The organism is Mesobacterium hydrothermale, assembly GCF_035818635.1.
Taxonomy (GTDB): domain Bacteria; phylum Pseudomonadota; class Alphaproteobacteria; order Rhodobacterales; family Rhodobacteraceae; genus Mesobacterium_A; species Mesobacterium_A hydrothermale.
The window spans coordinates 1-55,376 of sequence record NZ_JAYLLH010000023.1; the positions used below are offsets into that span (position 1 = coordinate 1).

At 64.7% G+C, this 55,376-nt stretch carries 57 protein-coding genes (1 of these 57 running past the window's edge); 23 read left to right on the forward strand and 34 right to left on the reverse strand.

The window, feature by feature from the left end; genetic code table 11:
• Nucleotides 1-71: 71 nt before the first annotated feature.
• Nucleotides 72-446, reverse strand: a complete 375-nt coding sequence (locus VK792_RS14315; protein ID WP_326298266.1) for a hypothetical protein — start codon at nt 444-446, stop codon at nt 72-74.
• A gap of 74 nt (nt 447-520) precedes the next feature.
• On the opposite strand from VK792_RS14315, the gene VK792_RS14320 reads away from it, so the two are divergent.
• Nucleotides 521-1,279 carry an alpha/beta fold hydrolase gene (locus tag VK792_RS14320; protein ID WP_326298267.1) on the forward strand — a complete coding sequence of 253 codons (759 nt, stop codon included), beginning with the start codon at nt 521-523 and terminating at the stop codon, nt 1,277-1,279.
• A 4-nt stretch (nt 1,280-1,283) separates the two neighbouring features.
• On the opposite strand, the gene VK792_RS14325 is transcribed toward VK792_RS14320, so the two are convergent.
• The 5 genes from VK792_RS14325 to VK792_RS14345 all read right to left on the reverse strand — a co-directional run bounded on the left by VK792_RS14325 (nt 1,284) and on the right by VK792_RS14345 (nt 5,143).
• A complete protein-coding gene (locus tag VK792_RS14325) occupies nt 1,284-2,270 on the reverse strand; it encodes a LysR family transcriptional regulator (RefSeq protein WP_326298268.1) in 987 nt (328 codons plus the stop codon).
• 140 nt (nt 2,271-2,410) lie between these two features.
• Entirely contained in the window at nt 2,411-2,758 is a 348-nt protein-coding gene (locus tag VK792_RS14330; protein WP_326298269.1) for a hypothetical protein, read from the reverse strand.
• 129 nt (nt 2,759-2,887) lie between these two features.
• The gene (locus tag VK792_RS14335; protein ID WP_326298270.1) at nt 2,888-3,553 is read right to left on the reverse strand and encodes an SOS response-associated peptidase; all 666 of its coding nucleotides are present in this window, start codon (nt 3,551-3,553) and stop codon (nt 2,888-2,890) included.
• Nucleotides 3,554-3,556: 3 nt separating this feature from the next.
• Complete coding sequence (locus VK792_RS14340) at nt 3,557-4,753, reverse strand: class I SAM-dependent methyltransferase (protein WP_326298272.1); 1,197 nt, start codon at nt 4,751-4,753, stop codon at nt 3,557-3,559.
• Nucleotides 4,754-4,843: 90 nt separating this feature from the next.
• The gene (locus tag VK792_RS14345; RefSeq protein WP_326298273.1) at nt 4,844-5,143 is read right to left on the reverse strand and encodes a DnaJ family domain-containing protein; all 300 of its coding nucleotides are present in this window, start codon (nt 5,141-5,143) and stop codon (nt 4,844-4,846) included.
• A gap of 84 nt (nt 5,144-5,227) precedes the next feature.
• On the opposite strand from VK792_RS14345, the gene VK792_RS14350 reads away from it, so the two are divergent.
• Both VK792_RS14350 and VK792_RS14355 read left to right on the forward strand, forming a co-directional pair.
• Entirely contained in the window at nt 5,228-5,629 is a 402-nt protein-coding gene (locus VK792_RS14350) for a GFA family protein (protein WP_326298275.1), read from the forward strand.
• 85 nt (nt 5,630-5,714) lie between these two features.
• Nucleotides 5,715-6,212, forward strand: coding sequence for a DUF4405 domain-containing protein (locus tag VK792_RS14355; protein ID WP_326298276.1), 498 nt, complete (start codon nt 5,715-5,717; stop codon nt 6,210-6,212).
• 128 nt (nt 6,213-6,340) lie between these two features.
• Here the strand turns inward: VK792_RS14355 and VK792_RS14360 are convergent, their stop codons facing one another.
• Nucleotides 6,341-7,897: a bifunctional metallophosphatase/5'-nucleotidase gene (locus VK792_RS14360; protein ID WP_326298277.1), complete on the reverse strand. Its 1,557-nt coding sequence runs from the start codon at nt 7,895-7,897 to the stop codon at nt 6,341-6,343.
• A gap of 202 nt (nt 7,898-8,099) precedes the next feature.
• Here VK792_RS14360 and VK792_RS14365 point away from each other — a divergent pair, with 202 nt between their 5' ends.
• Genes VK792_RS14365 through arsC form a run of 3 tightly spaced genes read left to right on the forward strand, consistent with a single transcriptional unit; the run spans nt 8,100 to nt 9,831 of the window.
• Complete coding sequence (locus VK792_RS14365; protein ID WP_326298279.1) at nt 8,100-8,438, forward strand: DUF952 domain-containing protein; 339 nt, start codon at nt 8,100-8,102, stop codon at nt 8,436-8,438.
• Nucleotides 8,435-9,493, forward strand: a complete 1,059-nt coding sequence (locus VK792_RS14370) for a quinone-dependent dihydroorotate dehydrogenase (protein WP_326298280.1) — start codon at nt 8,435-8,437, stop codon at nt 9,491-9,493. The genes VK792_RS14365 and VK792_RS14370 overlap by 4 nt, the downstream gene beginning before the upstream one ends.
• A complete protein-coding gene (arsC, locus tag VK792_RS14375; RefSeq protein ID WP_326298282.1) occupies nt 9,490-9,831 on the forward strand; it encodes an arsenate reductase (glutaredoxin) in 342 nt (113 codons plus the stop codon). Before VK792_RS14370 ends, arsC begins: the two co-directional genes overlap by 4 nt.
• A 136-nt stretch (nt 9,832-9,967) precedes the next feature.
• Here the strand turns inward: arsC and VK792_RS14380 are convergent, their stop codons facing one another.
• The 9 genes from VK792_RS14380 to VK792_RS14420 all read right to left on the reverse strand — a co-directional run bounded on the left by VK792_RS14380 (nt 9,968) and on the right by VK792_RS14420 (nt 19,165).
• Nucleotides 9,968-12,169, reverse strand: coding sequence for a 3-hydroxyacyl-CoA dehydrogenase NAD-binding domain-containing protein (locus tag VK792_RS14380; protein ID WP_326298284.1), 2,202 nt, complete (start codon nt 12,167-12,169; stop codon nt 9,968-9,970).
• Nucleotides 12,170-12,263: 94 nt separating this feature from the next.
• Entirely contained in the window at nt 12,264-12,740 is a 477-nt protein-coding gene (locus VK792_RS14385; RefSeq protein WP_326298285.1) for a hypothetical protein, read from the reverse strand.
• A gap of 3 nt (nt 12,741-12,743) precedes the next feature.
• The gene (locus VK792_RS14390; protein ID WP_326298286.1) at nt 12,744-13,955 is read right to left on the reverse strand and encodes an acetyl-CoA C-acetyltransferase; all 1,212 of its coding nucleotides are present in this window, start codon (nt 13,953-13,955) and stop codon (nt 12,744-12,746) included.
• Between the two features lie 11 nt (nt 13,956-13,966).
• Entirely contained in the window at nt 13,967-14,599 is a 633-nt protein-coding gene (locus VK792_RS14395) for a glutathione S-transferase family protein (protein ID WP_326298288.1), read from the reverse strand.
• A gap of 342 nt (nt 14,600-14,941) precedes the next feature.
• Complete coding sequence (locus VK792_RS14400; RefSeq protein WP_326298289.1) at nt 14,942-16,078, reverse strand: acyl-CoA dehydrogenase family protein; 1,137 nt, start codon at nt 16,076-16,078, stop codon at nt 14,942-14,944.
• A gap of 25 nt (nt 16,079-16,103) precedes the next feature.
• Entirely contained in the window at nt 16,104-16,316 is a 213-nt protein-coding gene (locus VK792_RS14405; RefSeq protein WP_326298291.1) for a hypothetical protein, read from the reverse strand.
• 51 nt (nt 16,317-16,367) lie between these two features.
• Nucleotides 16,368-18,149 (reverse strand): acyl-CoA dehydrogenase C-terminal domain-containing protein, encoded by a 1,782-nt coding sequence (locus tag VK792_RS14410; RefSeq protein ID WP_326298293.1) that lies wholly within the window; start codon nt 18,147-18,149, stop codon nt 16,368-16,370.
• Nucleotides 18,150-18,181: 32 nt separating this feature from the next.
• Nucleotides 18,182-18,586, reverse strand: a complete 405-nt coding sequence (locus VK792_RS14415) for a MerR family transcriptional regulator (RefSeq protein ID WP_326298295.1) — start codon at nt 18,584-18,586, stop codon at nt 18,182-18,184.
• Nucleotides 18,587-18,793: 207 nt separating this feature from the next.
• Nucleotides 18,794-19,165 (reverse strand): MerR family transcriptional regulator, encoded by a 372-nt coding sequence (locus VK792_RS14420; protein ID WP_326298296.1) that lies wholly within the window; start codon nt 19,163-19,165, stop codon nt 18,794-18,796.
• Nucleotides 19,166-19,288: 123 nt separating this feature from the next.
• On the opposite strand from VK792_RS14420, the gene VK792_RS14425 reads away from it, so the two are divergent.
• The 3 genes from VK792_RS14425 (at nt 19,289) to VK792_RS14435 (ending at nt 21,653) form a co-directional block, all read left to right on the forward strand.
• A complete protein-coding gene (locus VK792_RS14425) occupies nt 19,289-19,711 on the forward strand; it encodes a PaaI family thioesterase (protein WP_326298297.1) in 423 nt (140 codons plus the stop codon).
• Nucleotides 19,711-20,226 (forward strand): PaaI family thioesterase, encoded by a 516-nt coding sequence (locus VK792_RS14430; RefSeq protein WP_326298298.1) that lies wholly within the window; start codon nt 19,711-19,713, stop codon nt 20,224-20,226. The genes VK792_RS14425 and VK792_RS14430 overlap by 1 nt, the downstream gene beginning before the upstream one ends.
• Before the next feature lie 101 nt (nt 20,227-20,327).
• Nucleotides 20,328-21,653: an MATE family efflux transporter gene (locus VK792_RS14435; RefSeq protein ID WP_326298300.1), complete on the forward strand. Its 1,326-nt coding sequence runs from the start codon at nt 20,328-20,330 to the stop codon at nt 21,651-21,653.
• Between the two features lies 1 nt (nt 21,654).
• Here VK792_RS14435 and VK792_RS14440 read toward each other — a convergent pair whose 3' ends face one another.
• Nucleotides 21,655-22,302: a sulfotransferase family protein gene (locus tag VK792_RS14440; RefSeq protein WP_326298301.1), complete on the reverse strand. Its 648-nt coding sequence runs from the start codon at nt 22,300-22,302 to the stop codon at nt 21,655-21,657.
• A gap of 52 nt (nt 22,303-22,354) precedes the next feature.
• Nucleotides 22,355-22,771: a VOC family protein gene (locus tag VK792_RS14445; RefSeq protein WP_326298303.1), complete on the reverse strand. Its 417-nt coding sequence runs from the start codon at nt 22,769-22,771 to the stop codon at nt 22,355-22,357.
• Nucleotides 22,772-23,062: 291 nt separating this feature from the next.
• Here VK792_RS14445 and VK792_RS14450 point away from each other — a divergent pair, with 291 nt between their 5' ends.
• Together VK792_RS14450 and VK792_RS14455 are read left to right on the forward strand one after the other, a co-directional pair.
• Nucleotides 23,063-24,688: an AMP-binding protein gene (locus VK792_RS14450; RefSeq protein WP_326298305.1), complete on the forward strand. Its 1,626-nt coding sequence runs from the start codon at nt 23,063-23,065 to the stop codon at nt 24,686-24,688.
• 88 nt (nt 24,689-24,776) lie between these two features.
• Nucleotides 24,777-25,796, forward strand: coding sequence for a serine/threonine-protein kinase (locus VK792_RS14455; RefSeq protein WP_326298306.1), 1,020 nt, complete (start codon nt 24,777-24,779; stop codon nt 25,794-25,796).
• 61 nt (nt 25,797-25,857) lie between these two features.
• Here VK792_RS14455 and VK792_RS14460 read toward each other — a convergent pair whose 3' ends face one another.
• The 6 genes from VK792_RS14460 to VK792_RS14485 all read right to left on the reverse strand — a co-directional run bounded on the left by VK792_RS14460 (nt 25,858) and on the right by VK792_RS14485 (nt 31,929).
• Nucleotides 25,858-27,324, reverse strand: a complete 1,467-nt coding sequence (locus VK792_RS14460) for an SPOR domain-containing protein (RefSeq protein ID WP_326298307.1) — start codon at nt 27,322-27,324, stop codon at nt 25,858-25,860.
• Nucleotides 27,325-27,390: 66 nt separating this feature from the next.
• Entirely contained in the window at nt 27,391-28,023 is a 633-nt protein-coding gene (upp, locus tag VK792_RS14465; RefSeq protein ID WP_326298308.1) for a uracil phosphoribosyltransferase, read from the reverse strand.
• Nucleotides 28,020-29,027 (reverse strand): adenosine deaminase, encoded by a 1,008-nt coding sequence (locus tag VK792_RS14470; protein WP_326298309.1) that lies wholly within the window; start codon nt 29,025-29,027, stop codon nt 28,020-28,022. Before VK792_RS14470 ends, upp begins: the two co-directional genes overlap by 4 nt.
• The gene (locus VK792_RS14475; RefSeq protein ID WP_326298310.1) at nt 29,024-30,232 is read right to left on the reverse strand and encodes a phosphopentomutase; all 1,209 of its coding nucleotides are present in this window, start codon (nt 30,230-30,232) and stop codon (nt 29,024-29,026) included. Before VK792_RS14475 ends, VK792_RS14470 begins: the two co-directional genes overlap by 4 nt.
• Nucleotides 30,229-31,530 carry a thymidine phosphorylase gene (locus VK792_RS14480; RefSeq protein ID WP_326298311.1) on the reverse strand — a complete coding sequence of 434 codons (1,302 nt, stop codon included), beginning with the start codon at nt 31,528-31,530 and terminating at the stop codon, nt 30,229-30,231. The genes VK792_RS14475 and VK792_RS14480 overlap by 4 nt, the downstream gene beginning before the upstream one ends.
• Nucleotides 31,531-31,929, reverse strand: a complete 399-nt coding sequence (locus tag VK792_RS14485; RefSeq protein ID WP_494337875.1) for a cytidine deaminase — start codon at nt 31,927-31,929, stop codon at nt 31,531-31,533.
• Nucleotides 31,930-32,061: 132 nt separating this feature from the next.
• On the opposite strand from VK792_RS14485, the gene VK792_RS14490 reads away from it, so the two are divergent.
• Nucleotides 32,062-34,341, forward strand: coding sequence for an NADP-dependent malic enzyme (locus VK792_RS14490; RefSeq protein ID WP_326298314.1), 2,280 nt, complete (start codon nt 32,062-32,064; stop codon nt 34,339-34,341).
• Between the two features lie 155 nt (nt 34,342-34,496).
• On the opposite strand, the gene VK792_RS14495 is transcribed toward VK792_RS14490, so the two are convergent.
• The 8 genes from VK792_RS14495 to VK792_RS14530 form a co-directional block, all read right to left on the reverse strand.
• On the reverse strand, nt 34,497-35,069 hold the full coding sequence (locus VK792_RS14495; protein WP_326298315.1) for a VOC family protein: 573 nt from the start codon (nt 35,067-35,069) through the stop codon (nt 34,497-34,499).
• Between the two features lie 78 nt (nt 35,070-35,147).
• A complete protein-coding gene (hpaD, locus tag VK792_RS14500; protein WP_326298316.1) occupies nt 35,148-35,999 on the reverse strand; it encodes a 3,4-dihydroxyphenylacetate 2,3-dioxygenase in 852 nt (283 codons plus the stop codon).
• Nucleotides 36,000-36,039: 40 nt separating this feature from the next.
• Nucleotides 36,040-36,846, reverse strand: coding sequence for a 2-oxo-hept-4-ene-1,7-dioate hydratase (hpaH, locus tag VK792_RS14505; protein ID WP_326298317.1), 807 nt, complete (start codon nt 36,844-36,846; stop codon nt 36,040-36,042).
• Nucleotides 36,843-37,703 (reverse strand): fumarylacetoacetate hydrolase family protein, encoded by an 861-nt coding sequence (locus tag VK792_RS14510; protein ID WP_326298362.1) that lies wholly within the window; start codon nt 37,701-37,703, stop codon nt 36,843-36,845. The genes hpaH and VK792_RS14510 overlap by 4 nt, the downstream gene beginning before the upstream one ends.
• The gene (locus VK792_RS14515; RefSeq protein ID WP_326298318.1) at nt 37,703-39,100 is read right to left on the reverse strand and encodes a pyridoxal phosphate-dependent decarboxylase family protein; all 1,398 of its coding nucleotides are present in this window, start codon (nt 39,098-39,100) and stop codon (nt 37,703-37,705) included. The genes VK792_RS14510 and VK792_RS14515 overlap by 1 nt, the downstream gene beginning before the upstream one ends.
• A 100-nt stretch (nt 39,101-39,200) precedes the next feature.
• Entirely contained in the window at nt 39,201-40,181 is a 981-nt protein-coding gene (gene hpaD, locus VK792_RS14520) for a 3,4-dihydroxyphenylacetate 2,3-dioxygenase (protein ID WP_326298320.1), read from the reverse strand.
• 60 nt (nt 40,182-40,241) lie between these two features.
• Nucleotides 40,242-41,753 (reverse strand): 5-carboxymethyl-2-hydroxymuconate semialdehyde dehydrogenase, encoded by a 1,512-nt coding sequence (gene hpaE, locus VK792_RS14525; protein ID WP_326298321.1) that lies wholly within the window; start codon nt 41,751-41,753, stop codon nt 40,242-40,244.
• A gap of 9 nt (nt 41,754-41,762) precedes the next feature.
• Nucleotides 41,763-42,152 carry a 5-carboxymethyl-2-hydroxymuconate Delta-isomerase gene (locus VK792_RS14530; protein ID WP_326298322.1) on the reverse strand — a complete coding sequence of 130 codons (390 nt, stop codon included), beginning with the start codon at nt 42,150-42,152 and terminating at the stop codon, nt 41,763-41,765.
• 102 nt (nt 42,153-42,254) lie between these two features.
• Between VK792_RS14530 and hpaR the strand changes: the two genes are divergently transcribed.
• Together hpaR and VK792_RS14540 are read left to right on the forward strand one after the other, a co-directional pair.
• A complete protein-coding gene (gene hpaR / locus VK792_RS14535) occupies nt 42,255-42,734 on the forward strand; it encodes a homoprotocatechuate degradation operon regulator HpaR (RefSeq protein WP_326298324.1) in 480 nt (159 codons plus the stop codon).
• Nucleotides 42,735-42,813: 79 nt separating this feature from the next.
• Nucleotides 42,814-44,007: a caspase family protein gene (locus VK792_RS14540; protein ID WP_326298326.1), complete on the forward strand. Its 1,194-nt coding sequence runs from the start codon at nt 42,814-42,816 to the stop codon at nt 44,005-44,007.
• Between the two features lie 18 nt (nt 44,008-44,025).
• Here VK792_RS14540 and VK792_RS14545 read toward each other — a convergent pair whose 3' ends face one another.
• The gene (locus VK792_RS14545) at nt 44,026-44,679 is read right to left on the reverse strand and encodes an OmpA family protein (RefSeq protein ID WP_326298327.1); all 654 of its coding nucleotides are present in this window, start codon (nt 44,677-44,679) and stop codon (nt 44,026-44,028) included.
• 89 nt (nt 44,680-44,768) lie between these two features.
• On the opposite strand from VK792_RS14545, the gene VK792_RS14550 reads away from it, so the two are divergent.
• Nucleotides 44,769-46,268, forward strand: coding sequence for a hypothetical protein (locus VK792_RS14550; RefSeq protein WP_326298329.1), 1,500 nt, complete (start codon nt 44,769-44,771; stop codon nt 46,266-46,268).
• A 4-nt stretch (nt 46,269-46,272) separates the two neighbouring features.
• Here the strand turns inward: VK792_RS14550 and VK792_RS14555 are convergent, their stop codons facing one another.
• Complete coding sequence (locus VK792_RS14555) at nt 46,273-47,709, reverse strand: hypothetical protein (protein ID WP_326298331.1); 1,437 nt, start codon at nt 47,707-47,709, stop codon at nt 46,273-46,275.
• Between the two features lie 134 nt (nt 47,710-47,843).
• On the opposite strand from VK792_RS14555, the gene VK792_RS14560 reads away from it, so the two are divergent.
• The 8 genes from VK792_RS14560 to VK792_RS14595 all read left to right on the forward strand — a co-directional run.
• Nucleotides 47,844-48,656, forward strand: a complete 813-nt coding sequence (locus VK792_RS14560; RefSeq protein WP_326298332.1) for a metallophosphoesterase — start codon at nt 47,844-47,846, stop codon at nt 48,654-48,656.
• A 69-nt stretch (nt 48,657-48,725) separates the two neighbouring features.
• Nucleotides 48,726-49,616, forward strand: a complete 891-nt coding sequence (locus VK792_RS14565; RefSeq protein WP_326298333.1) for a helix-turn-helix transcriptional regulator — start codon at nt 48,726-48,728, stop codon at nt 49,614-49,616.
• A 58-nt stretch (nt 49,617-49,674) separates the two neighbouring features.
• Nucleotides 49,675-50,406, forward strand: a complete 732-nt coding sequence (locus VK792_RS14570; RefSeq protein ID WP_326298335.1) for an ABC transporter ATP-binding protein — start codon at nt 49,675-49,677, stop codon at nt 50,404-50,406.
• Nucleotides 50,403-52,766 carry an ABC transporter permease gene (locus tag VK792_RS14575; RefSeq protein WP_326298336.1) on the forward strand — a complete coding sequence of 788 codons (2,364 nt, stop codon included), beginning with the start codon at nt 50,403-50,405 and terminating at the stop codon, nt 52,764-52,766. The genes VK792_RS14570 and VK792_RS14575 overlap by 4 nt, the downstream gene beginning before the upstream one ends.
• Nucleotides 52,766-53,992 carry an efflux RND transporter periplasmic adaptor subunit gene (locus VK792_RS14580; RefSeq protein WP_326298338.1) on the forward strand — a complete coding sequence of 409 codons (1,227 nt, stop codon included), beginning with the start codon at nt 52,766-52,768 and terminating at the stop codon, nt 53,990-53,992. Before VK792_RS14575 ends, VK792_RS14580 begins: the two co-directional genes overlap by 1 nt.
• A 209-nt stretch (nt 53,993-54,201) precedes the next feature.
• Nucleotides 54,202-54,474, forward strand: a complete 273-nt coding sequence (locus tag VK792_RS14585; protein ID WP_326298340.1) for an STAS domain-containing protein — start codon at nt 54,202-54,204, stop codon at nt 54,472-54,474.
• Complete coding sequence (locus VK792_RS14590) at nt 54,474-54,836, forward strand: response regulator (RefSeq protein ID WP_326298342.1); 363 nt, start codon at nt 54,474-54,476, stop codon at nt 54,834-54,836. The genes VK792_RS14585 and VK792_RS14590 overlap by 1 nt, the downstream gene beginning before the upstream one ends.
• Before the next feature lie 3 nt (nt 54,837-54,839).
• On the forward strand, nt 54,840-55,376 hold the 5' end (the start) of the coding sequence (locus tag VK792_RS14595; RefSeq protein ID WP_326298344.1) for a chemotaxis protein CheA. The gene runs 1,614 nt beyond the window's last position; only the first 537 of its 2,151 coding nucleotides appear in the window; the start codon lies at nt 54,840-54,842; its stop codon lies beyond the right edge, outside the window.

Genomic DNA, 55,376 nt, shown 5'->3' on the forward strand with positions numbered 1-55,376 from the left:
GTTTGGCGGGCAGACCCCAACGACATCATCGCCGCAAGAAATCGAGGGTTCCAAATGTTGGATTCAATCCACTAGATAAAGCCGCGCCAGCGCAGCAGAACGATCAGGGCGATGAACAGCACGATCAGGTTGAACGACAGCACGCCCAGGGTTTTCAGCACCTGATCCTTGCGGCGGTCCTTGACGTCAATGGCGGAAAGGTGGGCCTCGGCCCGTTCGAACGCGCGGGCGACTTTCTTGTCCGGCATCTGAAGCGCCAGCTTGGGGTTGCCTGCGGTCTGGGCGGTTTCAGCGACCAGCGCGATGTCGTTGCGCACACTGCGCGGCAGGCGGCGTCCGGCCTTGGCGGCGCGGCGTGCCAGGTCGCCCTCACCCAGGCCGAATTTCTGGGCCAGCAGCTTTTCCAGCCGGGCCACGCGTTTGCCCATTTCGTCGCTGTCGATCATCCGGGCAATCTATCGCCGCGCGCCGGGCGCTACAAGCGCTGGCAATGCCGCGCGCAGGTCGCTATGCAAGCGCCATGCTGAACACCATCGTCCATGGGCAGGCCAACGCCCTGCCGCCGCTTCTTATCGTGCACGGGCTTTACGGCTCGGCGCGCAACTGGGGTGTCATCGCCAAGCGCTTGAGCGACAACCGGCAAGTCATCGCCGTAGATCAGCGCAACCATGGTGACAGTGGCTGGACCGACAGCCACAGTTATCCCGACATGGCCGCCGACCTGGCCAAGGTGATCGAGGCCCACGGCGGGCGGGCGGATGTTCTGGGCCATTCCATGGGCGGCAAGGCTGCGATGGTGCTGGCGCTGACACGGCCCGCGCTGGTCAACAGCCTGCTGGTCGCCGACATCGCCCCGGTGGCCTATGGACACAGCCAGATCCAGTATATCCGGGCGATGCAGGCGGTGGACCTGTCCCGCGTCGAAAAACGGTCGGACGTTGTCGAGCAGTTGCGGGAAAGCGTGCCGGAGCCGACGTTGCAGTCGTTCTTTACCCAGTCGCTGGACCTGAAGGACAAGCGCTGGAAGCTGAACCTTGACCTGCTGGCACGCGAGATGCCCAAAATCCTGGGCTTTCCCGATGTGGCAGGCCAGTTCGACGGGCCGGTTCTGTTCCTGTCCGGCGCCGAGAGCGACTATGTCCGCCGCGAACACCGCGACCGGATCAAGGAATTGTTCCCGGCGGCGCGGTTCGCGAAAATCCCCGGTGCGGGCCACTGGCTGCACGCCGAGAAACCGCGCGAGTTCGAGGCGACGGTACGCGCGTGGCTTGAGGGCTGATCATTCAGCTTTTCGAAACCTGCCCGCCGTCTTCCAGCACCATCAATTCGCCGTCGAGCCACGGCAAAAGCCGCAGCGCGCGCGAAATCACAAGGTCTTCGATCAGGCTGCGCATGGTGCGGGCCACGTCACGCGGCACCACCTCGGCCCAATCCGGGCTGGCGTAGAGCGAAATGGTGCGGGCAAAGGGCGCAAATGGCAGCGGCAGGGCCTCGATCTCGTCATGGAACCGTTCCGCACGCATGTAGCCCAGCGGCGTGGTGACCGCCCAACCGACACCGCGCGCCACCAACTTCATCAACGACAGGTGCGCCCCGATTTCGAACCGTTCGGGAAAATCCAGCTTGTGGCGGTTCAGGTGTTTTTCGATCTGTCGCCCGATGAACTGGTCACGGTCATAGCGCAGCAGTGGCAGCGCCCGGGTGACCTCTGCCGCGCCGCCAGCATCGCGCAGCGCTGCGCGCGGGGCCACGAGGATAAAGGGATCACGCACAAGCCTGTGCTCCACAACGCCTTCTGGCGCGGTGCCGCCCGTGGCCGCCACCGCGATATCCAACCTGCCCGAGGTCATTTCCTCGGTAATCTCGTGGCTTGGAGCAGTGATCAGCTTGAATCGGCACTGTGTCATGCTTTCTGCCAGCATGGTCACAAGGCGTGGCGTCAGGTCATGGTCGAAATCGTCGATCACACCCAGGTTCAGCGTGCTGAGGTGGCTGAGGTCCATCACCGACAGTTCGTTCGTGGCCAATCGGAGCTGGCCCAACACGGTCTGAGTCCGCGCCAGAAAACTGCGCCCCGCCGGGGTCAGTTGCATCGGGCGGCGGCCATGATCCAGCAGATTGGTGCCCAGGGCGGCCTCGAGATTGCGCATTTGCTGGCTGACCGCAGGCTGGCTAAGACCGGTCAAATCCGCCGCCTGCGCAACCGTACCGGTCGCGGCAAGGGCTTCGAACACCTCCAGCCCCCGCAGGGTGACGCCTTTGATCAGCACCGGACTCACTCTTCGCAGTTTTGCTTTTTCTTAAACTGCCTACTGGTCCGGTCAACCCGGTTTCCCGTCGACACACCGAAAAACACCCCGCGCGCAAAAGCGCAGTCCGTGCTTTTGTCCTTGCAAAAGATTTCAGCGACTCAGTAGCCTTGGCACAGAACTTCGGCTTCCTCGGCGAAGGCCTTGTAGCGCTGCCAGAACGCTTCGTGCGAGGAATTGTCGGACTGACGGATTTCCTGCGCCTTGTGCGGGTCCTTGAAGAAGGTCGCGGCAAACCGCTGGTCGGCACCGCTGAGCGACCGGTTCGCCACGGTCTGCACACAGCCACACAAATCCCGGTTCGCAGCCTTGCGGTCGGCCTGAAGACATGCCGCCGAAATCGGTCCGCTGGAAAACCGCGTGACTCGGATATCTTCGCGCTTGGACCGCTTGCCGCCGCCGCAGCCCGCCAAAAGCGCCAACATTACCACGATGGTTACGTATTTCATCTGCCTCGCCTCGTTCCACAGGCTGCCGGACTGTTCCCGCCCGATTTTTCCTGCCGTATCTGCTCTTGTCCCCATGGTGACGCATCGGCGCGCCGATTTCAATTCACGAAGCGAACAGGTGCCGCAGCGCTAATTCTCGAACGGTTCATTCAGGTCGGGCCCCGCGGCGCGATTGGAATTCACCCTGGGGGCGACCCGGTGAAACGTCAGCATGTCATCGGCAGGGGCATGCATCAGCGTGGCCGCGCCATGCCCGGCCTCGCCCAGCCACAGCGCCCAGTCATCAGGCCGCAGGATCACCGGCATCCGATGATGAATCGCCTGCATCGGTTCGTTCGCCGCGGTGGTGACGATGGCACAGGTGCGAAACGACAGATCGCCTTGCGCCCAATCCTGCCAGACACCGGCAAAGACCAGCGGGCTGCCGTCACGGCTGTGAATATACCACGGCAGGCGATTGCCATCGGCGTCCTTGGTCCATTCATAGAATCCCGTGGCCGGGATCAGGCACCGCCGTTCACGGCAGGCGACGCGGAAGGCGGGCTTTTCCGCGATGGTTTCCGCTCGCGCGTTGATCAGCAGCGGCCCGCCATTCGGTGCCTTGTACCAATGCGGCAGAAACCCCCAGCGCAAGGCAGTCAACCTGCGCTGGCCATCGGCGGTCAGGACGGCGTGCACATCGTTCGTCGGACAGACGTTGTAGTTGGGCACGGACGGCAGATCGTTCGCAGGCTGTGCGGCAAACATCTGTGCCATGGCATCCGGTGGCAGGGTGACCGCGAAACGCCCACACATGGCCTAGACCTGCAACAGATTGGAATAGAGCATCAGCCCCCAGTCCACCAATTCGCGTTCCACCGGCCCCCAGAGCACCCCAAACCGCAACGGGTCCATACCGGTCGCCCGTGCCAGATCATTCAGGCTACGCCGCCCGTCGATGCCCGCGATCAACGGTGCGGCGTCCCTGGGCAAGGTCACGCGCGTCTTGACCCCGGAATGGGCAATGGGCAGCGGTTTGCCCTGCGCCACGGCCTGTGCCAACGCGCGCGCATGCACGCCGCGAAGATGCGGCCGCAACGTTCGGTTGCGGCCATGGGCCGGGGTGCGCGTGTCGCCCTCGGGCACGGCATAGGCGACATGCAGGCGCAGACAGCCACGCAGCTTTTCCGCAACTGCCATTTGCGTTGCGTCCGCCATGCCGTCTGGCACCGGGGCAATGCGTTTCAGATCATAGAGCGCCGGTGTCGCAAAGCTTTGCAGCCGCCAGCCGCTGCGCCCCAGCGTCGCCAGCAGATCGGCCACGTCATAGGCCTTGTCCTGACTGTGCAGCAGAAGGTCGTAGAACCCCGCGTCGCTTTCGCGGTGGTCACCCAAATTGGGATTGGTGCGGAACGGATGGCCCTCTGGCAGGGCCGCGACCAGTTCCTTTGCCTGCGCCAGCCGGTCCTGCGGGGGGACACCGTCGAACAAGGCACCAAACGCCTCTTGCAAGGGATAGACGCCCGACCGGCCGTATGGCGCATAGACCATGAAGCCCAACGCCCCGCCTTCTGCCAAGGCACCGCGCAGCGCGGCGAACCCCGCATCGGGGTCTGGCAGGTGGTGCAGCACCCCGCAACAGTCGATATAGTCGAACCGGCCCAGTTCTGGCGCGTCCAGCAGGCTGCCAGTGACAAAGGTGATCCCCGTCAAGCCACGCGCCTTGGCACGTGCCTCTGCAACCTTGCGGGCGCTTTTGGACAAATCGACATAGGTGATGTCATACGGTCGGCCTGCGCTGGTCAGCACCTGCGCCAACTGGATCAGCCCGTCACCTGTCCCGCCGCCGGCCACCAGCGCGCACAACGGCCGCGACCAGTCGCGCTGACCGCCAAAACAGAAATGGTCAATCTCCAGCGGATGAGACGGAGAGCCGGCGATCAACCGCTTGGCTTCGTCCGCGGGGTCGCGTTCGGGATAGGGGTATACCTCGTACTGCTCCTTGACGCCGACCATGCTGCCCTCTTTGTCCGTACCCGTTACGGACTGCCCGGGCAGCGGCCCCGGGTCAAGCCCACGAAACAGAAACACGGGGCAATACCGGCCCTAGCCCTTGCGGGCAAGTTCGATCCGGGCCTGCAGCATCGACATGTCTTTCAGAATCCGCGCCCGTTCGGTGCGGTCGCCGGTCTCGCGCAGTTCGACGCGCAGCTTTCCCAGTTCCCGGGACAGTGACACGAATTCCGGTACCGCGCCGTTTTCCCTGAGAATGCGGTTCAGCACGGCGTTTTCCGGGTCGTCGCAGGCCGACAACGGTTTGCCCGCCCCGGGCAGGTTGTCGAATTCGCCTTCGGCCTCGGCCTTGGCGATCTTGGCGTTGATCAGGTCGATCAGGGGATGATCCATGGCAAACTGTTCCGTCAAACGCCTTGACCGGCGCATATCCCCGACGAAACTATCGCAAACCGCCATATGTGAAAAGGATTGCCCATGCTGACCGGAACCTGCCTGTGCGGCGCTGTCACCTGGACGTTTGACGGGACACCCCCCGACGCCACCGCCTGCAACTGCACCGCGTGCCGCCGCTATGGCACGCTTTGGGCCTATGACTGGGACGGCGGCGTGATCGCGGTGCACGGGCCGGTCAAACCCTGGGCCCGCGCCAACAAGGAACCATCGCTTGATTTCCTGTTCTGCCCGACCTGTGGCTGCCTCGCCGCCTGTCAAGGGCGAAGGGCGAACGACGCCGGGCACCGCCCCATCGCGGTCAACCTGCGGCTGGCCGACGATCCGGGCGCGGTTGCAGAGATTCCGCTGTTGCGCTTTGACGGCCTGCACAGTTTCGAAGACATCGACCCGATGGAACGCCACGTAAAGGACCTGTGGTTCTGAAATTCACGCGATAGGCGCGACCGAATCCCTTGCCAACGCCGTGAAAGCTTTCGGGAGGACAGGAAACCTCAAGGAACCGAAAGCGATGAATTTGAACCTGCGCAAATGGGCCACCCCGCTGACTGCGGCCACCTTTCTGATCACCGGGGTAACCGGGATCGTGTTGTTCTTCCATGCCGGCGGAACACTCAGCCGTGTCGCGCATGAATGGATCGGCATGGCCGTGATGGTCGTGTTCCTGTTCCACATGGCGCTGAACTGGCGCGCCTTCACCTGCTATGTCAAACGCCCGCTGGCTGCTGCGATCATGGGCCTGGGGGTGCTGGCCACGGTCCTGACGTCTGTGCCGCTGGGCGGTGGCGGCAGCGGCTTTGACCCGCGCATCGCTTTTGGCGCGATGCAGGGCGCCAGGCTGGAAACGCTCGCCGACCTGGCCGGCAAGACGCCGGACGCACTGCGCGCGCAATTGCAGGCAGGCGGGTTCGACACCCAAAACGGTGCCCAGACGGTCACCGACCTCAGCGGCGGCGACCGGGACCGCGCCATGCAGGTGTTGGCCGTGGCCTTTGCAAAGGCGCCCTGACGGTGGGTAAATCAAAAAGGCGCGGCCCTTTTTCCGGGGCCGCGCCTTGGGACGATCGCGCAAGGCGGAGGGCTCTGCCCCCCGCACCCCCCGAGGTATTTGGAAAACCAAAGACCAGGGGAGCCGCGTTACTTCATCGTGATGCGGCCATCTGTATAGGGCTTGTAGGGCGCGTTCACCGCAAGGTATTCCGCCGTCACATCGGCCAGGTCGGGACCGTAGTCATAGACGTTCATGGCATCGCGGAACATCTTGTAGCCGTCGCCGCCGTTGCGGACGTAGTTGTTGGACACCACGCCATAGGTCGCTGCCGGGTCGATCGGCGCACCACCGACCATCACGTCGGAAATCCGGCTGCCGGGGGCGTTGCCCGCGGTCACCGTGAAGGAAATGCCGGCCACCTGCGGGAAGCGGCCCGCGCCTTCCTCGATCTGGCTGACGCCGTTTTCAAGCGCGTCGATGATGGTCTGACCGGTCACCTGGAAGGTCGACAGCGTGTTCTGGAACGGCAAGACCGTCAGGACTTCGCCCATGGTCACGTCGCCCGCGTCGATCGAGGCACGCAGGCCACCGCCATTGGCGATGGCGATCTGAATGCCCTGCTCCTTGACCCGTGCCAGCATCGCGTCGGCCACAAGGTTGCCCATCGGACATTCCATCGCACGGCAAACATCGCGCGAGCCGTCGATCGCGTCGGCGGCGCTGGCCACGACTTTCTGGCGGATTTCCTCGAGCGGCTGAGCGGCTTCGGCGATGCGCGCCTTGGTCGCCTCGTCTTCGTGCACTGCGGCATCCATCAGCAGCGGCTGGCCCTTGGCCTCGACGATTTCACCGGCATCGTTGAAAGTCACGTTCAACTCGCCCAGGAACTTGCCATAGGCATAAGCCGACAGGATCGCGGTGTTGTTCACCATCGTCGGATACGGCCCTTCGGCCCCGTCCATGTCACCCAGCAGGGTGTTGGTATGGCCGCCCACGATCACGTCAACGCCGGTGGTTTCCGCAGCAACACGCTTGTCCACGGCATAGCCCGAATGCGACAGCACGATGATCTTGTTGACGCCCTCGGCGGTCAGCTTGTCGACCTCGCCCTGCACCGCGTCAACCGGATCGGTGAAAATGACGTTCGGGCCCGGGCTGGCCAGTTCGTCGGTGTCCTGCGGGGTCAGGCCGATCAGGCCCAGCTTTTCACCGCCACGTTCGATCACGGTCGATTTCAGCAGCTTGTCCTTCAGCAGTTCCTCGCCGCTGAAGTCTGCGTTCGACATCAGCACCGGGAAGGTGACCGCATCCATGAAGCCGCGCAGGACCTCGGGGCCGTCGTCGAATTCGTGGTTGCCCACGGTCATCGCGTCATAGCCCATCTTGTTCATCATCTCGGCGGCAAGCTTGCCCTTGTAATAGGTATAAAAGAGCGTTCCCTGAAACTGATCGCCGCCATCGAAAAGGACCGAGTTGTTCGACCGTGCCCGCGCTTCGGTGATTGCGGTCATCAGGCGGGCAGAGCCGCCGAAGCATTTGCCTTCGGCGTTCGAGTCTTCGGAACAGCCGGAATCATATTTGCTGATCGGCTCGAACCGGGCGTGGAAATCATTGGTGTGCAGAATGGTCAGCGAATAGTCGGCACTTGCGACACCTGCGGAAAGCGCCAATGCAGCCGCGCTGCCAAGGAGGCGGATAAACATGAGAATCCTCTCTGTCGGTTTTTGTTATCGGGCAATCGTGCAATGGGTTGGGCGGCAAGTCAAAGCTTCGCGCAACGTCACGTGACCCCCTGTTGGGTTGTAGCCCGCTTTCGTGCATGTTTTTTGAAACACCGGGTGTCGTCGACCGAACGCAGCGCGAGAGTCGCTTGACGCATTGCCCGACAGGCGGCATCTGGACGCCATGCTGATCTATAAAATCCTTCGTGGCCCGGAATGGGCCGATCTTCAGGCCCGGGGCGAAACCCCCGGCGCCCCGGTCGATGTGGCCGACGGTTTCGTGCATTTCTCGACCGCCACTCAGGCCGCCGAAACCGCCGCGAAACATTTCGCCGGGGCCGAGGGGCTGGTCCTTCTGGCGCTGGACAGCGATACGCTGGGCGACGGGCTGAAGTGGGAACCGTCGCGCGGTGGCGCGCTGTTCCCCCATCTCTACGGACCTTTGCGGCTGGCCGACGTACTGTGGCACACGCCTCTACCGCTGGGGGCCGACGGCCACATCTTCCCGGATGACATGACATGAGCCTGATCGAACGCGCGGGGCTGGCCCTGCTGCACAAGGTGGACCCCGAAACCGCGCATGGCCTTGCCCTCAAGGCCCTGCAACTGGGTGTCGCCCCGGCGCCGGGGCTCGTCACCTCCGACCGGCTGCGCACGCAGGTGGCCGGGCTGTCCCTGCCCAACCCTATCGGGCTGGCCGCCGGGTTCGACAAGAACGCAACCGCGCTCTTGGGGCTCAGCCGCGCAGGTTTCGGCTTTTTCGAGGTCGGCGCCGCCACCCCGCGCCCGCAACCCGGCAACCCGCGCCCGCGGCTCTTCCGCCTGACCGAAGACCAGGCCGCGATCAACCGCTTCGGCTTCAACAACGACGGGATGGAGGCGATCGCCCGGCGGCTGGCCCTGCGCCCGCGCGACGCGGTGATCGGTCTGAACCTTGGCGCCAACAAGGACAGCGCCGACCGCGCCGCCGACTTCGCCACCGTGCTCGCCCGCTGCGGTCGGAACCTTGACTTCGCCACGGTGAACGTCTCCAGCCCCAACACCGAAAAGCTGCGCGACCTGCAGGGCAAAGCGGCGCTTTCGGCGCTGCTGGCCGGGGTCATGGCCGCCAACGCGGGCCTCGACACCCCGATCCCGGTTTTCCTGAAGATCGCCCCGGACCTAGACGACCAGGGTCTGGCCGACGTGGCCGAGGTCGCGCGCGCCTCAGGCGTCGCCGGTGTCATCGCCACCAACACCACCCTGTCGCGCACCGGCCTGCAATCGGTGCACCGTGACCAGGCGGGCGGCCTCTCCGGCCAGCCGCTGTTCGAAAAATCCACCCGCGTCCTCGCCCGCCTGTCGGACCTGACCGAAGGCCAGTTGCCCCTGATCGGCGTGGGCGGGGTCAGCTCGGCCGAACAGGCCTATGCCAAGATCCGCGCCGGCGCCAGCGCGGTGCAGCTCTATACCGCTCTTGTCTACAAGGGCCTGTCACTTGCCGCCGACATCGCCCGCGGGCTTGACCGCCTGCTCGCCCGCGACGGGTTCGCGCAGGTGGCCGATGCCGTCGGCACCGGGAAAGAGGACTGGCGATGATCACCATCTGGCACAACCCGCGCTGTTCGAAATCGCGTCAGGCGCTGACCCTGCTGCAAGACAGCGGCGCCAACATCACCATCCGCAAATACCTCGAAGACGCGCCCACGCTCGATGACCTCCGCGCCGCGCAGGCCGCGCTCGGCCTGCCCGTCATCGACATGATGCGCCCGAAAGAGCCCGAATTCCGCGATCGGGGCCTCTCCCGTGACATGGACGACGCAACGCTGCTGCGCGCCATGGCCGAAACCCCAAAACTGATCGAACGCCCGATCGTCTTCCGGGACGGCAAGGCCCTGATCGCCCGCCCGCCGGAACGGGTGCGGGACCTCCTCTGACCCTTTCATCTTTCCGCAAAATACTCCCGGGGTGAATTTGCCGGAACGGCAAAGATGGGGCAGCGCCCCCTCTCCCCGGTCCGGGCAAGGCCCGGACCAATCCTGTGCGCGCGCCGAAGGCGCGGGCTCGTTCAGATCACGCCGCCTTGGACGCGGGCGCGAACCGACCGTAAAAGCTCTGCCCCTTCTCGGCCATCTCCCGCAGCAGTGGCGGGCAGGCGAAGCGGTCACCAAAGGCCTCGGTCAGCTGGTCGCAGCGCTCCGCCGCATAGGGCGCGCCGATCATGTCCAGCCAGCTCAGCGGGCCACCGGACCACGGCGCAAACCCCCAGCCCAGGATCGCGCCGACGTCGCCTTCGCGAATGTCCATCAGCACGCCTTCCTCCAGCGCGCGCACCGCCTCAAGCGACTGCACGAACAGCAGCCGGTGCTGCACGTCGATCAGGCTCGGCTGATCGTCCGACTGCGGGTACTGCGCCTGTACGGTTGTGCTCAGGCCCGTGCGCTTGCCTGCCGCGTCGTAGTCATAAAAGCCCGCCTTCGCCTTGCGGCCCAGCCGCCCCTGCGCTTCCATCCAGAAGATGACCTCGTCGACCGCGCCGTCGGGATAGGCATCGCCCATCGCCGCCTTCGTGGCCCGTGCGATCTTGGCACCCAGATCGATGCTGGTCTCGTCCACCAGCTGCAGCGGCCCCAGCGGCATACCCAGCATCTTGGCGGCATTTTCGATCAGCGCGGGGGCCACGCCCTCAGCCACCATGCGGATGCCTTCGTTGATGTAGGGAATGATGCAGCGGTTTGCATAGAAGAACCGCGCGTCGTTCACAACGATCGGCGTCTTGCGGATCTGGCGCACGAAATCCAGCGCCTTGGCCACCGCGCGGTCACCGGTTTGCTTGCCCTTGATGATCTCGACCAGCAGCATCTTTTCCACCGGGCTGAAGAAATGAATGCCGATGAACTGCTCGGGACGTTTGCTGGCCTTGGCCAGCCCGGTGATCGGCAGGGTCGAGGTGTTCGACGCAAAGATGCAGTCCTCGCCGATCACCGCCTCGACCGCAGCGGTCACCTCGGCCTTGATCTTGGGGTCCTCGAACACCGCCTCGATGATCAGGTCACAGCCTGCCAGGTCATTGTAATCCGCGGTCGCCGTGATCCGGTCCAGCATTGCCTCTTTCTTCTCGGGCGTGGCCTTCTTGCGGGCGATGCCCTTGTCCATGTAGCTGGCGGTATAGGCCTTGCCACGTTCCGCCGCCGCGATATCGCGATCCAGCAGAACCACGTCGATTCCCGCCTGCGCGCTGACCAGCGCGATGCCCGCGCCCATCATGCCCGCGCCCAGCACACCCAGCTTCTGCACCCGTTGGTCGGCCACGTCGGCAGGTCGCACCGCGCCTTTTTCCAGCGCTTCCTTGTTGACGAACAGCGACCGGATCATCGCGCTTGACGACGGGTTTATCAGGACATTGGTGAACCAGCGCGCCTCGATCCGCAGCGCGGTGTCGAAATCGACCAGCGCGCCTTCATAAACCGCCGACAACAGCGCCTTGGCCGCCGGGAACACCCCATGGGTCTTGCCGTTGACCATGGCCGAGGCACCCACGAAGGTCATGAACCCTGCCGGATGGTACGGTGCCCCGCCCGGCATCTTGTAGCCCTTGGCGTCCCAGGGTTTCACCAGGTCGGCGTCCTTGGCACTCAGTACCCAGTCGCGCGCGGCGGCCATCGGGTCTTCGCTGACCTCGTCGATGATGCCGGCTGCCTTGGCCTTTTTCGGATCCGACAGCTTGCCTTCCAGCAGGAAGGGCGATGCGCCCATCGCGCCCAGCTTGCGCACCAGCCGCGTGGTGCCGCCCGCGCCGGGGAAGATGCCGACCATGATTTCCGGCAGGCCGATCTTGGCCTTGGGATTGTCGGCGGCAAAGATGCGGTGACAGGACAGCGGGATTTCCAGACCGATGCCCAGCGCGGTGCCCGGCAGAACGGCGGCGATCGGCTTGCCGCCCTTCTTGGTTTTGGGGTCCATCCCGGCCAGTTCGATCTTCCGCAGGATGCCATGGGTGCGCATGATGCCTTCGAACAGGCCGCGCGCCGGTTCGTCACCTGCATCTTCCTTCATCTTGGCCAGAACGTTCAGGTCCATGCCCCCGGCAAAGCTGTCCGGCTTGCCCGAGGTCAGGATCACGCCCTTGACGGCGTCGTCCGCAAGCGCCTGATCGATCAGGCTGTCGAGCAGTTGAAACGCCTCAAGGCTCATCACGTTCATCGACTTGCCGGGGGTGTCCCAGACGAGGGTGGCAATGCCGTCGGCATCGGTGGACATCGTGAAATCTGTCATCTTGGTCTCCAGGTCGGGTGCCCATGCGGACCTTGCCGGCAGGGCAGTTCGTTTCATAGGTCGCAGGCGCCCGGAACCAAGCGGGCGCCGCGGATCATTCCTTGCCGGCTCTTGTCCGGCTTGCGATCTCGGATTTCTGGCCGCGGGCCATGTCATCGCAGATGATCGGGAAGGCCGCGTTGCAGGCCGTGGATTCAATCCGCGTGCCTTTCCACTGGCCGTCGATCAGCAACAGCGTCATGTCGTTCCAGTAAGGGGCCATGATCTGCTCGCCTTCGCGCAGGATATACGTCACATGGCGCCCCGCCAGCGTCTGGCGGTCCTTGTCCAGGAACACCGCGTCCTTGCAGACCCGGTGATATTCCTGCGCCCCCAACCGTCCGAGATGGTCTCGGAAGTCGTTCATCGCGATTTCCATTTCGAGCGCCGAGCTCAGCACGATCTCACGATCCGCGGTCAACATCATGTTGGGGATGGCCAGGTGTCGCAACATCAGTTCCAGGTCCCGAGTCCACAGCGCGCGGGTCACCGCATCAAGATTTGCCTGATAGATGTCGCGCGCCGTGGCCATGGATCAAACCCTTTCAATGATGGTCGCCGCCCCCATCCCGCTTGCAATGCACAACGTGGCCAGGCCGGTGCCCTTCCCGCTGCGTTCCAGTTCGTCCAGCAGCGTACCGATAATGATCGCGCCGGTGGCCCCAAGCGGATGCCCCATCGCAATCGACCCACCGTTAACGTTAACGCGGTCGGCATCGACGTCAAATGCCTGCATGAAGCGCAGCACGACCGAGGCGAATGCCTCGTTCACCTCGAAAAGGTCGATGTCAGAAATCGCCATGCCACTGTCTGCCAGGATCTTTTGTGTCACCGGCACGGGACCGGTCAGCATGATGGTTGGATCGGTGCCGATCTTTGCGGTGGCCTTGATCCGGGCGCGCGGCTTAAGCCCCCATTTTTCACCGAATTCCTTGTTGCCGATCAGGATCCCGGCAGAGCCATCGACGATGCCCGAGGAATTGCCGGCGTGGTGGATGTGGTTGATCCGCTCAAGATGCGGATATTTCATCAACGCCACCTTGTCGAAGCCCGGCATGACCTCACCCATGTCCTTGAAACTGGGCTTGAGCGCACCCAGCCCCTGCATGTCGGTGCCCGGACGTATGAATTCGTCATGGTCCAGGATCGCCAGCCCGTTGACGTCGCGCACGGTGACAATGGATTTGTCGAACCGCCGGTCGTCCCAGGCCGCCTTGGCCCGGCGCTGCGATTCCACCGCCAGCGCATCGGCGTCGTCGCGGGTGAACCCATACTCGGTCGCGATCAGGTCGGCAGAAATGCCCTGCGGCACGAAATAGGTCTCCATTGCGATGCTGGGGTCCACGGCAATCGCCGCCCCGTCGCTGCCCATGGGCACCCGGCCCATCATTTCCACGCCACCGGCGATATAGGCATCACCCGCACCGCCCTTGACCTGGTTCGCGGCCAGGTTCACCGCCTCCATGCCACTGGCGCAGAACCGGTTGATCGCCAGCCCGGGAATGGCTTGATCGAGGTCCGAAGCCAGAACCGCGGTACGTGCCAGGCAGCCCCCCTGTTCGCCCACCTGGGTGACATTGCCCCAGATCACATCCTCTACCGCATGGCCTTCCAGCCCGTTGCGATCCTTCAGCGCGTTCAGCACCTGTGTGGACAACCGCACCGCGGTCACCTCTTGCAGGCTGCCGTCCTTGCGGCCCTTGCCACGCGGCGTGCGCACGGCGTCATAGATATAGGCATCTGTCATGGTCGTCTCCTTCAGGCCCGGTCCGACGGGTTTCCGGGCATCAGATCGTAGGGGTGTTTCCACCCCGGGGTGTTCTGGATGTTGCTCAGCCAGCGGTCGATATGCGCCCACTCGGCACGGTCAAAGCCAAACGGCTCTGGATAATAGAGGTAAGCACAGCACGACAGGTCGGCGTTGCTCAGACCGTCCCCGACAATCCAGTCGCGTCCCTCGAGGTGGCTGTTCAGCACGTGATAGGTCGCCTTCAACCGCCCCTGGCAAAAGGCGATCACGTCGGCGTTGCGATGCTTCTCGGGCAGGAAATTCATCAGGAACCGCGTCATCCCCGCCATCGAGGACAGCTTGTGATTGTCCCACAACACCCAACGCAGCACCTCGTACTTGTCCTCGGGCGCCCCCCCGAACTTGCCAGTCCTGTCGGTGATCCACTGCTGGATCGCACCCGATTGCGACAGCCTGAACTCACCATCGACCAGCAGGGGCGCCTCGCCCATCACGTTTTCCGCGCGGAATTCCGGGGTGCGCGACGCGCCATTGAAGAAGTCGACGAACACCGGCTCCCAGTCGAGCCCCGAAAGCTCCAGCGCCAGCGCCGCCTTGTAGGAATTTCCGGATTCCCCGAAGCAATGAAGTTTGATGGTCATGTCAGAGGCCTCACGTTTCATTTGTGACGAGGGCGCACGCGGGGGATTTTGCATCCCCCGCACCCCCTGCAGGATATTTGCAGCAAGATGATGGGAAAGGACTGCTTTGGTTACCGGTTGTTAACACTGCCTCGGCCAGATTGGTGCCACGGTACAGGCTGGGAAGCCGATGACCGTGCAAGGTGATGGCCCACCGGTCCGCCCGCAAGGGTAAACCCCGATTTGGCGCGGACCGGTGGGCTTGACTGTCCGCCACATCATCTTGCCGAAAATATCCCACGGGGGTGTGGGGGTGTGAAACCCCCACCGCCCACGTTTCCAGGGGCGTCGCGCTCAGGCCCATCACAGCCCCCTCGCAATCAGTTCTTTCATGATCTCGTTGGTGCCGCCATAGATCCGCTGCACCCGTGCATCCGTCCACATCTCCGCAACCGCGTATTCCTGCATGAAACCATAGCCGCCATGCAGTTGCAGGCAGTCGTCCAGCACTTCGCCCTGGGTGTCCGACAACCAGTATTTCGCCATTGCCGCCTTCTCGACCGACAGGTCACCTTTGAGGTGCTCTGCGATGCAGGCATCAAGAAACGCGCGCGAAACGGTTGTCTTGGTCTGGCACTCGGCCAGCTTGAACCGGGTGTTCTGAAACTGTGTCAGCGGGCCGCCAAACGCCTCGCGTTCCTTGCAATAGGCGATGGTGCGCGCCACGGCGCCTTCCATCGCGCCCACCGCGCCACAGCCGATGATCAGCCGCTCCTGCGGCAGTTGCCGCATCATCTGGTAAAACCCCTGCCCCTCCTGCTGACCCAGCAGGTTTTCCGGTGCGATCTCGACATTGTCGAAGAACAGCTCGGACGTGTCCGCCGCATGGCAGCCGATCTTTTCAAGGTTGCGGCCCCGGGTGAACCCCTCGGCACCGTCGGTTTCCACCACCACCAGCGACACACCCCTGGCGCCTTCGGCCGGGTCGGTCTTGGCGGCGACGATGATCAGGTTGGCGTGCTGGCCGTTGGTGATGAAGGTCTTCTGCCCCGACAGCCGGTAGGCGTTGCCATCGCGGATCGCGCGGGTGCGGATCCGTTGCACGTCCGACCCGCCGGACGGTTCGGTCATCGCCAGCGCGCCGACCAGGTCCCCGCTGACCATCCGGGGCAGCCAGCGCGCCTTCTGCTCTTCGGTGCCGTAGGCCAGGATGTAATGCGCCACGATCCCGGAATGAATGCCGTGGCCCCAACTGGCCAGGTTCAGGCGCGAGCCTGCCATCAGGATCACCGCCTCATGGCCGAAATCGCCGCCCGCGCCGCCATAGGCTTCGGGCACAGAGGGGCACAGCAACCCCAATTCGCCGGCCTGCTGCCAGGTTTCGCGGTCCATCTGGCCCTGTTTCCGCCACTTGTCATACAGCGGCATCCACTCGGTTTCGATGAACCGTTCGGTCATTTCTTCGAGCATCCTGTGCTCGTCGGTCATCCAGTCGGACATCTGCGCGCCTTCCTCCCCTTGGCACCTATCGTTTGCGTTGGTCCAGCTCCGCGTTGAACAGCCGCAACCGGTGGGTCAGCGCCTCGGTATCCGTGACGCTGTTCCAGTGCTCGAAGACGAAACTCAGCGCCTCGCCCTCATCCAAACCGGCCTCCTGCGCGAATTTGCGCAGGTTGCGGTATCCGTCCTCGGTCATGCCGAGGGTGATCCGGCGGGTCAGGCGAAAGCGTTTGGGCATCGTTTCTCCCTGGGATCACCCCGCGGGCCGGGGTTGCCCCCCGGCGCGCGCTCAGAACTGCTCGGCCGTCAGCGCCATCACCGTCTCTGCCCCGGTTTCGATCCGGCGCAGGTGCATGACGGTCGCAGGCAGCTGGCGTGCCATATAGTAGCGACCGGTCGCCAGCTTCGTCTCGTAGAACGCCACGTCAGAGGCGCCCCCATCCAGCGCCGCCTTGGCCGCGATCGCCATCCTGGACCACATGTAGCCCAGGCAGACATGGCCGAAGAGATGCATGAAGTCATACGACCCGGCCAGGGCGTTGTTGGGGTTTTTCATGCCGTTTTGCATGAAATACATCCCCGCCGCCTGCAGATCCTTGCTGGCCGCTTTCAGCGGCTCCAGGAAGTCGCGGTCGATGCCCTCGTCCTTGCCTTTGTTTTCGCCGATGAAATCCTTGATCATCGCGAAGAAGGCCATGACGTGCTTGCCGCCGTCCTGCGCCAGCTTGCGGCCCACGAGGTCCAGCGCCTGAATGCCGTTGGCGCCTTCGTAGATCATCGCGATCCGCGCATCGCGGGCATATTGCGACATGCCCCATTCCTCGATGTAGCCATGCCCGCCATAGACCTGCTGGGCATTCACCGCCATCTCGAACCCCTTGTCGGTCTGGAAGCCCTTGATGACCGGGGTCATCAGGGAAATCAGCCCGTCGGCATCCTTGTCCCCCAGACGGTGCGCGCGGTCGATCAGGTGTGCGCCCCAGTAGGTGAAGGCCCGCGCGCCCTCGGTAAAGGCTTTCTGGTCCATCAGGTTGCGGCGGATGTCGGGATGCACGATCAGCGGATCGGCGGGGCCATCGGGGTTTTCCGCCCCGGTCACGGCACGCCCCTGCAGGCGGTCCTTGGCATAGGCCACGGCGTTCTGATAGGCGATTTCCGACTGCGCATAGCCCTGCAGGCCCACACCCAGGCGCGCCTCGTTCATCATGGTGAACATGGCGCGCATGCCCTTGTGTTCCTCGCCCAGCAGGAACCCGGTCGCCGCGTCATAGTTCATGACGCAGGTGGCATTGCCGTGAATGCCCATCTTCTCTTCGATCTTGCCGACCGACACGCCGTTGCGATCGCCCAAAGTGCCGTCATCGTTGACCATGAACTTGGGTACAATGAACAGCGACACGCCCTTGATCCCCTCGGGACCGCCGGTGATCTTGGCCAGCACAAGGTGAATGACGTTGTCGGACAGGTCGTGATCGCCGGCCGAGATGAAAATCTTCTGCCCGGTGATCTTGTAGCTGCCATCCGCCTGCGGTTCCGCCTTGGTCCGCATCAGCCCTAGGTCCGTTCCGCAATGCGGTTCGGTCAGGTTCATGGTGCCGGTCCAGTCGCAGGTGGTCATCTTCGGCAGGTACCTGGCCTTCTGTTCGTCCGACCCGTGCACGTAGATTGCAGAATAGGCCCCGTGCGTCAGGCCCTGGTACATGTTGAACGCCATGTTGGCCGACACGAACGGTTCCATCGCCGCGGTGTTCATCAGGTACGGAAGCCCCTGACCACCATAGTCCGGGTCGCAGTCCAGCGCCGTCCAGCCGCCCTCCTTGATCGCCTCGAACGCGGCCTTGAAGCCATCCGGCGTGCGCACCACGCCGTTTTCCAGCGTGCAGCCCTGCTGATCGCCCACCGCGTTCAGCGGCAGCAGCACCTCGGTGGCCAGTTTTCCGGCCTCTTCCAGCACCGCGCCGGTAAAGTCGCGGTCCAGTTCCTCGTAGCCGGGCACATCGGATTCAGAGGCCTTCAACACGTCATGCAGGATGAACTGCATGTCTTTGGTCGGCGCGGCATAGATCGGCATGGTGTCTCTCCCTTGCGTGCAACCGCCGAAGGTTACTCGGCGGCCTTTTTCGTGGTCCCGAGCGAGGCGAGCATCTTTTCGCCCCAGCTCATCTGTTCTTTCAGCTCCGCGATGGCCTCGTTCAGCTCGTCGCGCTGGCGTTCCATGTCGGACAGCCGGTCGCGGGCGATCTCATAGGTCTTCTGCAACTGCGTCTGCTGCTGGTCCCCCATGTGATAGAGGTCCAGAAGCTGGCGGATTTCCTCGAGGCTGAACCCGAAGCGCTTGCCGCGCAGGATCAGCTTCAGCCGGGCGCGGTCGCGCTTGGTGAACAGGCGCTTCTGGCCTTCGCGCACCGGGAACAGCAGTTCCTTGCTTTCGTAAAACCGCAGGGTTCGCGGCGTCACGTCGAAGGCTTCGCACATCTCGCGGATCGTCATCAGTCTTTCATCGGTCATCTTGGTCAATGCCCCTTACTGCGTTTCAAGGGCGCGACATGCTTCGCTGCGGCCCTGTCTTACAATAGAATTTTACGTTGACGTAAGCCGTACGCCACGTCACTTTAAAGATGACGTAAGATCAAGCAACGTCAACCTGTAAATGCAGAAACAATCTTTCAAGTTGCCCTGGGGTCCCAATCTGGTGATCGGGCCGCGACCGGCGCGTTACAGCCCCAGAGATTCGGCGGTTTCGTCGCGCAGGCGCTGCAACTCGTCCATCGCCTCGTCCAGCTGGCGGCGCTGCTCGCGCAACTCCTCCATCTGCCGATCGGCCATCTCGATCCAGACACGCATCTGCGCCTCGGTGCCTTCCTTTTCATAGATCAGCAGCCATTGGCGCAGCTCTTCCAGCTGGAAACCGAACTTTCGGCCGCGCAGGATCAGCTTCATCCGCGCCACCTCGCGCGGGCCATAGAATCGCGACCGGCCATCGCGCTCTGGCTCGAGCAGCTCGATATATTCATAATAGCGCAGCGTCCGCGGCGTGACCTCGAACTTGGCGCACATTTCCTTGAAGCTCAGGCGCGTGGCAGTCATGACTGGATCCCCCCGTTGGGGGGAACCTAGCAAACCCTGCCGCAAGGGCAACAGCCCGCGCACCGCTTGCACCCACCCCCGGGGCCGTGCACATAAGGGACGACAGACCGCCGGAGGCGTCCCATGACCGCAGACAAGACCCAGATCGCCCGTCAGTTCATCGGCATCATCCCCCACGCCCGTGCCCTCGGGCTGGAAATCACCGATATCGGCGACGGCATGGCGGAAATCCGGATGCCCTACGACGAACGGCTGATCGGCGACCCGGAAACCGGGGTGCTGCACGGCGGCGCGGTCTCGACCCTGATGGACACCTGCGGCGGCGCCGCGGTGATGAGCCACCCCAAGGCGCCCGCCGGCACCGCCACGATCAACCTGCGCATCGACTACATGCGCGCGGCCACGCCGGGCCAGGCGATCACCGCGCGGGCCGAATGCTATCACATCACCCGCTCGGTCGCCTTCGTCCGCGCCACCGCCTATGACGACGACCGCTCGCGCCCGGTGGCCTCCGCCGCCGGCGCCTTCACGGTGGAGGCGAAATAATGGCCCGCAAGCCCCCCGAACCGGTCCAGGTGGTCAAGCAACGCCGCGACGCCGCGCTCCGGGCGCTGGCCCATGGCGTGCCCTATATCCAGTTTCTCGATATCGGCTTCGACCGGCGCGGCGACGAACTGACCGCGATCCTGCCCTTCGACGACAAGCTCATCGGCAACCCGTTCCTGCCCGCGATCCACGGCGGCGTCACCGCCGCCTTCCTCGAGGTCACGGCCATCATCAGCCTCGGCTGGTCGCTGCTCTGGGAACAGATCGAATCCGGCGCCATCGACACCGAAGACCTGGAAAGCGGGCAATTGCCCCGCCTGCCCAAGACCATCGACTTCACCGTCGACTATCTGCGCTCGGGCCTGCCGCGCGACGCTTACGCCCGCGCCAGGATCAACCGCTCCGGCCGCCGCTACGCCTCGGTCCATGTCGAAGCCTGGCAGGACAACCGCGCCCGCCCCTTCGCCCAGGCCACCGCGCATTTCCTGATGCCCCCGTCCGGACCCGCGGCGTGACGCCCCTGCTTTCATCTTTCTCCAAATACTCATGCGCCGCCGCCACCGGCACCGCGCTGCCCGTCAGGGCCTCGCCGTGACACCCAGCCCCCGACCCGCCGATGCAGCCTGAACATAGCGCCCCGGTCACGCATGGCCGCGTCCTGAAAATCGCCCTGCCGATCGTTCTGTCGAACGCCACCGTCCCGATTCTGGGCGCGGTGGACACCGGCGTGATGGGCCAGCTTGGCCAGGCCGCACCGATCGGTGCCGTCGGCATCGGCGCGGTCATCCTGTCGGCGGTCTACTGGATCTTCGGCTTCCTGCGCATGGGAACGGCGGGCCTTGCCGCGCAGGCCGCCGGTCGCCGTGACCGGGCCGAGGTCGCGGCGCTCCTGACCCGCGTCCTGCTCATCGGCCTGACCGCCGGGGCGATCATGATCGCGGGCCAACTCGCGCTCTTCCGCGCGGCCTTCGCCCTTTCTCCCGCCTCGGACGAGGTCGAGTCCCTGGCCCGCCAGTACATGTCGATCCGGGTCTGGTCGGCCCCGGCCGCCATCGCGCTTTACGGGATCACCGGCTGGCTGGTGGCGCAGGAACGCACCCGCGCCGTGCTGGTGCTGCAAGTCTGGATGAACGGGCTCAACGTCGGGCTCGACCTGCTCTTCGTTCTTGGCCTTGGCTACGGGATCGGCGGCGTCGCCGTCGCCACCTTCCTCGCCGAATGGTCAGGGCTCGCGCTTGGCCTCTGGCTTTGCCGCGCGGCCTTCCGCGTGCCTGACTGGCGCGACTGGGCCCGGGTCTTCGATCGTGCAAGGCTGGTCACGATGGCCCGCGTCAATACCGATATCCTGATCCGCTCGCTGCTGTTGCAGGCGATCTTCGTGTCGTTCCTTTTCATCGGCTCCGACTTCGGCGACGTGACGCTGGCCGCCAACCAGGTCCTGCTGCAATTCCTGCACATCACCGCCTATGCCATGGACGGGTTCGCCTTCGCGGCCGAAGCGATCATCGGCCAGGCTTTCGGGGCGGGGGCCCTCGCCGTTCTGCGCCGAGGGGTGATCATCACCAGCCTCTGGGCCTTTGCCGCGAACATCCTTCTGGCGGCAGTTTTCTGGCTTTTCGGCCCCGCCATCGTCGACCTGATGGCCGATGTGCCGGCGGTGCAGGCCGAGGCGCGGCTTTACCTGCACTGGATGGTGCTCGCGCCGCTGCTGGGCACCGGTGCGTGGATGCTGGACGGAATCTTCATCGGCGCCACCCGCAGCGCCGACATGCGCAACATGATGGCACTCAGCGCGGTGACCTATTTCGCCGCGCTCACGCTGCTGCTGCCAGCGTTCGGAAATCACGGTCTGTGGCTTGCGCTGCTGATCTCCTTCGTCGCGCGCGGGGTCACGCTGGCGGCGCGCTACCCGGCGCTCGAACGCGCCGCGCGTTCGGCGTGACCTACTCAAAGCGATAGCCGAACCGCGCCACGTCCACCGAGCAGACCCGCCCCAGGTGATCTGCCAGCGCCGCGTCGTAATAGCCGCGATACTCCCGTCGCCGGTTCGACCGGTTGACATGCGGCATCTCGGGCCGAAAGCCAAGGTGCGCGGCAAACCCGGCGATGTCCTCTTCCAGATGCTCCAGCCGCAGAACCGCGCTGGTCCGGTCCACCCCGGTGACATCGGTCATGTAGCGCGCCACCGGCCAGCCCGACAAGGACGCCACGGTCTGCGGGTGCCGCAGGAAATCGGCAAACCCCAGGCTTTGCGCAAGCCCGACGGCAGGATGATCGAACCCCTGCCGCTGCAACCAGTGATAATAGCTCACCGCCCGGTCCCAGGGGTTGCGCACCAGCGTCACGCAGAACATCCCTGCGATCTGCCCGGGCGTCAGGATCCCGTCGATATCGGCCAGCGTCGCGTGTTTCCACAGCCGCCCGCGCGGGTTCAGCGACTTCAGCCGTGCCTTGCGCCGCAGCGCCTTCGGCGTATCCCCGATCAGGATGTCATCCGCCATCGCCCGCGCCTCCAGTGCGCGGGCAAACGAGGTCCCCCCGGTTTTCGGGACATGGACAAAGATATACTGCCGCCCGGCCGAAATGATCATGCCATCCCCCTGGACCCGCGCAAGATCCCGCGCCAGACCGCTGCCCGCGCCGTCACCCGTCGCGCCCCGGCTCGTCCGGGTTGGAGGAAAACAGAGCGATCTTGTTGCCCTGCGGGTCGCGCAGATAACCCACGAAAAACCGCGGGCCATAGGCATCGCGAAACCCCGGCGCCCCCTCATCAGTACCGCCCGCCGCCAGCGCGGCCGCATGCAGGTCCCGCACCTGGTGCTGAGCGCGTGCCTCGAAGGCCACCATCGTGCCATTCCCGGCAGAAGCGGGCCGCCCGTCGAAGGTTGGCTTGACGTAGAAATCCGGCAAAGCCGCCGCCGCACCCGGCGGCACCGGCAGGACAAAACTCAGCCCTTCCGGGCCTTCCTGCAGCCTGAATCCAAGCGCGGGCAGAAAGGCCGTGTAGAACCGTTTGGCTCGGATCATGTCATCGGCCCCCACAGTCACATATGCGATCATTCTGCCCGTCTCTCTGTTTTCGTTTCCAACCCGCGCGCCGTCGCACCCCCGGCGCGCCTCTCATCATCTTGCGAAAAATATCCTGGGGGGCTTGGGGGGCAAAGCCCCCCGTCCTCACCACTAGCGCGCCGCCGGTCCCCGGGACAAGGGCGCGCGGGCCAAATTCGCCTCTGGATCGGATCGCGCCAGCGATCCGATCCGAACTTTCCCGACGCAAATACCCCTTTTGCTTTTCGCCAACGCTGGGCATAGTCCCGCACCACGGAAACAGACACCAACAGGAGGATGGTCATGGGCTGGATGGCAGACGAAACGGGTCTGGGGAAATGCGCGGCAAATTTCGTGCCGCTCACACCGCTGTCCTTCCTGCAACGCGCGGTTCAGGTCTACCCCGATCACACCGCCGTGGTCTACGGGCCGCATCGCAAGACCTATGCCGAATACTACGACCGCGTCACCCGGCTTGCCTCGGCGCTCGAGAAGCTCGGCGTGAAACCCGGGGACGTCGTCGCCACCATCCTGCCCAACATCCCCGCCCAGGCCGAGGCGCATTTCGGCGTGCCCGCCTGCGGCGCGGTGCTGAACACGATCAACACCCGGCTTGACGTCGATACGATCGCCTACATCCTCGACCATGGCGAAGCCAAGGTGGTGCTCTGCGACCCGCAGTTCCTGCCCGCACTGGCCGCCTCGATCGAGCAGATGGACGGCCCCGCCCCACAGGTGATCGAGGTGGCCGATGTGCACGGCGGCGCGCTGGCCCATGGCCATTACACCGAATACGAAGACCTGCTGGCCAGCGGCGATCCCGACTTCGACTGGATCCTGCCGCAGGACGAATGGGAAAGCCTGGCGCTGAACTACACCTCGGGCACCACCGGGCGGCCCAAGGGCGTGGTCTATCACCACCGCGGCGCCTATCTGAACGCCATGGGCCAGGTGATCAGCTGGCGCATCGTGCAGCATCCGGTCTACCTGACCATCGTGCCGCTGTTTCACTGCAACGGCTGGTGCCACACCTGGATGATGCCCGCGGTCGGCGGCACGCTGGTCTGCTGCCGCGACATCACGGCGAAGAACATCTTCGATGCCATCGCCGATGAAAAGGTCACCCATTTCGGCGGTGCGCCGATCGTTCTGAACACGATGATCAACGCCCCCGCCAGCGACAAGCGCGATTTCGACCACCTGGTCGAGGTGTTCACCGCGGGCGCCCCGCCCGCCCCCGCGACGCTGGCCAAGATCGAGCCGATGGGCTTCAACGTCACCCATGTCTACGGGCTGACCGAAACCTACGGGCCCGCCACCGAATGCACCTGGCGGTCCAAGTGGGACCACCTGCAAGGCGACGACCGCGCGGCGCAGAAGTCGCGGCAGGGCGTGGCCATGCCCTTCATGGAACCCGTCGACGTCTGGGACGATGCCGGCCAGCCGGTACCGCGCGACGCCGAAACCAAGGGCGAAATCGTGTTTCGCGGCAACGGCGTGATGAAGGGATACCTGAAGAACCCCAAGGCCACGGCCGAGGCCTTCGCAGGCGGCTATTTCCATTCCGGCGACATCGCGGTCATGCATCCGGACAACTATGTCAAGATCGCCGACCGGGCGAAGGACATCATCATCTCGGGCGGCGAAAACATCTCGTCGGTCGAGGTCGAAAGCTGCCTGATGGGCCACGATGCCGTTTTGTTGGCCGCCGTGGTTGCCAAGCCGGACGAAAAATGGGGCGAGGTGCCCTGCGCCTTCGTCGAACTGAAACCCGGGCATGACGCGACCGAGGCGGACCTGATCGCCTTCACCCGTGAACGGCTGGCGGGCTTCAAGACCCCCAAGAAGGTCGTGTTCCAGGAACTGCCAAAGACCTCGACCGGCAAGATCCAGAAATTCGAACTGCGCAATCTCGCACGGGATATGTGATCTGACGTGACCGGCCACCGGGGCGATTGCCCCGGTGGCCGCCCGCGTGATAGGCTCGAAGCCCGGACAAGAGGCAGAGCAGCCCGGAATGACGGCACTTCAGGAATACGAACGCTTGGAAGCGGTGGGGCTGTGGCGCCCGTCACCCGATGCGCAGCGGCGCGAGGTCATCGTCTCGATCGGCGATGCCACGGTGATGATCGCCGACGGCAATGGCCAGATGCTGACCCACTGGTCGCTCGCCGCCGTGACCCGCGCCAACAAGGGCAAGCGCCCGGCGATCTATCACCCCGACACCGACACCGGCGAAACGCTCGAACTGGCCGAGGACGAAGCCGACATGATCGACGCGCTGGAAAAGGTGCTGGCAGCGATCGAACGCCGCCGCCCGCATCCGGGCCGGTTGCGCGTGGTGGCGTCGATATCGCTGGCCACCACGGTCGCTTTCCTGGCACTGTTCTGGTTGCCCGGCGCGCTGATGCGACACACCGTGCGCGTTCTGCCCGATGTCAAACGGTCCGAGATCGGGCAGGCCCTGCTGGCCGATCTTGTCCACACCAGCGGCCAGCCCTGCCGGTCCGCCGCGTCGCTCAAGGCGCTTGATGCGCTGTCGCAGCGCCTGTTGGGGGCGCCGGGCCGCATCGTCGTGCTGCCCGGCGGCGTCGAACAGACGGCACACCTGCCGGGCGGGCTGATCGTGCTGAACCGCGCCCTGATCGAGGACTGGGAAGCGCCTGAAATCCCGGCCGGTTTCGTGATTGCCGAAGCGCTGCGCGCCGACCGCAACGACCCGGTGGCCGACCTACTGGACGATGCCGGTCTGTGGGCAAGCCTGCGCCTTCTGACCACCGGCAGCCTGCCGCCCGAAGCGCTGCGCCGCCACGCCGAAAACCTGCTGACCGCCGCGCCGGTCCCGGTACCGCAAGACGCGCTGATCGACGCCTTCGCCGCCGCCCAAGTGCCCACGACAGGCTATGCCTATGCCGTCGACGTGACCGGCGAAACCACCCTGCCCCTGATCGAGGCCGATCCGATGGCGGGCAAATCCGCGCCGCCCGTCCTGACCGACAGCAACTGGGTGCGGCTGCAAGGCCTCTGCGAAAACTGATCCGGCACGGAAAAAGGGCCGCGGCATGCGCCACGGCCCCCGATCTTTCTGGGCCCGACGTTCAGCGAATGAAAGCGTCGCTGAACCCGGCCCGCCGCGCGGCAACCAGCGCCTGGTTCGCCTGCGCCTGAGACGAAAACGGCCCGGCCAGCACGGCCTTGCCCCGGCTGCTGCTGCCATAGCGCACCGGCAGTCCGGCGCGTTGCAGCCGCGCCGCGGAATTGCGGGCGTTGGCCTCGTTCGCGAACACACCGACCTGCACATACCGCGCGGCCACCGCTTGCGCGGCGGGCTTCACCGGGGCCGATTTGCTGGACACAACTGCACGGCGCTTTTTCGCCATATAAGCGTTCTGCGCCGTCATGTTGGTGAACGGGTAGATCAGCTTGGGGTACTTGGCCGTCATGTCCTGGCCGGTGGCGCTGTTGATCAACCGGCGCGGCACGGTCTGGGTCCAGATCAGGTTGGTCTGCGCCATGCCGGCCAGCGTCTGGTTCGCGCGGTTCGGGTTCAACCGATCGTCTTCCCAGACCGGCTGATAGCCCGCCGGAGGTACAACAAGCGTATTGGCACGGTTTTCATAGACATGGCGGGGCAGGATACGGGCATTCGCGGGCACTTCGCCCGGGTTGGCGAAATAGCCCTTCACCGGCCCGTTCTCGGTATACAGGGTCACCAGCTTGCGCTTCTGCGGCGCCGCTTGCGGCGCGACGGTGACGACACGGTGCGCAGGTGCAGGCGCGGCAACACGCGGCGCCGGGGTCACCGCCACCTGGCGCGGCGCGCTGGGAGCGCTGCCATAGAACCCGTCCTGCGGGCCACAGCGCACGGGCAGACCGTTGCGGCCCATGTACTGACGGCTGATTGCGGTCACGCCGCACTGGCCGCTGCCGGCCGGCGCCACAGGCGCGGGCGTGATCACCACAGGCGCGGCCGCAACCGGGGCCGGTTGGCGCGCGGGCACGGTCTTGCGCGGTGTGGCCGGGATCGACGCCACCGTACGCACCGGCGCGCGAACCACTCGGGTGGGCTGCGCCGCGGGGGTCGGCGCGGCATAGATCGTAGGCTTGGGCGCAGGGCTGGCTGTCGGGATCGTCACCGGCTTGGCCACCGGACGGGGCGATGCCGTGACCACGGGTTTGGGCGCAGGTGCCGGCGCCGCAACCTGTGCCGTTGCCGCGGGCTTGATCATCGGCGCGGGTGCGGGTTCAGGATCGGGCGGCGCGATCTGCACCACTTCGGGCGCGGGTTTCGCTGCCGGGGCCGACGGTTGCGCGCTGGCAAAGGTCGGGGTCTGGCCGCAGATCACCTCTCGGGCGCGGCTCATGCGCGGCACCCAGGTCACGTTGCCATCGATCCCCGCACGAACGTAGACGCAGCCGCGGCTGTCAACATATTGCTTACCGGTATAGCTGGCCGGCGGAAACTCCGCCGGCAATTCCTTGCCCGCCTGCGCCATCGCGGACGGCGCTGCAAAAACGGGCACCAAGGCCACCGAAACCACGGCGATAATTCGAGAAATCGTCATTTCTGTCCCCACAGATGAGCCCCGAGCATGCCTGATGCACCCTGACGTGTAAAGCACTGCGATGGCTTATTGTGTGCCGAACATGCGGTCCCCCGCATCCCCTAGCCCCGGAACGATATATCCTTTTTCGTTCAACTGCTTGTCGACGGCGGCGGTGACAATCGGCACATCCGGGTGCGCCTCTTTCATCCGTGCCACGCCTTCGGGCGCTGCCAAAAGGCACAGAAAGCGGATGTTCGTCGCCCCGGCGTTTTTCAGCAGGTCAATCGCCGCGACCGACGAATTGCCGGTGGCCAGCATCGGATCAACCGCGATCACCAGCCGGTCTTCCAGCGATTCCGGGACCTTGAAGTAGTATTGCACCGGCTCCAGCGTTTCCTCGTCACGGTACAGACCGACGAACCCGACCCGGGCCGAGGGAATCAGTTCCAGCACCCCATCGAGCAGCCCGTTGCCCGCCCGCAGGATCGAAATCAGCGCCAGTTTCTTGCCCGCCAGCACCGGCGCTTCCATCTCTTGCAGCGGCGTTTCGATGTTCTGCGTCGTCAACGGCAGTTCGCGCGTCACCTCGTAGGCCAGCAACTGGCTGATCTCGCGCAGCAGCCGCCGGAACCCCGCGGTCGAGGTGCCCTTGTCCCGCATCAGGGTCAGCTTGTGCTGCACAAGCGGGTGATCGACGACGGTCAGGTGCTGGGTCATGTGGTCTCCAATCGTTTCAGGATGGCCGCGCGGGTGGTGTCGTCGCAAAACGCCGCGTTGGCGGAATTCCGGGCGATTTCGGTCAGGGTTTCTTCGTCCCAGCCGAAGGTGCGGGCCAAGTGTTCGTATTCGCGTTTCATCGTGGTGTGGAAGAACGGCGGGTCATCGGTCGACACCGTGACCGTCACGCCGCGTTCGCGCAAGCGTTCGATCGGATGGGCGGCAAAGCTGGGAAAGACGCCCAGCGTCACGTTGGATCCCGGGCAGACTTCCAGCACGATCCCCTTTTCCGCCAGCATGTCGACCACGCGCAGGTCCTCGATCGCGCGCACGCCGTGACCGATGCGTTCGACACCCAGATCGGTCACCGCGTCATAGACCGACCGCGCCCCGCCGAATTCGCCCGCGTGCGCCGTCAGCCGCAGCCCGGCTTCGCGCGCCATGTCAAACGCATAGGAAAAGTCCCGGGGCTTGCCCTTGTTTTCGTCGCCCGCGATGCCGAACCCCACGATCCAGTCGCCGGCGGTTTCCGCCGCGCACAGCGCGCTGGCCTTGGCCTTTTCCGGGCCGAAGTGGCGGATGCAGGTGATGATCCCGCGCAGCACGATGCCGTCGGTTTTCTCTGCCTCGTCAGCAGCTTCGCGGATGGCGTGCAGGTATTCCCTCCACGCGCCCACGTCGCTGCCGCCACAGAAATCGGGCGACAAGAAGGTTTCGCTGTAGATCACGCCGTTTGCCGCGCTTTCTTCCAGCACCGCCTTGGTCAGCCGGTAATAGTCCTGCGGTGTCTGCAACACCTGCGTTGCCGCCTCATAGACGCTGAGGAAATGGACAAAGTCGCGATAGGCATAAGCGCCGTGTTCATCGAACACCCCGGTCAGGTCGACGGATTTTTCCTGCGCCAGCCCGCGGATGAACGCCGGCGGGGCCGCGCCTTCGTGGTGCAGGTGCAATTCCACCTTCGGCAGGTCAAGAATACGCGCCAACCGCTCTTCGTCGATCATAAAAACGTCCTTCCCGGCCCCTGCGGCGGGACCTTCAGAAATGTTGCGATGCTGGCGGCTACATCTGCGAAATCCACCACACCGATCTGCCCCGTGCCCGCCCCGGCGATCAGCACCGGCACCCGTTCGCGGGTGTGATCGGTGCCGGTCCAGCTTGGGTCGTTGCCGTGATCGGCGGTCAGGCACAGCAGGTCGCCATCGCGCAACTGGCGCATCACCTTGCCGATTTCCCCATCGAACCATTCCAGCGAACGGGCGTAGCCCGAGATATTGCGGCGATGCCCGTAAAGCGAGTCGAATTCGACGAAATTGGCGAATGTCAGGCTGCCCTCGGGCGCCTCCGCCACGCAATCGTGCAAGTGCTGCATCAGCACCGCGTCGGGGCCTTTGCGCACCTCGTCGATGCCTTGCATCGTGAAGATGTCCCCGATCTTGCCAATCGCGATGACCCGGCGGCCCGCATCCTGCACCCAGTTGGTCAGCACCGGCCTGGGCGGGGTGATCGCGAAATCGCGCCGGTTCGCGGTGCGGGTGAAATGGCCCGGCACACCGACGAACGGCCGCGCGATGACCCGGCCCACCCGCATCTCGTGCAGCATCGGCGCAAGGCCCCGGCACAGGTCCAGCAACCGCTCCAGCCCGAAATGCTCCTCGTGCGCGGCGATCTGGAACACGCTGTCGGCAGAGGTATAGCAAATCGGCTGGCCGGTGCGGATATGCGCGTCTCCCAGCGCGTCGATGATCGCGGTGCCCGAGGCGTGGCAATTGCCCAGAATTCCGTCCGTGCCCGCCAGGTCGCAGACTTTCTGCACCACCTCGGGCGGGAAGGCCGGGGTTTCGTCCGGGAAGTAATGCCAGTTCCACGGCACCGGCAGCCCGGCCAGTTCCCAATGGCCCGAAGGCGTGTCCTTGCCGCGCGACTGTTCGGTCGCCGCGCCCCATAGGCCGCGCGCCGCCCCCTCCAGCCCCGGCGCCGCGTCGCCCGAGGCGAGCCGCACCGCCTGCCCCAGCCCCAGCGCCACGAGGTTGGGCAGATGCAGCGGCCCGCTGCGCCCGTCTTCGGCCCGCCCGTCGGCGCAGGCCTGCGCGATATGCGCCACCGTGTTGGCCCCGGTATCGGGCCGGTCGCCGTTGAAAAACGTGTCCGCATCCGGCGCACCGCCGATGCCAACACTGTCCATCACCACCAGGAACGCCCGCATCACGCAATCCTTTCGCGGATCAGATCGGGGATCGGCCCGGCCGCGCCGATGCGCACCGCTTCCTGCACCGCGGCCACCGCGCGATCCGCCTGCCCTTCGCGCGCGGCGTGGACCCGCGCCAGCGGCTGGCCCTTGGTCACCTTCGCGCCCAGCGGCACCATGTCCGACAGGCCGACCGCCGGGTCGACCACGTCACTTTCCACCTGTCGCCCGCCGCCCAGCGCCACCACGGCCAGGCCCAGCGCCTCGCCGTCAAAGCCGTTGATGATCCCCGTTTCCGGGGCCGGCACTTCGCGGATCACCGGTGCTTCGGGCAGGAACCTGTCCCAATTCTCGACAAAGCCCAGCGGCCCGCCCTGGGCATAGACCATCGCGCCGAACCGTTCCGCCGCGCGCCCGTCGTCAATCGCCGCCGCGATCCGGGTACATCCCACTGCCGCGTCCGAAGCCAGCCCCGACAGCGCCAGAACCTCGCCCGCCAGGGCAACCGACAGATCGTAAAGCCGCCCCTTCACCTGCCCCGACAGAACGCGCAGGACCGCGTCGATTTCCAGCGCATTGCCAAGGCTGGGGGCCAGCGGCTGATCCATGTCGGTGATCAGCGCGGATGTCTTGCACCCCGCCGCGTTGGCCGTGCCAACCAGCGCATGCGCCAGCGCGCGGGCGTCCTCGATGGATTTCATGAACGCGCCCGAGCCGACCTTGACGTCCAGCAAAAGACACTCCAGCCCCGCCGCCAGTTTCTTCGACAGGATCGACGCGGTGATCAGGTCCAGGCTTTCCACTGTCCCGGTCACATCGCGGATCGCGTACAGCCGCTTGTCGGCCGGCGCGATATCGGCGCTGGCGCTGACGATCGCGGCGCCGGTCTCTGCCACCACGGCACGAAACCGTGCCTCGTCCAGCCCGGTCTGAAACCCGGGGATCGCTTCCAGCTTGTCCAGCGTGCCGCCGGTATGGCCCAGCCCCCGGCCCGAGATCATCGGCACATAGGCGCCGCAGGCGGCCAGCGCCGGGGCCAGCACCAGCGATGCGCAATCGCCCACACCGCCGGTGGAATGCTTGTCGATCACCGGCGCGTCCATGTCCCAGTCCAGCACCCGGCCCGAATCGCGCATCGCCAGCGTCAGCGCCGCGCGCCCGGCCGCGTCCAGCCCCTGGATGCAGACCCCCATCGCAAAGGCCCCGGCTTGCGCCGCCGTCACCGTTCCGTCGGCCAGTCCCTGCGCGAACCACGCCAGTTCATCGGGGTCCGGCACCTGCCCGACCCGCAGCTTCGCGTTGATGGCGCGGGCGTCCATTCAGGCACGCTCCATCTGCTTGGCGTCGAACGCGCCAGGCAGCAGCGCCCCCACCGTGGTGTGAAATTCCGCGCCATCCGTGGTGGCCAGCGTCACGGGCACATCCGGCCCGGCAAATTCCGCGATCTTCTGACGGCAGCCACCGCAGGGCGCAACCGGCACCGGGCTGTCCGCCACGACATAGACTTCGGCGATTTTTCGCCCGCCGGCCGCACACATCGCGGCAATCGCGCCCGCCTCGGCGCAGGTGCCTTCGGGATAGGCCACGTTTTCCACGTTGCAACCGGAATACAGCCCCCCGTCCTCGGTGCGCAGCGCCGCGCCCACCTTGAACTTCGAATAGGGCACATAGGCGTTTTCCCGCACGGCCAGGGCGGCATCCTTCAGCTTCATTGTCATCTCCCTGTCAGGAGCGCCATGTTGGTCGCGGCACCGCGGATTGGCAAGGGGGATCGCGGCGGAAAGGACACCCCCTTTTCGCCGCCAGAATTATAGTTTAATGTTAAACAAATTCCAGAAAAGGCAGATGTGATGTCCGACACAAGCCACGACAGCCTGCGCCAGGCGGCGCTTTTCTATCACGAGAATCCCAAGCCCGGGAAACTCGAGGTCCGCGCGACCAAGCCGCTGGCCAATGGCCGCGACCTCAGCCGCGCCTATTCCCCCGGCGTGGCCGAGGCCTGCCTTGAAATCAGGGACGACCCCGCCAACGCTGCGCGCTATACCACGCGCGGCAACCTTGTCGGCGTCGTCAGCAACGGCACCGCCGTCCTCGGGCTGGGCAACATCGGCGCGCTGGCCTCCAAGCCGGTGATGGAAGGCAAGGCCGTCCTGTTCAAGAAATTCGCCAATATCGACTGTTTCGACATTGAACTGAACGAACCCGACCCGGTGAAACTGGCCGAAATCGTCTGCGCGCTCGAACCCACCTTCGGCGCCATCAACCTCGAGGACATCAAGGCCCCCGACTGTTTCATCGTCGAAAAGATCTGCCGCGAGCGGATGAACATTCCCGTCTTTCACGACGACCAGCACGGCACCGCCATCGTCGTCGGCGCAGCGGCGAAAAACGCGCTGCACGTCGCGAACAAGGCGTTCGAGGATATCAAGATCGTCAGCACCGGCGGCGGCGCGGCGGGCATCGCCTGCCTCAACATGCTGGTGAAGCTGGGCGTCAGGCGTGAAAACATCTGGCTTTGCGACATTCACGGGCTGGTCTACGAAGGCCGGGCCGAGGATATGAACCCGCAAAAGGCCGCCTTTGCCCAGAAAACCGACCTGCGCACGCTGGATCAGGTGATGGACGGGGCGGACATGTTCCTTGGCCTGTCCGGCCCCCGCGTGCTGAAACCCGAGATGGTGGCGAAAATGGCCCCCCGCCCGGTGATCTTCGCGCTGGCCAACCCGACGCCCGAAATCATGCCAGATGAGGCCCGCGCCGTGGCCCCCGATGCCATCATCGCCACCGGGCGCAGCGATTTTCCCAATCAGGTCAACAACGTCCTGTGTTTCCCTTTCATCTTCCGGGGCGCGCTGGATGTGGGCGCGACGGAAATCAACGACGCAATGCAGATCGCCTGCGTCGACGGCATCGCCGCCATGGCACGCGCCACCACCAGCGCCGAGGCCGCCGCAGCCTATCAGGGCGAACAACTGACCTTCGGCGCCGACTACCTGATCCCGAAGCCCTTTGACCCGCGCCTGTCCGGTGTCGTGTCTACCTCTGTCGCCAAGGCCGCGATGGACTCGGGCGTGGCCACCCGCCCCCTGCCCGACCTCAAGGCCTACAAGGCGAAACTCGACGCCTCGGTCTTCAAATCCGCGCTGCTGATGCGCCCGGTGTTCGAAGCCGCCCGCACCGCCAGCCGAAAGATCGTCTTTGCCGAGGGCGAAGACGAACGCGTGTTGCGCGCCGCGCAGGCCATTCTGGAAGAAACCACCGAACAGCCGATCCTGATCGGCCGGCCAGGGGTGATCGAAACCCGCTGCGAGCGGCTGGGCCTGTCGATCCGGCCGGACCGCGATGTTCATATCGTGAACCCGGAAAACGACCCCCGCTATCGCGACTACTGGGAAACCTATCATGGGCTGATGGCCCGGCGCGGCGTTACTCCCGATCTGGCCCGTGCGATCATGCGCACCAACCTGACCGCCATCGGCGCCGTCATGGTGCATCGGGGCGAGGCCGACAGCCTGATCTGCGGCACCTTCGGCGAATACCGCTGGCACCTGAACTACGTCACGCAGGTCCTGGGCTCCGAGGCGCTCAAACCACAGGGCGCGTTGTCGCTGATGATCCTCGAAGACGGGCCGCTGTTTGTCGCCGACACCCATGTCCGCAGCGAACCGACGCCGGAACAGCTGGCCGAAACCGCCGTCGGCGCGGCCCGGCACGTCCGCCGTTTCGGTCTGGCCCCGAACATCGCCTTCTGTTCGCAATCGCAGTTCGGCAACCAAAGCGGCGGCTCCGGCGAACGGCTGCGCGCCGCGATGGCGCTGCTTGACCGGGAAGAGCGTGATTTCTGCTACGAGGGCGAAATGAACCTCGACGCCGCGCTCGATCCCGAACTGCGCGACCGCATCTTCCCCGGCAACCGGATGAAGGGCACCGCCAACGTGCTGATCTTCGCACATGCCGACGCGGCCTCTGGCGTGCGCAACATCCTCAAGATGAAGGCCGGGGGCCTCGAGGTCGGGCCGATCCTGATGGGCATGGGCAACCGCGCGCATATCGTGTCGCCGTCGATCACCGCGCGCGGCTTGCTGAACATGGCCGCCATCGCCGGCACCCCGGTGGCGCATTACGGGTAAACGGGCGGTTCACGGGGCCGGGCACCGCCCGCCCCGTTAACCTGCGCCGGCGCATCTGCCGTATGCATGGAATGTGCATCGGTTGTGCATGGGATGTGCCCCGATAAAACGGCGCGACTCCAAGGCTTTAACCCCGAGTCTCCGGGGTTTTTCGCTCAGCTCCGCGACAGCGATTGCTGCGTGCGTTCCACCAGCAGTTCGATGGCGTCGGCAAGGTGTTCCTGGTCGATGTGGTGATCCCCCCGTTCCACCCGGATCCGGTGCGCCTCGATCATCACGTCGGCATGGCGGCAGCCTTCCGGCGGTTCGAACCGGTAACACGCCAGTTCGATCACCAGCCCAAGCGGATCGCGGAAATAGATCGAATCCATGAACCCCCGATCCTTCGGCCCGGTATAGGCCACCCCACGCGCCTTCAGTCGCTTTTCTACCTGTGAAAACACGGCCTTACTCAGGTTGAAGGCGATATGGTGCACTGCTCCGGGGACCTGCGGAACCGCCCGTCCCTCGGGCTTGCGGCCCTCGTTGGTGAAGATCGTGATCAGCCGCCCGTCGCCGGGATCGAAATACAGATGGCCCTCGTCGGGGTTGTCCAGATTGGGTTGATCAAAGATGAAGGGCATCCCCAGAAGCCCCTCCCAGAAATCAATGGATGTCTGGCGATCAGCCCCGATCAGCGTGATATGGTGCACGCCCTGCGCCTGGATCTTGCGGGTTGCGTCGGTCATGGCGATGTCCTCCTTTGCGCAGGATATAACACCGGCAGAGCATCCCGACACCGCAACCAGGTGCACAAGACCTGTGCGTCAGACCTCGAACACCACGTTCGTCTGCCCGGTTCCCGAGGACGGGAAATACTCTGTCACCACCTCTGCGCGCCCCTGATAGGAATCCCAGCCCAGCGCGCCCATCAGCATGACGGTGTCGTGCATGTCGCCTTCGCCATCGCAGTATTTCGCATAATCCGGCAGCATTTTCAGGAACATATCCCATTCGCCGTTCTGCCACATCTCCAACACGCGGCGGTCCACCACCTCGTTGAAATGGGACGAGATGGTGAAGGTGCCGTTGTTGGCGGCGTATTCTTCGTTCGACCAGATCTTGTGGGACAGCGACCCGCTGGCGATCAGGGCCACGTTGTTGTCCGAAGACTCGATCGCCTTGCGAATGGCCGCGCCCAGCCTGCGCGACGAATCCAGGCTGTGCACCGTACACATCGCGGCCACCGACACCACCTTCAAGTCGCCTTCGGGGTTCATGTAACGCATCGGCACCAGCGTGCCGTATTCCAGATCCAGGCTGTCGACCTGGTGCGACAAAGTATGGACACCGTCGTCGGTGGCGATCTTGGCGATCAGGTCACCCAATGCGGCATTGCCCTGATAGTCATAGGGCAAGTCCCTGATAAATTGTGGAAATTCATGACTGGTGAACAGCCCTTGAAAACGCTGATTTGCGTTCACATGGTAACCCGCGTTGACCAGCCAATGGGTGTCGAGCACCACGAACGTATCCGCCCCAGCGGCCCGCGCCCGGCGCCCGATCTCGACATGGCCATCAATCGCGGCCTGCCGCTTGCCCTTCAGCGGGCCGTCCTGCTCGGACATGAGCATCGTCGGCACATGCGTGCATTTCGCGGCCAGAACCAATTTCCCCATGTTCGCTCCTCTCTTGATCCGCGCGCATTTCCCGATGTTGTCAGGGGGCCTGCTCGAACCCGATGGCCACCTGCCCGAACGGCCCGAAATCGGCCTCGATCCGCGACCCCGGCGGGCATTCAAGCGGCCGGATGAAAGACCCCGACAGGATCACCTGCCCCGGTTCGATCCGCTGGCCATACTGCCCCATCCGACGCGCCAGCCAGACGATGCCCATCACCGGATCGTTCAACACGCCCGCCCCCAGCCCGGTTTCCTCGACCACGCCGTCGCGGCTGACAATCGCCCCCGTCCAGCGCAGGTCCATCGCGTCCGGCGCGTGACGCGCAGCGCCCAGCACGATGCCGGCATTCGCGGCGTTGTCGGAAATCGTGTCGGTGATGATCCGCGCCTTGCCGGTCTCGGGGTCGATCCGCTTGATCCGGGTGTCGAGGATTTCCAGCGACGGCGCGACGTAATCCGTGGCCGCAAGCACATCATCCCGTGTCACGTCACCGTCAATCGGGACCTTCATGACAAAGGCGATCTCGGCCTCGACCCTTGGCTGGATGAACCGGCCCCTGGGCACGATCCCGTTGTTTTCAAAGACCATATCGTCGAACAACACGCCGCTGTCCGGCGTGTCGATCTTCAGCGCGTCCTGCATGGCGCGACTTGTCAGCCCGATCTTCCAGCCGATCACCCGCCGCCCCTGCGCCAGCTTGGCGGCCATCAGCGCGGTCTGCACGGCATAGGCATCGTCCATCGTCATGCCGGGATACTGCAGCGAGAGCAGGCCAATCTGGTGCCGCGTTTGCTCGGCCTGCAACAGCGCCTTTGCGGCGGCTTCCGCGTTGAAGGCTGTCATTCGTCCGCCACCCCGTTGCGCAGGATGCCGATCCCCTCGGCCTCGACCTCGATCACGTCGCCGGGCTTCAGCCAGATCGGCGGATCGAACCGCGCCCCGGCCCCCGTGGGCGTGCCGCAGACGATCACGTCGCCGGGCACCAGCGTGGTGAAGGTCGAGACGTAGTTCACGATATAGCGGAAATCGAACATCATCCGGCTGGTGCGATCGTGCTGGCGCACCTCTCCGTTCACGCGGGTTTCCAGCTTGATGTCGTCCAACTGTGCCGGATGGGTGAACGGCACCAGCCACGGCCCCATCGCCCCCGACCGGTCCCAGTTCTTTCCCTGCGTCACGTTGAATTTCGCATGCCGCACCCAGTCGCGGATCGTGCCTTCGTTGCAAAGGCTCAGCCCGGCGATGTGGTCATAGGCGTCGGCCCTTGCAATCCGGCGCCCGCCCTTGCCGATGACGATCACCACCTCGCCTTCATAGTCCAGCTTTTCGCTTTCCGGCGGGCGGATCAGGTCAGCCCCGTGGCCCACGAAACTGCCGGGAAAGCGGATGAACATCGACGGATAGGGCGGCGCGTCCTGCCCATCCTTGTATTCGGCGTTGCGGTCGGGAAAATTGACGCCGATGCAGATGATCTTTTCCGGGTTCGGAACGGGAATATCCAGCGTCACGGCGTCCAGCGGGTGATCCGCCGCGCGCCCCGCGGCCGCCTTGAACACCTGCTTCAGCGCGTCCGCCGCGATCACCTCTCGCAGGGTGGGCCATTGCGGAAAATCGCGGCCAAGGTCGATCACCCCCGCACCGGTGTGCAGGCCATAGCTTTGCCGCCCGTCACAGCTGAAGGTCACGAAATGCGGGGTCATCATGGCAGGCTCCTTGCGATTTCCGTGATGACGTCGAAGGCCGTGTCGGCGTCGGCCTCGGTCATGTCGAACTGTCCCGCCTGGAACCGGATCGCGCTGCGTCCGTCCACAAGCGTTTGGGTCAGGTAAATCCGCCCATCGTCGTTGATGGCGTTGACCAGCGCGATATTGCGCGCATCGCCGCCATCGACCCGGAACGAAAACAGCGACAGCATCGGTTCGGTCACGATCTCGAACCCCGGCGTGGCGCGCAGCTTTTCGCACAGGCCCCGCGACCAGGAAACATGGTTGCGGATCATTGTCCGCAACCCCTCAAGCCCATGGAACCGCAGCAGGAACCACAGCTTCAGCGCGCGGAACCGGCGGCCCAGCGGAATCGACCATTCGGAATAGTTGATGATCCCGTCCTTGCCGTGGGTCTTCAGATATTCCGGCTGAATCGCCAGCGTTTTGACCAGAATGTCGGGGTCGCGGATCAGATGCGCCGAACAGTCGAACGACGCCCCCAGCCACTTGTGCGGGTTGAAGACGACGCTGTCGGCCTGCTCGACCCCGGTCCAGAAATGCCGGTGCTCGGGGCAGATCATTGCCGCCCCGGCCCAGGCGGCGTCGACATGCACGTAAAGCCCGTGATTGTGCGCCACGGCGATCACCTCGGACAGGTCATCGCAGGCCCCCACGCTGGTCCCGCCAATGCAGGCGATCACCCCCGCAGGCGTCCGACCAGCGGCCTTGTCGGCCCGAATGGCGGCATCCAGCGCGACCGGGTCCATCCCCCGCAGCGCCCCGCCGGTCGGAATGCGCACAAGATTGTCCGCCCCGATCCCCGACACCCAGATCGCTCGGTCGATGGACGTATGCACCTGGTCCGACGCGTAGACCCGCAACGGGCTCTGCCCCGCCAGCCCCTGCGCGTTGCCCTGCCAGTCCAGCGCCTGTTCGCGCATCACCAGCACCGCGGCCAGCGTCGCGGAAGAGGCCGAATCCTGGATCACACCGGTAAATTCCGCCGGCAGGCCAACGGCATCCCGCAGCCATTCCATCATCCGGGTTTCCAGTTCCGTCGCCGCCGGAGAGGTCTGCCACAACATGCACTGCGCCGCCATCGCGGTTACAAGGTATTCCGCCACCACCGACACCGGCGCGGCATTGGCCGGGAAATAGGCAAAGAAGCGCGGATGCTGCCAATGGGTCATGCCCGGCTCGATGATCGTCTCGAACTCGGCAAAGATCTCCTCCATCGCTTGCCCGTGCTCGGGCGGCGCTGCGGGAATGGCCCGATAGATCTCGCCAGGCTCGACCTTTGGCCGCACCGGCTTGTCCCGCAATGACCGGCGATAGGCCGCGCCCCAATCGGCCGCCCGCCTTGACCAATCCTCAAAGTATTCCGGTGTCATCTTCGCACCCCCAATTCCTCATCATCTTGCCGGAAATATCCCGGGGGGTGTGGGGGGCTGGCCCCCCGCCACCACACTCAACAGCCCGCGCAAGACGGGATCAGGGTGCCACGATCGGCGTCGCCTTCAGCGTCGCCGCGACCGGCTCGACCCCGTCGAACAAAGACCCGTGTTCGAACCACGACCGCGGCGCCGGTGCGCCCCACAGGGTCTGGCGTTGCGGGTCCTTCAGGTCCCATTTGATCGCCTCCAGGTCCGGATCGACGGTCTGGTAGTCCGAACAGTAGATCTCGATCCGGTGGCCATCCGGGTCAAGGATATACAGGAAAAACGCGTTCGAGATTCCGTGCCGCCCCGGACCGCGCTCGATGTTGCCGACATAGCCGGTGGTGGCCATCAGGTCGAGCAGGTCGATGATGTTCAGCGGCGTCGGCACCCAGAACGCCGTATGGTGCACCCGCGGGCCAAGCCCGTTGGTAAAGGCGATGTCATGGACCCCCCCCTTGCGGTGGGTCCAGGCAGCCCAAAGCCGGCCGGTCTCTTCGTCCTCGGTATATTCCGTCACGCGGAACCCGATCCGGTTGTAGAAGGCGACCGCCTTGTCCACGTCGGGGACGAAACAGTTGAAATGGTCGATGCGCAACGGCTTTACGCCCTTGTAAAGCGCGTATTGCTGGTGGATCGGGGCCAGCCGGTCCATCTTGAAATAGAATTCCATCGGCGCGCCGAAACAGTCGTGGGTGCGCAAGGTGCGGCCCTGATAGGGCCGCGTGACCCAGGCCACGTCATGGCCCTGGGCTGCGAACCAGTCATGCGCCTTGTCCAGTTCGTCCTCGGAAAACACCTTGTAGGCAAGGTAGTCGACGCTGGCCTGTGCCTTCTTTTTCAGGATCAGGCAGTGGTGGCCGCGCTCTTCCATCGCGCGCAGATAGATCGTTTCGTCGTCCTCGTCGGTGACCTGAAGGCCCAGCGTATCGACATAGAACGCGCGGCTTGCGGCCAGGTCGGTCACGCCGAATTCGATATGGCTGAGGCGCAGGATGTTGAAGGGCGGGTAAAGGTTCGGGGCGGGAATGGGCATCGGGGTGCTCCGGGATCAGGGAAGTGTATGTCGCTACGCAGCGGTCGGCGGCCGGACGGTTCAGCCCCCCAGCCTGGGGATCTTGTGCGCCACGGTGGGCAGGCAGACGTTCACGGTTTCCATGTAGAAATCGAACGACCAGTCGCCGCCGTCGCGCCCGATGCCGGAATTCTTGACCCCACCAAAGGGCGTCGGCAGGTGGCGGACGTTTTCCGAATTCACCCAGATCATCCCAGCCTCCAGCCCGTCGGTCATGCGCAGGGCGCGGCCCAGGTCGTTGGTCCACAGATAGGCGGCCAGCCCGTATTCCACGTCATTGGCGATTTCCAGTGCTTCGGCCTCGTCCCTGAACGGGATCGCGGTCAGCACCGGGCCAAAGATTTCCTGCTGCGCAATCGCCATGTCATTGCGGGCCTGTGTGAACAGCGTCGGTCGCACATAGCATCCCGTGTCCCCCACCTTTTCACCGCCGGCGGCAATGGTCGCCCCTTCGGCGCGGGCCGTGTCGAAAAAGCTCAGCACCTTCTTTTCGTGCACCGGATGGATCAGCGGACCAACCACGGTTTCGGGATCCAGCGGGTGGCCCACCTTGATCCGGTTCGCAACCTCGGCCACGCGGGCGGTCACCGTGTCATAGATGCTGTCCTGCACCAGCAGGCGCGACGAGGACGTGCAGCGTTCGCCGTTCAGGGAATAGATCATGAAGGTCGCGGCATCGACGGCGCGATCGATATCGGCATCGTCGAACACGATCACCGGATTCTTGCCCCCCAGTTCGAAATGCACGCGCTTCAACGTCGCCGCCCCTTGCGCCATGATCATCGACCCGGTGCGTCCTTCACCGACAAAGGCAATCGCCTTGATCGCGGGATGCTCGGTCAACGCGCGGCCCGCGTCTTCGCCCATGCCGTTGACAAGGTTCCACACCCCTTTGGGCAGCCCGGCCTCTTCGGCGATTTCCACCAGCAGGCGGGCCGTCAGCGGGCTGAATTCGGCCGGTTTGTGAACCACTGTGCACCCTGCCGCCAGTGCCGGCGCGATTTTCCACGTCGACAGCATGAACGGCGTATTCCACGGCGTGATCACCCCCACCGGGCCGATCGGGCGGCGCGAGGTCATGTTGATCTGCGCGTCGTTCCGCAGTGTCTTGCCGTCTTGTGCCTCGGGTGCCTTGTCGGCGTAAAAACGGAAATTCTCGGCCCCCCGGATCGCGGCCTTGGCCATGAAGCGGATCGCCTGCCCCGTGTCCATCGATTCCACCAGCGCGATTTCATCGGCCCGCGCGGTGATCGCATCGGCGATCTTGTGCAAGAGCTTGTGGCGTTCGGCACCGGGCATGGCGCGCCAGTCGGCGAAGGCCGCCTTTGCCGCCCGGGCCGCAGCGTCCACGTCCTCTGCCCCCGACCGCGCAACCCGGGCCAGCACCTGGCCATCGACCGGCGAAATCGACTCGAACACCGCGCCAGAAACCGCCGGAACGGCCTGCCCACCGATGTGGTTCAGTACGCCGTCTTCTCGGAAACGCGCCAGATAGCCCTGCGCACGGGCCAGGTTGTCGTCGAATGTGGGCATGAAAACCTCTTAGCTCTTGCCCGACAGGCGGGCGTGGATCGGGGTGTCCTTCCAGCTGAGATCGGGGTTGATCACCCGGATTTCCAGCGACAGGGCAAAGTGCGGGGTGGACAGCACATCGGCCAGCCGGGCCTGCGCGGCGGCGAAAACCGTGTCGCCCGCCGCTTTCAGCGCCTCGGTCGTGCGGCCTGCGCCGACCGACAGCGTCATGGCGGCGAAATCGTTCTCCACCAGCCCGTCGGCGACGATGGCATGATCGGCGCGATGGGCCCGGACGCGGATGCCCGCAACCGGGAAGATCGCCGCGTCAATCATGGCGCCATGCAGCGCCCTGCACAGCGCAGCCATGTCGGTGCGGTCCGCCAGGCCGGCGGAATATTCGATGCTCAGATGCGCCACGGCTCCTCCTCCGCCTTATGTTAACATGTTAATTTAAGGACACCCTGTCAACCATTTCCTTGCGTTGTCGCGGATTTTGGCACAGGACAGAGGAAGACGCGAATGACAGATCCACGATATACCTTGACCCAAGACGACTTTCCCAAAGACGGGCTTCAGTTTTCCGAAACCCGCCGGTCGTTGCCAATGGCCCTGCTGATGGCGCGCGAAGCGGTGATGGAACGGTTCCGTCCCATGCTTCACGCGCTGGAGTTGACCGAACAGCAATGGCGCGTGCTGCGGGTGTTGCAGGAAAGCCCGGGCAGCGATGCCACCCTGCTGGCACGCAAGGCCTGCATCCTGGCGCCGTCGCTGACCCGCATGCTGAAGGCACTGGAGGCCCGCACGCTGATCACCATCGCGCGTGACCCGTCCGATGCCCGCCGCATGATCCTGAGCCTGAGCGAGGAAGGCCATGCGCTGCTGAAAGGCGCGGCACAAGACAGCGCCCGGCTGTATGGCGAGATCGAAACCGCCATCGGGCGCGAACGCCTGCACCATCTGCTGGACGAGATTGAGGCGTTGCTGGACCGGCTGGAGTAGCCACGGTCAGGAAACCCGCCATTGCCCTTTTTCGGCGCGCTTGCCACCATGGCCCCAGCAATCGCGAAAGGAATTCCCCATGCGCCTTGCCGCCCTTCTGATCGGCCTGCTTTGTCTTGCCCTGCCCGCCGACGCGGAAACCCGCGTTGCGCTGGTGATCGGCAATTCAGCCTACGAACGGGCAGGTCATTTGCCAAACGCAGCCAACGACGCGGTGCTGATTTCGCAAGGGTTGCGGTCGATGGGGTTCGATGTCACCGAATTGACCGACCTTGATGAAGACGGAATGGGCGACGCGCTGGATGCCTTTGCCGCCAAGGCCGCCGCATCGGATGTGGCCGCGTTTTACTTTGCCGGCCATGGGATGCAGTACGAACGGGTCAATTACCTGATCCCCGTCGATGCCAAACTGTCCAGCGCCGCCGCGATCCAGCGCGAAACCCTGTCGGTTGACCAGGTGATGCAGGCGCTGAACGCCGCGCCAATCTCGATGATCTTCCTCGATGCCTGCCGCAACAACCCCTTTGCCGAGGACCTGCTGTCCAAGGCGCAAAGCGAAGGCCGCAGCGTGAATGTCAGCCGCGGGCTGGCCGTGGTACAGGCCCAGGGCGACCAACTGGTGGTGTTTGCCACTTTGCCCAACGCGGTGGCCAGCGACGGCAGCCTTGGCAATTCGCCCTTTGCCCGCGCGCTCGACCGTCACATGAAGACCCCGGGGGTCGAGGTATCAGTGGTGATGAAACGTGTGACCGCCGATGTCATGGCCGAAACCGGTGGCGATCAGCGACCACAGCAACTGTCCCAGATGCAGCGCGAATTCTACTTCGCGGCACCACCCGGCGAAGCACCCCGTCCCGCCGTACCGGAACCGCTGCTGTCAGTCTATCCCGGCAAGGTCAGCGTGGGCGACGAGGTGGCGATGATCGCCGACCTGCCCCACGCCTGTGCGCCGTTCTTCTTTGCCCTGTCCCCCAGCGGCAAGTTCACCCCGATCCCGCGCCGATTCTTCAAGACGGTGGAACTGTCCAGCGGTCAGACACGCTATGAAATCTCGCCCGGGTCGCGCTATGGGTTGACCGTTTTGCCCGAGGACGAGAAAGGCCTCAACACCATCGGCTATATCTGCGAGCCGCCCGCAGGCACCGGCAACGACACCTTGAAAGCGCTGTTGCGGCAGGCGGTGGGCGCGGCCCGGCAAGGGTTGGAAGATGGCACGATCGAAGCCGCAGGCATCACCACGGGGTTTCAGGTGCGCCCCTTCACCATTCGGTAACTGCGCCTGCAAACAGCGCTACTTGGTTGGCACCAGCACCAGCTGCACCCGCCGGTTGCGTTCCGCGTAAGGGTCAGAGGGCACCGCGAGTTGCGAAAACCCAAACCCGACAGATCGGATGCGATCTGGCGGCACGCCGGCGGTCAGCGCCACGAATTGTGCCACGCTTTCGGCGCGGCGACGCGACAGGTCGCTGTTGTACTCGACCGAGCCCTTGGCATCTGTGTGCCCCATGAACACAAGCCGATAATTGCGGAAATCGTCCTGCCGCAGCACGGTCGACAATTCGACCAGTTGCGGCATCTGGTCAGGACGGATCGCATCGGAATTCCTGTCGAACAGCACTTCCAGGTCGATCGACGGCAGCGGATCGCTAGGCTTGACCGATGCCGCGGCGCCGGTCGACGCCGGTTGCGGGGCCACGTCCTCTCGGTCGATGATGCCAAGGTTGACCACATCGTCAATGCTGAAGGTCACGTCGGATTTGAACCCGCTGTCGGCGCAAGAGGCGGGGTTCTTCAGGCAATCGGCCATACCGCTGCGCTTGTCGATCTTGGGGGCGGCGGGTTCAGACGTTCCACCCAGGTCGAAATCGTCCAGCGTGATCACCGACTGCGCCCATCCGGGACTGGCCAACAAACAGGCGATGGCGGGGACGAATAGCGGTTTCATCGAAATCTCCGGTCTTGCAGTCGCGGGGTGACGCGAGGCTGGGCTTTGCTTTAACGTCGACAGTAAACCAGATGAAACCAGGATTCAAAATGCGTGTTCTTCTGCCCTTTCTGGTGATTTGGCTGTGCGCGCTGTCCCCCGCCAGCCAAGCCGCCGATATCGCCATCGACAATACCCTTCTGCAACGCATGGCCGGACTGACACGGATGTATCCCGTTCAGGGGCCTGCATCGGTTCAGGGCCGGCGCACGCCGGTTTTTCTGGCCGCCCCCAGCGCCTACAGCGACGCCGCGCCGGACGGGCTTGTCGGCGTAGGCGAAAGCTATGACATCATCCGCTTTGACGGCCCGGTGGTTCAAGGCGACGCCGAGAAACTGGCCCAGGTGCTGCGCGCGCCCACCGGCCACCCCGCAAAGTTCATCGTGTTCAACAGCCCGGGCGGCAATTTCCTGGAAGGCATCCGGATCGGAGAGGTCATCCAGGCCGATCTGGCCAGCCAGGATCCGTCGATCCGCGGGTTATACGTGCTGAATGGCGACGGCTGTCATTCGGCCTGCGCCGTGGCCTTTACCATGGGGGCAGACAAGCGTTCGGACGACACAAGGTTCATCGAATACGGTGCTGCGGTGGGATTTCACATGCCTTACCTGTCCGGCGACAAGGGCGACGGGCAAATCCCGATCAACGAGGCGATGGACCTCGCCTATGAAATCACCGCCGCCTACAACGTCATCATCACCGAAGGGCTGTCGCCCCCGGTATTGCTGCGCGACGCGCTGCGGCATCGGTCGGCGGACAGCCTGTTCATCCTGAGCGGCAATCTTCAGGCCTGGGCCTATGGATTTACGCCAGTGGCACGGAATCCGCTGATCCGGCCGCTTGGATGGTCTGGGATCACCCTGGCGGATGTGCAGGGGATGTGTTTTACCGCCTTTGCCGCCGGTCGCGGGTTCAAATCCGCTGCCGATCTGGAATTCGGGATTGTCGAAACCTATCCACACCCCGATGGCATGCTGCTGCAAGAGCTTGCCCAGCAGCTTGGCAGCGCCAGCGTCACCTTCACAACGCAAGGGGGCGCGCAATGCCAGATGTCCCTGCGCGACGACGGCACAATGGGCCTGCTGAGCTGGCAGGGAGGGGCGAATTGCCTGTCCGGGCGCGGCGGCCCGACACCCAGCATCGCCCCCTGCGCGTCCTTGCCCGGCGGGCTGAATACGGTGCGCGCTGCGCTTTTGGCCGATACCTTCGGCTGCAGCAACGGCGTGCAGGCGACCGCAGGGCTGAGCTGGTACAACGCGCTGAACAGCCCGCGCCTGCGGGATGACATGGTTTTCCCGATCCGGCAGCAAACCCGTGTGCTGCGCAATGTCAGCCTGCGCGACGCACCTGCAACCGGCGGCCAGCGCCTGACGGTGCTTGAGGCCGGGCCGCAGACCTATGCGATCACCGGCTGCCGGGTGACGAATGACGATCAGGCGTTGTGGCTGCAACTGGCCACACCCGACGGCACCGGCTGGATCAGCGCGCGCTTTGCCGCGCCGCCCGACGATCTTAAGTGGAACAGCCCGTTTGTGCCGCAACGGCCCTAGGGCATCAGGAACTTGCCCGAGACATACCCTGATTGCCGGCAGCGTCGCGCACGGCGTACCAAAGGGCGTTGCCCTCGACGCAGTGCGCAAGTTCGCCCTGAACCGCAGCGCTGAGCCCCGCATCGCGCTGGGTCTGGCAGGCGCGCGAACACCGCTGGACAAGGTCGCTGGCGCCAAGAAAGCTGACGCTGCCGGGATTGGTCAGCGTGACGGATGCGCCGCGGGCAATCTGCGAAACGACCTGCGTGTCGAACCCCGGCAGCTGCCGCAGATTGACGAATTCCTGCACGTTGATGATGCGCGCGCCGGGCGCGTTGAACCAGCATCCACGCTGCGCCAATTGGGCGGACGTCGGATCGGACCGAGCCGATTGCCCCGCCTCGGCATCCTGTTGGCGGCTGACCGCGTTGATCGCAGCCAGGGGCGTGGCGGGCGGCAGGATCGCCAGCATGTCCCGCACAAGGATGTTGAACGGCTCGATCATTGCCGTGTCCTCGGCGCAGCGGTCGGCGCCCCGTACGTTGCCTTCGATATCCGACGCGCCACAGATCACCATCCACGGATCATCGACCGGCCCGTCGAAACCCACCATGCATTCGTGCACCCCATCGCCGAACCGACTGCCCGACACCCGGAACCCGACACGGGCGTTGGGTTCGGCATAGGGCCGCGCGGCCGCCGGACCAAGCGTGGTGTCGTTGGGGTCATACCGGCTGTTCCAGATCGTCAGGTTGTCGCAAACCTGCACCGCCTGTGCCGGCCCAAGCACGCGGTTGACCTGCCAGCCATCGATCCCGATGCGCCAGCGCCCCGCCATACCCGTGGTGGTGATGAAGAAAAAATCGTCGCCGCGATGGGAAAACATCCGTTCGATCAGATCGGCGGGGACCATCGTGTCGGTCTGGCCATTGCGCCCGTTGGACAGCCGGATGAATTCCAGCGAGGCATCGACCGCCAGATCGAAGCTGCGCTCGACCGCTGCGGCGTCGAACTGCCCATCGCGCCCCAGCGAAAGCTGCGGTCGGTGGAACCCCAGTTGCGCCGTGAAATGCATGTTGCGATGCGACGACCGCCCGTTGCCGACCCCTTCGTAGAAATAGCGCGTGCCGGACATGAACAGCACGGCGCAGGCCGACAGGCACTGGGCCCCTTCCGGCAGTCGGGTACCGATACCCACATCATAAAAATGCGCCGCGATGCGCATCGCCTCGGCAAAGCTGCCACCGGGACTGTCGAGGCAGACAACCTGATGCGCGGTGGTCGGGTCCAGCGGCTCGGGCCAGACGCCGTCAAGTGCCTTGACCTTTTCCAGGTCCCCTGCCGCGATCGCGCCGGTCAGCCTTGCTGGACAGGCCCGGCTGTCGCCTTTTGTCACTGTCGCAGCCTGCGACACGCCCGCCGCAAACAGGGTCAGCAAAAGGGCAAGGCAGGTCCGAAACATGGCGGTTCTCCGGGCAATCATGTCTTTGCAAGACTTGACCGACCCCGCGTGCCCGGGTCAACCACTGGTATTGAGACCGGCCCGGACCTGCACCCCAGAGACACCGGGCAAGACGCCAACGCAAAGGACATGCGATGCGCAAGATACTGTTCCTGACCGACCTGCACATGACCGACGCGGGCCAGACCATCATCGGCCTTGACCCGGCAGAGCGGCTGGCCCGTGTGCTGGACCATGCCCTGGCCCACCATGGCGACGCGGCGCATGTTCTGATCCTGGGCGATCTTGCGCACCACGGCCGCCCGGCGGAATATGAACGACTGGCCGCGGTGATGGCGCGCTGTCCGCTGCCGATCACAGCCACGCTGGGCAATCACGACAACCGCGCCAATGCGCGGGCCGCGCTGCCGTGGCTTGCCCGTGACGATGCGGGGTTCGCGCAGGCCAGTTTCGGCTGGGGCGACACCCGCGTGATCGTGCTGGACACGCTGGACGAAGACGGCATCGCGCCGCATCACGGTGGCTACCTGTGCGGCACGCGGATGAACTGGCTGCGCCAGCAGTTGCACGAAACCCTGGAACCCAATCTTCTGGTCGCGCTACATCATCCGCCGCTGGTCACCGGATTCGACGGAATGGATGCGATCCACCTGTCCAACGCCCCGGAACTGGTCTCGATCTTGTCGCGGCAAGGGCGTCCGGCCCATCTGATCTGCGGGCATGTGCACCGCACCGTTTCCGGGCGGACCGGCGTGCTCAGCTATACCCTGTTGAAAAGCCCGTGCCACCAGATGCCGATGAAACTGGGCCCGGGCAGCAGCGGCCTTTCGGTGGACGAACCGGGCGCCTATGGCATCGTTCTGTTGCACGACAGTGGGCCGATCGTGCATACCGAAGATGTTTTCGATGCGCCAAGCTCTGTGGCCGAGGATCCGAAATCCGCCTGAGCCTGTCAATATTGGTCTGTTGTCCAGGAATTTGCGCGCCTCTAGCCTGACAATTATTAGAGGCTTTGCATGACCAACCAACGTACCAGACCAGTCGCGGGAACCGAACGTTTCATCCCTCAACACCTGCTTGAGTTCCTTGTGTCTCTGGAAACAACCCGAAGCACTAATGACGTTTGGGATCTGATCCTGGAACTGGCGCAGTCACTGCGTCTGACCGTGGTCGACTATGTCTATGCCACCGACTTCCGCAACTGGGAGCAGGCACAGTTCATTCGCACCACGTTTGACAGCACGTGGCTCGACTACGTCAAACAGTTCCCGCACATCCGGCATACGTCGAATTTCCGGATGCACGCGGTTCACAAGCTTACACCGATCATGGTGGGACCCGCGTATCTTGATGAAATGGGCGACATCAGCCCGGAAAAGCGTCGCCACGTCATGCTGTCTGCGAAAATGGGGCTACAAGCCGGCGTGGGTTTCCCCTTGCGCATGGGCGATCCGGGACAGGCGGCGGTCCTGGCCTTCGGTGGCGATTTCACCCGCGCGGAGTTTGACGCGCTGATGGCCGAACATGGCTGGACGCTGCATGCCGCGGCACTTAGCGCCCATACCCGCTATACCGAGTTGTTCAAAGCCGAGTTCATCGAGCGGAACGAATTGACCGAAAAGCAGAAAGAACTTGTGCGGCTGGTAGGCCAGGGTCTGATGGACAAGCAAATCGCACATGAGTTGGGGATATCGTTTTCCGCCGTGCGCCAGCGGCTAGCCGCCGTGCAGCAGAAGACCGGCGCACAGAACCGCGCCGATCTGGCTGCGCTGGCGATGCGCGTGGGACTGGTGGCCGACCCGCTGATCCGCGACCACCGCGACGATCTGACCGTTTTCCTGAGCATGGGGGACGGCAAGACCGGGCGAGAGGTACGCCCCGAACCGCCGGCGACCGCCGCGGAATAGCGCATCCCCCCTTGCCACCACGGCCCGATGCCGTAGCCTGCCAGGCGGAGGTTCCGCCATGGCAGGCCAACGCGACATATCCCGCGAACATCCGGCCTTTCGTACAGAAGGGCTGACCAAGACGTACGGCAGCGGCGGCGCGGCGGTGCACGCGCTGCGCGGGGTCGATCTTGAAATCCCGACCGGGGAAATGGTGGTGCTGCTGGGGCCTTCGGGCAGCGGCAAGTCGACGCTGCTGAACATCCTAGGTGGGCTGGACCGACCCAGCAGTGGCAGGGCCTGGTTCGAAGGCCAGCAACTGACCTCGATGAACGACACGCAGTTGACCCGCTATCGGCGCGACCATGTGGGGTTCGTGTTCCAGTTCTACAACCTGATGCCGTCGCTGAACGCGCTGGAAAACGTCGAACTGGTGACCGAGATCGCCAGCGACCCGATGACCGCGGCAGAGGCCCTGGACATCGTGGGCTTGAAAGACCGCCAGACACATTTTCCGTCGGAAATGTCCGGCGGGGAACAGCAGCGCGTGGCCATCGCCCGCGCCATCGCCAAGCGCCCGACGGTGCTGTTTTGCGACGAACCCACCGGCGCGCTGGACAGCACGACCGGGCGCGCCGTGCTGCGGGTCTTGCGCGATGTGAACGAAAACCTGGGCACCACGGTTTTGATCGTCACCCACGCCGCCGCCACGGCGGACATGGCCCACAGGGTGATCCATTTCGCCGACGGTGCGATCAGGGAAACCGTGGTCAACAAGACCCGCCTGTCCCCAGAGGAGATCGCGTGGTGAGCCCGCTGGACCGGAAACTGTTCCGCGATCTCAGGCGGATACGCGGGCAGGCCGGGGCGATTGCCGCCGTCATTGCGCTGGGTGTGATGATGATGGTGATGATGTCGGGACTGGTGAACACGCTGGATGAAACCCGGCAGGCCTATTACGACCGCTACCGGCTGGCCGATGTCTTTGCCCCGCTGACCCGCGCGCCCGCCCGGATGGTGGCGCGCATTGCCGCCCTTCCCGGCGTGGAAACCGCGGTGGGCCGCGTGGTGGGCAGTGCGCTTTTCGATACGCCAAAGGGCGAATTGCCGATCCGGGCGCGGGCACTGTCGTTGCCCGACCCCGATCAGATGCGGCTGAACGCGGTCTACCTGACCGCCGGGCAGTGGCCGGCGCAGGGATCGGAAAACGAGGTGCTGCTGCTGGAAGGCTTTGCCAAGGCGCGCGGGCTGGAACCGGGCGACGGGTTCACCGCCACGCTGAACGGGGTCAAGCGCGGCTTCCGGATCACCGGCCTCGCCCAGTCGCCAGAGTTTCTGTACACGACCCCGCCGGGTGAAATGGTGCCCGACGATGCGCGGTTCGCGGTGTTCTGGCTGCCTCGTGCGGCGATGGCCGCGCTGTACGACATGGATGGCGCGTTCAACGAGGCGCTGGTGGCCCTGCGCCCCGGTGCGGCGGAACCGCCTGTGCGGCTGGCCATCGACAAGCTGCTTGATCCCTTTGGTGGCACCGGAGCCTATGGCCGCGCCGATCACCCGTCGAACCGCTTCGTGAGCGAGGAAATCAACGGTCTGCGAACCTCGGCAACCTCGGTTCCGCCGATCTTCCTCGCCATTGCGGCCTTCCTTCTGTACATCGTGATTTCCCGCATGGTGCAGGCGGAACGCGAACAGATCGGGCTGTTGAAGGCCTTTGGCTATTCCGGGCTGGAGGTCAGCCTGCATTACCTGAAACTGGTTCTGACCATCGCCTTTGCCGGGGCGCTGTTGGGGGCGGTTGCGGGGATCGCGGCGGGCAATGGCATGGCCGTGATGTACCAGACCTATTTCAAGTTCCCCTTCCTTGTCTTCAGCGTCGATCCCGCCTCCTTCGTCATCGGGTTCGCCGTGGCGATCCTGGCCGCGTCGGGCGGCAGCCTGCTGGTGCTGCGCCGGGTCTTCCGGCTGACGCCCGCGGTGGCGATGCGCCCGCCAACCCCGCCGGATTACAGCCGGACGCTGGATTTGGCACATCTGATGCGCCGTTGGCTGGACCAGCCCAGCCGCATGGTGCTGCGCCGGATCACGCGCTATCCGGGCCGAATGTTCGGCGCGGTCATCGGCGTTGCGGCGGGCATGGCGCTGTCGGTTTCGACCCTGTCGATGATGGAGGGGTTCAACACCACCGTGGATCTGAGCTTTTCCGTCATGGACCGCTCCGACATGGCGGTCAGTTTCGCCCTGCCCCGGGGCGAGGACGCGGTGCTGAGCCTGCGCCGCACCCCCGGCGTGCTGTCCGCGGAACCCGTGCGTATTGTGCCCGCCATCCTGCGCAACGGGCCGCACATTTATCGGGGCAGCATCGAAGGCCGCGAACCTCACCCGCGCCTGAACCGCGTGATCGACCACAACGCGCGGCCCATCGACATGCCCCCCGCCGGCGTGATCCTTGCGCAGCCGCTGGCCGACATCCTGCACCTGAAGCCCGGTGATACGCTGATCGTCGAGGTGCGCGAAGGCCGCCGCCCGGTGCTGCGGATCCCGGTGGCAGGCATTGCGCAGACTTTGCTGGGTGCCCCGGCCTTCATGTCGCGCGCGGCGTTGAACCGGGCACTGAAGGAACCCGGCCGGGTGTCGGGCGCCTTTCTGACCGTCGATCAGGCGCAGGCCGACAGGGTCGCCGCCCGGATCAAGGACATGCCCGCCGTTGCCGGTGTCAGCCGCAAGGACGACCAGCGCGCCGCCCTGATCGAGCTGATGAACACCGGCCCCGGGTCAGTGCGGTTCATCATGCTGGCGGTGGCGGCAACGATCACCTTCGGCATCATCTACAACGCCGCCCGCATTGCCCTGGCCGAACGTGCCCGTGACATTGCCAGCCTGCGGGTGATGGGATTTGGCAAGGGCGAAGCGGCGTTCGTCCTGCTGGGGGAACTGGGCTTTGTCATCCTGATGGCCTTGCCGCTGGGGCTGGGGCTGGGACAGGGTTTGACCTATCTCATCGTCGTGGGCTTCAGCACCGATATTTATCAGATACCGGTCGTACATGACCCCGCCGCCCATGGCATGGCCGCGCTTGCCGTTCTGGCGGCGGCCCTGCTTTCGGGCTGGCTGGTCAAGCGCGACATGGACCGCGCCGACCTGATCGCCGCGCTAAAAACGAGGGACTGATGGCAGAGCACCGCAAAAGCCGCACCTGGACAACCGTGATTGCCGTGCTCATCGTGGCCGCGGGACTTGTTTATGCCTTCTGGCCGCGGGCGACGCTGGTCGATATCGGCACCGTCGGCCAAGGCCCCATGCGCGTGACCATTGATGAAGAGGGCCGCACCCAGGTGCGCAATGCCTATGTCGTGTCCACGCCGATCGCCGGGAAACTGCTGCGCCTGACCGCCGAGGTGGGCGATGACGTCATCAAGGGCGAAACCATTGTCGCACGGATGCAACCCAGCGCGCCGGCCATGCTGGACGTGCGCACCCGTGAACAGGCTGACGCAGGCGTCACCGCTGCGCAAGCCGCGCTGCGCGTGGCAGAGGCCGATGTGAACAAGGCCCGCGCCGATCGCGACCTTGCGCAAGCGGATTTCGACCGAACGCAAACCCTGTTCGGCAAGGGGATCGCCAGTCAATCCGCGCTGGACGCCGCCCGCCGCGGTCTGCGCGCGGCCGAGGCGACGCTGGACACCACGCGCGCCGCCGTGTCGATGCGCGTGGCCGAACTGAACAACGCACAGGCGCAGTTGCTGACCTTCGATGACAGGCAACTGGGCGAGGCCCTGCAGACCCAGGAAACCATCCCCCTGATGGCCCCGGCCTCTGGCACGATTTTGCAGGTCATGCAGGAAAGCGAAACCACGGTGGCGGCAGGCACGCCGATCATGGAAATCGGCGATATCGCTCGCGATCTGGAGGTGAGGGTCGATCTTTTGTCGACTGACGCGGTTCAGGTCCGCGTCGGCCAGCAAGTGCTGATCGACGACTGGGGCGGGCCGCAGATTCTGGGCGGAGAAATCCGCCATATTGCGCCTTTCGGGTTCACCAAGGTGTCCGCCCTGGGCGTCGAAGAGCAGCGCGTGACCACAACGATCCGCTTCACCGGTGCGCCCGAAGCCCGGGCCGGGTTGGGACACGGATTTCGGGTCGAGGCACGGATCGTGACCTGGAGCGCCGAGACTGCCGTTACGGTCCCGGCCTCGGCGCTTTATCGCAAGGGCGACGGCTGGGCGCTTTACGTGGTGGAAAATGGCACGGCGCAGGAACGAGAGGTTGCGGTAGAGGCCAACAACGGGCTGAGCGCCGCGATTTCCCGGGGCGTGACACCCGGCGATGCGATCATCCTTTATCCGCCTTCCGGGTTGCTGCCCGGCACCAAGGTTGCCCAGCGCCAGACCAATTGAACCCCTGCAGACCAATAACTTGACCCTCCTCCGTGCTGCCCCGCACGCGAGGTTGATCAAACTTGCGCTAAATCGCCAAAGCAGGCGCGGCCTGCCTTGAACGCTTTGTTAAACGAGCGCGCGTAGCACTTTGGGCAACACCCGGGTCGCCCTGTCCGGCCTGTGGTGAACCGATGCAACAAGGGGGTTCATACCTGATGCCCGAACAGATGCTTACGCATGCCCTGGCCGACCGCCGGCCGCGCAATGGTACCGATACGCTGCTGACCTTTCTGCAAGGGGCGGTGGGCAAACCCGTCTGCCTGTCCGTCGCCGCTGTCGACCGGATCGACAGCCTGCGCCTGCGCACCCTTCTCAGCGCGCAAGCCAAGTGGCGTAGTCTGGGGCTGGCCTTTGGCTTGACCGATATCTCTGACACGTTCCGCGCCGGCCTTGTACGGCTTGGGCTGCCGGAAACGCAGTTCGATCCGGAGCGCATCTGATGGTGGTCAAGGTTCTGGCAATCGATGATTCCCGCACGATCCGCGAACTTCTGCGCGCCACGCTGGAGGCGGAGGGTTTCGAATATAGCTGTGCCGAAGATGGCATCGAAGGGGTAGAAAAATTCCCCGAGGTGCAGCCCGATGTGGTCATCACCGATATCAACATGCCCCGGCTGGACGGGTTCGGCGTGATCGAACAATTGCGCGGGGACGTGGCAACCACTGTCCCGATCATTGTTCTGACCACCGAATACTCCGATGCGCTCAAGGCCCGCGCCCGGAAGGCCGGGGCAACGGGATGGATGGTAAAACCCTTCGACGACGAAAGCCTGGTGTCGATCCTGCGCCGGGTCGCGGGGTAGACCATGAGCAAATCCTCGATCCGCGATACGTTCTTCGAAGAATGCGAAGACCTGCTGGAAGCGCTGACCGAAGGGCTGACCGCGCTGGAACACGCCCCTGAAGACGACGAGGTTGTCAACGCCGTATTCCGGGCCGTGCATTCGATCAAGGGCGGTGCCGGGGCGTTTGGACTGCACGATCTGGTGTCCTTTGCCCACAGCTTCGAAACCGTGATGGACCGCGTCCGCGCCCGCGACCTGTCCATCGACCGCGCCTTGATGCGCATCTTTCACAAGTCCGGCGACAAGCTGGCAGACCTGGTCGAAGCCGCGCGTGACGAAAGCGCGTTCGACGCCACCGCACGCGACGCGGTTCTGAAAGAGCTGGAACCGTTCCTGGGCGATGCCCATGACGCGACCGAGGACGAGATGGACTTCGGGTTCGCCACCACGCCGATAGGGTTCGAAGCCGCGCCGCTGGAGTTGGATCCGGGGCTGGACCTGCCCAATCCCGGTCTTCCCGATGCAGCTGGTCGCTGCAGCTACCAGATTCTGTTCGTA

Excerpts from the sequence above, each read along its gene's own strand:
- VK792_RS14315 (WP_326298266.1), bottom strand. The coding sequence starts at position 446 with ATGATCGACAGCGACGAAATGGGCAAACGCGTGGCCCGGCTGGAAAAG.
- VK792_RS14320 (WP_326298267.1), top strand. The coding sequence starts at position 521 with ATGCTGAACACCATCGTCCATGGGCAGGCCAACGCCCTGCCGCCGCTT.
- VK792_RS14330 (WP_326298269.1), bottom strand. The coding sequence starts at position 2,758 with ATGAAATACGTAACCATCGTGGTAATGTTGGCGCTTTTGGCGGGCTGC.
- VK792_RS14335 (WP_326298270.1), bottom strand. The coding sequence starts at position 3,553 with ATGTGTGGGCGTTTCGCGGTCACCCTGCCACCGGATGCCATGGCACAG.
- VK792_RS14340 (WP_326298272.1), bottom strand. The coding sequence starts at position 4,753 with ATGGTCGGCGTCAAGGAGCAGTACGAGGTATACCCCTATCCCGAACGC.
- VK792_RS14345 (WP_326298273.1), bottom strand. The coding sequence starts at position 5,143 with ATGGATCATCCCCTGATCGACCTGATCAACGCCAAGATCGCCAAGGCC.
- VK792_RS14350 (WP_326298275.1), top strand. The coding sequence starts at position 5,228 with ATGCTGACCGGAACCTGCCTGTGCGGCGCTGTCACCTGGACGTTTGAC.
- VK792_RS14355 (WP_326298276.1), top strand. The coding sequence starts at position 5,715 with ATGAATTTGAACCTGCGCAAATGGGCCACCCCGCTGACTGCGGCCACC.
- VK792_RS14360 (WP_326298277.1), bottom strand. The coding sequence starts at position 7,897 with ATGTTTATCCGCCTCCTTGGCAGCGCGGCTGCATTGGCGCTTTCCGCA.
- VK792_RS14365 (WP_326298279.1), top strand. The coding sequence starts at position 8,100 with ATGCTGATCTATAAAATCCTTCGTGGCCCGGAATGGGCCGATCTTCAG.
- VK792_RS14370 (WP_326298280.1), top strand. The coding sequence starts at position 8,435 with ATGAGCCTGATCGAACGCGCGGGGCTGGCCCTGCTGCACAAGGTGGAC.
- arsC (WP_326298282.1), top strand. The coding sequence starts at position 9,490 with ATGATCACCATCTGGCACAACCCGCGCTGTTCGAAATCGCGTCAGGCG.
- VK792_RS14380 (WP_326298284.1), bottom strand. The coding sequence starts at position 12,169 with ATGACAGATTTCACGATGTCCACCGATGCCGACGGCATTGCCACCCTC.
- VK792_RS14385 (WP_326298285.1), bottom strand. The coding sequence starts at position 12,740 with ATGGCCACGGCGCGCGACATCTATCAGGCAAATCTTGATGCGGTGACC.
- VK792_RS14390 (WP_326298286.1), bottom strand. The coding sequence starts at position 13,955 with ATGACAGATGCCTATATCTATGACGCCGTGCGCACGCCGCGTGGCAAG.
- VK792_RS14395 (WP_326298288.1), bottom strand. The coding sequence starts at position 14,599 with ATGACCATCAAACTTCATTGCTTCGGGGAATCCGGAAATTCCTACAAG.
- VK792_RS14400 (WP_326298289.1), bottom strand. The coding sequence starts at position 16,078 with ATGTCCGACTGGATGACCGACGAGCACAGGATGCTCGAAGAAATGACC.
- VK792_RS14405 (WP_326298291.1), bottom strand. The coding sequence starts at position 16,316 with ATGCCCAAACGCTTTCGCCTGACCCGCCGGATCACCCTCGGCATGACC.
- VK792_RS14410 (WP_326298293.1), bottom strand. The coding sequence starts at position 18,149 with ATGCCGATCTATGCCGCGCCGACCAAAGACATGCAGTTCATCCTGCAT.
- VK792_RS14415 (WP_326298295.1), bottom strand. The coding sequence starts at position 18,586 with ATGACCGATGAAAGACTGATGACGATCCGCGAGATGTGCGAAGCCTTC.
- VK792_RS14420 (WP_326298296.1), bottom strand. The coding sequence starts at position 19,165 with ATGACTGCCACGCGCCTGAGCTTCAAGGAAATGTGCGCCAAGTTCGAG.
- VK792_RS14425 (WP_326298297.1), top strand. The coding sequence starts at position 19,289 with ATGACCGCAGACAAGACCCAGATCGCCCGTCAGTTCATCGGCATCATC.
- VK792_RS14430 (WP_326298298.1), top strand. The coding sequence starts at position 19,711 with ATGGCCCGCAAGCCCCCCGAACCGGTCCAGGTGGTCAAGCAACGCCGC.
- VK792_RS14435 (WP_326298300.1), top strand. The coding sequence starts at position 20,328 with ATGCAGCCTGAACATAGCGCCCCGGTCACGCATGGCCGCGTCCTGAAA.
- VK792_RS14440 (WP_326298301.1), bottom strand. The coding sequence starts at position 22,302 with ATGATCATTTCGGCCGGGCGGCAGTATATCTTTGTCCATGTCCCGAAA.
- VK792_RS14445 (WP_326298303.1), bottom strand. The coding sequence starts at position 22,771 with ATGATCGCATATGTGACTGTGGGGGCCGATGACATGATCCGAGCCAAA.
- VK792_RS14450 (WP_326298305.1), top strand. The coding sequence starts at position 23,063 with ATGGGCTGGATGGCAGACGAAACGGGTCTGGGGAAATGCGCGGCAAAT.
- VK792_RS14455 (WP_326298306.1), top strand. The coding sequence starts at position 24,777 with ATGACGGCACTTCAGGAATACGAACGCTTGGAAGCGGTGGGGCTGTGG.
- VK792_RS14460 (WP_326298307.1), bottom strand. The coding sequence starts at position 27,324 with ATGACGATTTCTCGAATTATCGCCGTGGTTTCGGTGGCCTTGGTGCCC.
- upp (WP_326298308.1), bottom strand. The coding sequence starts at position 28,023 with ATGACCCAGCACCTGACCGTCGTCGATCACCCGCTTGTGCAGCACAAG.
- VK792_RS14470 (WP_326298309.1), bottom strand. The coding sequence starts at position 29,027 with ATGATCGACGAAGAGCGGTTGGCGCGTATTCTTGACCTGCCGAAGGTG.
- VK792_RS14480 (WP_326298311.1), bottom strand. The coding sequence starts at position 31,530 with ATGGACGCCCGCGCCATCAACGCGAAGCTGCGGGTCGGGCAGGTGCCG.
- VK792_RS14485 (WP_494337875.1), bottom strand. The coding sequence starts at position 31,929 with ATGACAATGAAGCTGAAGGATGCCGCCCTGGCCGTGCGGGAAAACGCC.
- VK792_RS14490 (WP_326298314.1), top strand. The coding sequence starts at position 32,062 with ATGTCCGACACAAGCCACGACAGCCTGCGCCAGGCGGCGCTTTTCTAT.
- VK792_RS14495 (WP_326298315.1), bottom strand. The coding sequence starts at position 35,069 with ATGACCGACGCAACCCGCAAGATCCAGGCGCAGGGCGTGCACCATATC.
- hpaD (WP_326298316.1), bottom strand. The coding sequence starts at position 35,999 with ATGGGGAAATTGGTTCTGGCCGCGAAATGCACGCATGTGCCGACGATG.
- hpaH (WP_326298317.1), bottom strand. The coding sequence starts at position 36,846 with ATGACAGCCTTCAACGCGGAAGCCGCCGCAAAGGCGCTGTTGCAGGCC.
- VK792_RS14510 (WP_326298362.1), bottom strand. The coding sequence starts at position 37,703 with ATGACCCCGCATTTCGTGACCTTCAGCTGTGACGGGCGGCAAAGCTAT.
- VK792_RS14515 (WP_326298318.1), bottom strand. The coding sequence starts at position 39,100 with ATGACACCGGAATACTTTGAGGATTGGTCAAGGCGGGCGGCCGATTGG.
- hpaD (WP_326298320.1), bottom strand. The coding sequence starts at position 40,181 with ATGCCCATTCCCGCCCCGAACCTTTACCCGCCCTTCAACATCCTGCGC.
- hpaE (WP_326298321.1), bottom strand. The coding sequence starts at position 41,753 with ATGCCCACATTCGACGACAACCTGGCCCGTGCGCAGGGCTATCTGGCG.
- hpaR (WP_326298324.1), top strand. The coding sequence starts at position 42,255 with ATGACAGATCCACGATATACCTTGACCCAAGACGACTTTCCCAAAGAC.
- VK792_RS14540 (WP_326298326.1), top strand. The coding sequence starts at position 42,814 with ATGCGCCTTGCCGCCCTTCTGATCGGCCTGCTTTGTCTTGCCCTGCCC.
- VK792_RS14545 (WP_326298327.1), bottom strand. The coding sequence starts at position 44,679 with ATGAAACCGCTATTCGTCCCCGCCATCGCCTGTTTGTTGGCCAGTCCC.
- VK792_RS14550 (WP_326298329.1), top strand. The coding sequence starts at position 44,769 with ATGCGTGTTCTTCTGCCCTTTCTGGTGATTTGGCTGTGCGCGCTGTCC.
- VK792_RS14555 (WP_326298331.1), bottom strand. The coding sequence starts at position 47,709 with ATGTTTCGGACCTGCCTTGCCCTTTTGCTGACCCTGTTTGCGGCGGGC.
- VK792_RS14560 (WP_326298332.1), top strand. The coding sequence starts at position 47,844 with ATGCGCAAGATACTGTTCCTGACCGACCTGCACATGACCGACGCGGGC.
- VK792_RS14565 (WP_326298333.1), top strand. The coding sequence starts at position 48,726 with ATGACCAACCAACGTACCAGACCAGTCGCGGGAACCGAACGTTTCATC.
- VK792_RS14570 (WP_326298335.1), top strand. The coding sequence starts at position 49,675 with ATGGCAGGCCAACGCGACATATCCCGCGAACATCCGGCCTTTCGTACA.
- VK792_RS14580 (WP_326298338.1), top strand. The coding sequence starts at position 52,766 with ATGGCAGAGCACCGCAAAAGCCGCACCTGGACAACCGTGATTGCCGTG.
- VK792_RS14585 (WP_326298340.1), top strand. The coding sequence starts at position 54,202 with ATGCTTACGCATGCCCTGGCCGACCGCCGGCCGCGCAATGGTACCGAT.
- VK792_RS14590 (WP_326298342.1), top strand. The coding sequence starts at position 54,474 with ATGGTGGTCAAGGTTCTGGCAATCGATGATTCCCGCACGATCCGCGAA.